Source organism: Nocardiopsis alkaliphila YIM 80379, assembly GCF_000341005.1.
Lineage (GTDB): Bacteria > Actinomycetota > Actinomycetes > Streptosporangiales > Streptosporangiaceae > Nocardiopsis > Nocardiopsis alkaliphila.
On sequence record NZ_ANBD01000161.1, the window covers coordinates 1 to 56,981 of the forward strand.

The 56,981-nt window shown below is 66.5% G+C and carries 52 protein-coding genes and 3 tRNA genes; 27 read left to right on the plus strand and 28 right to left on the minus strand.

Going from position 1 to position 56,981, the window contains the following annotated elements; translation table 11 throughout:
- Positions 1-612: 612 nt before the first annotated feature.
- Positions 613-921 (minus strand): hypothetical protein, encoded by a 309-nt coding sequence (locus D472_RS0121580; RefSeq protein ID WP_017606531.1) that lies wholly within the window; start codon positions 919-921, stop codon positions 613-615.
- A gap of 365 nt (positions 922-1,286) precedes the next feature.
- Here D472_RS0121580 and D472_RS0121585 point away from each other — a divergent pair, with 365 nt between their 5' ends.
- The 3 genes from D472_RS0121585 to D472_RS0121595 all read left to right on the plus strand — a co-directional run bounded on the left by D472_RS0121585 (position 1,287) and on the right by D472_RS0121595 (position 2,641).
- On the plus strand, positions 1,287-2,051 hold the full coding sequence (locus D472_RS0121585) for a helix-turn-helix domain-containing protein (protein WP_017606532.1): 765 nt from the start codon (positions 1,287-1,289) through the stop codon (positions 2,049-2,051).
- A gap of 167 nt (positions 2,052-2,218) precedes the next feature.
- A complete protein-coding gene (locus D472_RS29190) occupies positions 2,219-2,341 on the plus strand; it encodes a DLW-39 family protein (RefSeq protein WP_014912962.1) in 123 nt (40 codons plus the stop codon).
- Positions 2,342-2,568: 227 nt separating this feature from the next.
- Positions 2,569-2,641, plus strand: a tRNA-Ala gene (locus tag D472_RS0121595).
- A gap of 167 nt (positions 2,642-2,808) precedes the next feature.
- Here D472_RS0121595 and D472_RS0121600 read toward each other — a convergent pair.
- Complete coding sequence (locus D472_RS0121600) at positions 2,809-3,807, minus strand: NAD(P)H-binding protein (RefSeq protein ID WP_239643022.1); 999 nt, start codon at positions 3,805-3,807, stop codon at positions 2,809-2,811.
- A gap of 100 nt (positions 3,808-3,907) precedes the next feature.
- Between D472_RS0121600 and D472_RS0121605 the strand changes: the two genes are divergently transcribed.
- The 3 genes from D472_RS0121605 (at position 3,908) to D472_RS0121615 (ending at position 6,886) form a co-directional block, all read left to right on the plus strand.
- The gene (locus tag D472_RS0121605) at positions 3,908-4,849 is read left to right on the plus strand and encodes a helix-turn-helix domain-containing protein (protein WP_026117949.1); all 942 of its coding nucleotides are present in this window, start codon (positions 3,908-3,910) and stop codon (positions 4,847-4,849) included.
- Between the two features lie 748 nt (positions 4,850-5,597).
- Positions 5,598-5,927 carry a WhiB family transcriptional regulator gene (locus tag D472_RS0121610; protein ID WP_017606535.1) on the plus strand — a complete coding sequence of 110 codons (330 nt, stop codon included), beginning with the start codon at positions 5,598-5,600 and terminating at the stop codon, positions 5,925-5,927.
- 296 nt (positions 5,928-6,223) lie between these two features.
- Positions 6,224-6,886, plus strand: coding sequence for a DUF1707 and DUF4870 domain-containing protein (locus D472_RS0121615; protein WP_026117950.1), 663 nt, complete (start codon positions 6,224-6,226; stop codon positions 6,884-6,886).
- Positions 6,887-6,933: 47 nt separating this feature from the next.
- Here D472_RS0121615 and D472_RS0121620 read toward each other — a convergent pair whose 3' ends face one another.
- Positions 6,934-7,518, minus strand: coding sequence for a hypothetical protein (locus tag D472_RS0121620; protein WP_017606537.1), 585 nt, complete (start codon positions 7,516-7,518; stop codon positions 6,934-6,936).
- A gap of 244 nt (positions 7,519-7,762) precedes the next feature.
- Here D472_RS0121620 and D472_RS0121625 point away from each other — a divergent pair, with 244 nt between their 5' ends.
- Both D472_RS0121625 and D472_RS0121630 read left to right on the plus strand, forming a co-directional pair.
- A complete protein-coding gene (locus tag D472_RS0121625) occupies positions 7,763-8,287 on the plus strand; it encodes a peptidylprolyl isomerase (protein WP_017606538.1) in 525 nt (174 codons plus the stop codon).
- Positions 8,288-8,306: 19 nt separating this feature from the next.
- Complete coding sequence (locus D472_RS0121630) at positions 8,307-9,206, plus strand: rhomboid family intramembrane serine protease (protein ID WP_193373509.1); 900 nt, start codon at positions 8,307-8,309, stop codon at positions 9,204-9,206.
- A 139-nt stretch (positions 9,207-9,345) separates the two neighbouring features.
- Here the strand turns inward: D472_RS0121630 and D472_RS0121635 are convergent, their stop codons facing one another.
- From D472_RS0121635 to D472_RS0121670, 8 genes are all read right to left on the minus strand, one after another.
- On the minus strand, positions 9,346-9,600 hold the full coding sequence (locus tag D472_RS0121635; RefSeq protein WP_017606540.1) for a cell division protein CrgA: 255 nt from the start codon (positions 9,598-9,600) through the stop codon (positions 9,346-9,348).
- 225 nt (positions 9,601-9,825) lie between these two features.
- Positions 9,826-11,628: a Stk1 family PASTA domain-containing Ser/Thr kinase gene (gene pknB, locus D472_RS0121640; RefSeq protein WP_017606541.1), complete on the minus strand. Its 1,803-nt coding sequence runs from the start codon at positions 11,626-11,628 to the stop codon at positions 9,826-9,828.
- A gap of 95 nt (positions 11,629-11,723) precedes the next feature.
- Positions 11,724-13,247, minus strand: a complete 1,524-nt coding sequence (locus D472_RS0121645) for a serine/threonine-protein kinase (RefSeq protein WP_017606542.1) — start codon at positions 13,245-13,247, stop codon at positions 11,724-11,726.
- Complete coding sequence (locus tag D472_RS0121650; protein ID WP_017606543.1) at positions 13,247-14,713, minus strand: peptidoglycan D,D-transpeptidase FtsI family protein; 1,467 nt, start codon at positions 14,711-14,713, stop codon at positions 13,247-13,249. Before D472_RS0121650 ends, D472_RS0121645 begins: the two co-directional genes overlap by 1 nt.
- Positions 14,710-16,116 (minus strand): FtsW/RodA/SpoVE family cell cycle protein, encoded by a 1,407-nt coding sequence (locus D472_RS0121655; RefSeq protein WP_017606544.1) that lies wholly within the window; start codon positions 16,114-16,116, stop codon positions 14,710-14,712. The genes D472_RS0121650 and D472_RS0121655 overlap by 4 nt, the downstream gene beginning before the upstream one ends.
- Positions 16,117-16,120: 4 nt before the next feature.
- Positions 16,121-17,491, minus strand: a complete 1,371-nt coding sequence (locus D472_RS0121660; protein WP_017606545.1) for a Stp1/IreP family PP2C-type Ser/Thr phosphatase — start codon at positions 17,489-17,491, stop codon at positions 16,121-16,123.
- Complete coding sequence (locus D472_RS0121665; RefSeq protein WP_193373510.1) at positions 17,488-17,982, minus strand: FHA domain-containing protein FhaB/FipA; 495 nt, start codon at positions 17,980-17,982, stop codon at positions 17,488-17,490. Before D472_RS0121665 ends, D472_RS0121660 begins: the two co-directional genes overlap by 4 nt.
- 295 nt (positions 17,983-18,277) lie before the next feature.
- The gene (locus tag D472_RS0121670; protein WP_449406506.1) at positions 18,278-19,042 is read right to left on the minus strand and encodes an FhaA domain-containing protein; all 765 of its coding nucleotides are present in this window, start codon (positions 19,040-19,042) and stop codon (positions 18,278-18,280) included.
- 228 nt (positions 19,043-19,270) lie between these two features.
- On the opposite strand from D472_RS0121670, the gene D472_RS0121675 reads away from it, so the two are divergent.
- A tRNA-Leu gene (locus tag D472_RS0121675) sits at positions 19,271-19,353 on the plus strand.
- A gap of 298 nt (positions 19,354-19,651) precedes the next feature.
- Here D472_RS0121675 and D472_RS0121680 read toward each other — a convergent pair.
- The 10 genes from D472_RS0121680 to D472_RS0121725 form a co-directional block, all read right to left on the minus strand.
- On the minus strand, positions 19,652-20,353 hold the full coding sequence (locus D472_RS0121680; protein WP_017606548.1) for a cupin domain-containing protein: 702 nt from the start codon (positions 20,351-20,353) through the stop codon (positions 19,652-19,654).
- Complete coding sequence (locus D472_RS0121685; protein ID WP_017606549.1) at positions 20,350-21,267, minus strand: DUF6807 domain-containing protein; 918 nt, start codon at positions 21,265-21,267, stop codon at positions 20,350-20,352. Before D472_RS0121685 ends, D472_RS0121680 begins: the two co-directional genes overlap by 4 nt.
- A gap of 1 nt (position 21,268) precedes the next feature.
- Positions 21,269-23,221, minus strand: a complete 1,953-nt coding sequence (locus tag D472_RS0121690; RefSeq protein WP_017606550.1) for an ABC transporter substrate-binding protein — start codon at positions 23,219-23,221, stop codon at positions 21,269-21,271.
- A 4-nt stretch (positions 23,222-23,225) separates the two neighbouring features.
- Positions 23,226-24,281: an ABC transporter ATP-binding protein gene (locus D472_RS0121695; protein WP_017606551.1), complete on the minus strand. Its 1,056-nt coding sequence runs from the start codon at positions 24,279-24,281 to the stop codon at positions 23,226-23,228.
- Positions 24,271-25,314 (minus strand): ABC transporter ATP-binding protein, encoded by a 1,044-nt coding sequence (locus D472_RS0121700; protein WP_017606552.1) that lies wholly within the window; start codon positions 25,312-25,314, stop codon positions 24,271-24,273. The genes D472_RS0121695 and D472_RS0121700 overlap by 11 nt, the downstream gene beginning before the upstream one ends.
- Before the next feature lie 10 nt (positions 25,315-25,324).
- A complete protein-coding gene (locus D472_RS0121705) occupies positions 25,325-26,467 on the minus strand; it encodes an ABC transporter permease (RefSeq protein WP_017606553.1) in 1,143 nt (380 codons plus the stop codon).
- 3 nt (positions 26,468-26,470) lie between these two features.
- A complete protein-coding gene (locus tag D472_RS0121710) occupies positions 26,471-27,472 on the minus strand; it encodes an ABC transporter permease (protein WP_017606554.1) in 1,002 nt (333 codons plus the stop codon).
- Between the two features lie 37 nt (positions 27,473-27,509).
- Positions 27,510-28,634: a Gfo/Idh/MocA family protein gene (locus D472_RS0121715; protein ID WP_017606555.1), complete on the minus strand. Its 1,125-nt coding sequence runs from the start codon at positions 28,632-28,634 to the stop codon at positions 27,510-27,512.
- A 44-nt stretch (positions 28,635-28,678) separates the two neighbouring features.
- Positions 28,679-31,096, minus strand: coding sequence for a beta-xylosidase/alpha-l-arabinosidase (locus D472_RS0121720; RefSeq protein WP_033304416.1), 2,418 nt, complete (start codon positions 31,094-31,096; stop codon positions 28,679-28,681).
- Between the two features lie 371 nt (positions 31,097-31,467).
- A complete protein-coding gene (locus D472_RS0121725; protein WP_026117954.1) occupies positions 31,468-31,989 on the minus strand; it encodes an SSI family serine proteinase inhibitor in 522 nt (173 codons plus the stop codon).
- An 83-nt stretch (positions 31,990-32,072) separates the two neighbouring features.
- Here D472_RS0121725 and D472_RS0121730 point away from each other — a divergent pair, with 83 nt between their 5' ends.
- From D472_RS0121730 to serS, 8 genes are all read left to right on the plus strand, one after another.
- Positions 32,073-32,405, plus strand: a complete 333-nt coding sequence (locus tag D472_RS0121730) for a rhodanese-like domain-containing protein (protein ID WP_026117955.1) — start codon at positions 32,073-32,075, stop codon at positions 32,403-32,405.
- A gap of 67 nt (positions 32,406-32,472) precedes the next feature.
- Positions 32,473-34,401: a PAS domain S-box protein gene (locus D472_RS0121735; RefSeq protein WP_017606559.1), complete on the plus strand. Its 1,929-nt coding sequence runs from the start codon at positions 32,473-32,475 to the stop codon at positions 34,399-34,401.
- A gap of 223 nt (positions 34,402-34,624) precedes the next feature.
- Positions 34,625-35,236: an ATP-binding protein gene (locus D472_RS0121740; RefSeq protein WP_017606560.1), complete on the plus strand. Its 612-nt coding sequence runs from the start codon at positions 34,625-34,627 to the stop codon at positions 35,234-35,236.
- Positions 35,237-35,335: 99 nt separating this feature from the next.
- Positions 35,336-35,692 carry an STAS domain-containing protein gene (locus D472_RS0121745; protein ID WP_275040615.1) on the plus strand — a complete coding sequence of 119 codons (357 nt, stop codon included), beginning with the start codon at positions 35,336-35,338 and terminating at the stop codon, positions 35,690-35,692.
- Between the two features lie 5 nt (positions 35,693-35,697).
- Positions 35,698-36,546: a glycosyltransferase family 2 protein gene (locus tag D472_RS0121750; RefSeq protein WP_017606562.1), complete on the plus strand. Its 849-nt coding sequence runs from the start codon at positions 35,698-35,700 to the stop codon at positions 36,544-36,546.
- Between the two features lie 42 nt (positions 36,547-36,588).
- Positions 36,589-37,170 (plus strand): DUF4446 family protein, encoded by a 582-nt coding sequence (locus D472_RS0121755; RefSeq protein ID WP_017606563.1) that lies wholly within the window; start codon positions 36,589-36,591, stop codon positions 37,168-37,170.
- Positions 37,171-37,208: 38 nt separating this feature from the next.
- Positions 37,209-38,156, plus strand: coding sequence for a prephenate dehydratase (gene pheA / locus D472_RS0121760; protein WP_017606564.1), 948 nt, complete (start codon positions 37,209-37,211; stop codon positions 38,154-38,156).
- Between the two features lie 107 nt (positions 38,157-38,263).
- Positions 38,264-39,547, plus strand: coding sequence for a serine--tRNA ligase (serS, locus tag D472_RS0121765; protein WP_017606565.1), 1,284 nt, complete (start codon positions 38,264-38,266; stop codon positions 39,545-39,547).
- Between the two features lie 70 nt (positions 39,548-39,617).
- Here the strand turns inward: serS and D472_RS0121770 are convergent, their stop codons facing one another.
- Positions 39,618-40,166, minus strand: a complete 549-nt coding sequence (locus D472_RS0121770) for a bacterial proteasome activator family protein (protein ID WP_017606566.1) — start codon at positions 40,164-40,166, stop codon at positions 39,618-39,620.
- Positions 40,167-40,199: 33 nt separating this feature from the next.
- A complete protein-coding gene (locus tag D472_RS0121775; RefSeq protein WP_017606567.1) occupies positions 40,200-41,168 on the minus strand; it encodes an NAD(P)H-quinone oxidoreductase in 969 nt (322 codons plus the stop codon).
- A 180-nt stretch (positions 41,169-41,348) separates the two neighbouring features.
- Between D472_RS0121775 and D472_RS27850 the strand changes: the two genes are divergently transcribed.
- From D472_RS27850 to D472_RS0121790, 3 genes are all read left to right on the plus strand, one after another.
- Positions 41,349-42,938: a nucleotide-binding protein gene (locus D472_RS27850; RefSeq protein ID WP_017606568.1), complete on the plus strand. Its 1,590-nt coding sequence runs from the start codon at positions 41,349-41,351 to the stop codon at positions 42,936-42,938.
- A 72-nt stretch (positions 42,939-43,010) separates the two neighbouring features.
- A complete protein-coding gene (locus D472_RS0121785; protein ID WP_026117956.1) occupies positions 43,011-43,928 on the plus strand; it encodes a universal stress protein in 918 nt (305 codons plus the stop codon).
- Positions 43,929-44,013: 85 nt separating this feature from the next.
- The gene (locus D472_RS0121790; protein WP_026117957.1) at positions 44,014-44,943 is read left to right on the plus strand and encodes a universal stress protein; all 930 of its coding nucleotides are present in this window, start codon (positions 44,014-44,016) and stop codon (positions 44,941-44,943) included.
- A gap of 113 nt (positions 44,944-45,056) precedes the next feature.
- Here the strand turns inward: D472_RS0121790 and D472_RS0121795 are convergent.
- Positions 45,057-45,148 (minus strand) — tRNA-Ser (locus tag D472_RS0121795).
- Positions 45,149-45,269: 121 nt separating this feature from the next.
- Between D472_RS0121795 and D472_RS0121800 the strand changes: the two genes are divergently transcribed.
- Both D472_RS0121800 and dnaN read left to right on the plus strand, forming a co-directional pair.
- On the plus strand, positions 45,270-45,728 hold the full coding sequence (locus D472_RS0121800; RefSeq protein WP_017606571.1) for a DUF4442 domain-containing protein: 459 nt from the start codon (positions 45,270-45,272) through the stop codon (positions 45,726-45,728).
- Positions 45,729-45,825: 97 nt separating this feature from the next.
- Entirely contained in the window at positions 45,826-46,968 is a 1,143-nt protein-coding gene (dnaN, locus tag D472_RS0121805; RefSeq protein WP_017606572.1) for a DNA polymerase III subunit beta, read from the plus strand.
- A 212-nt stretch (positions 46,969-47,180) separates the two neighbouring features.
- On the opposite strand, the gene D472_RS0121810 is transcribed toward dnaN, so the two are convergent.
- The 3 genes from D472_RS0121810 to D472_RS0121820 form a co-directional block, all read right to left on the minus strand.
- Positions 47,181-47,993, minus strand: a complete 813-nt coding sequence (locus tag D472_RS0121810) for a DUF2786 domain-containing protein (protein WP_017606573.1) — start codon at positions 47,991-47,993, stop codon at positions 47,181-47,183.
- Between the two features lie 168 nt (positions 47,994-48,161).
- Entirely contained in the window at positions 48,162-48,599 is a 438-nt protein-coding gene (locus D472_RS0121815; RefSeq protein ID WP_017606574.1) for a hypothetical protein, read from the minus strand.
- A gap of 198 nt (positions 48,600-48,797) precedes the next feature.
- The gene (locus D472_RS0121820; RefSeq protein WP_017606575.1) at positions 48,798-49,349 is read right to left on the minus strand and encodes an NUDIX hydrolase; all 552 of its coding nucleotides are present in this window, start codon (positions 49,347-49,349) and stop codon (positions 48,798-48,800) included.
- A gap of 768 nt (positions 49,350-50,117) precedes the next feature.
- Between D472_RS0121820 and D472_RS28765 the strand changes: the two genes are divergently transcribed.
- Both D472_RS28765 and D472_RS0121830 read left to right on the plus strand, forming a co-directional pair.
- On the plus strand, positions 50,118-50,261 hold the full coding sequence (locus D472_RS28765) for a hypothetical protein (protein WP_193373511.1): 144 nt from the start codon (positions 50,118-50,120) through the stop codon (positions 50,259-50,261).
- A 122-nt stretch (positions 50,262-50,383) separates the two neighbouring features.
- Positions 50,384-53,374, plus strand: a complete 2,991-nt coding sequence (locus tag D472_RS0121830) for an AfsR/SARP family transcriptional regulator (protein ID WP_239643024.1) — start codon at positions 50,384-50,386, stop codon at positions 53,372-53,374.
- Here the strand turns inward: D472_RS0121830 and D472_RS0121835 are convergent.
- Positions 53,371-54,186: an oxygenase MpaB family protein gene (locus D472_RS0121835; protein ID WP_017606578.1), complete on the minus strand. Its 816-nt coding sequence runs from the start codon at positions 54,184-54,186 to the stop codon at positions 53,371-53,373. The two genes, D472_RS0121830 and D472_RS0121835, sit on opposite strands and share 4 nt — an antisense overlap.
- A gap of 473 nt (positions 54,187-54,659) precedes the next feature.
- Here D472_RS0121835 and D472_RS0121840 point away from each other — a divergent pair, with 473 nt between their 5' ends.
- The 3 genes from D472_RS0121840 to D472_RS0121850 all read left to right on the plus strand — a co-directional run bounded on the left by D472_RS0121840 (position 54,660) and on the right by D472_RS0121850 (position 56,897).
- Positions 54,660-55,184: a lytic polysaccharide monooxygenase auxiliary activity family 9 protein gene (locus D472_RS0121840; RefSeq protein WP_017606579.1), complete on the plus strand. Its 525-nt coding sequence runs from the start codon at positions 54,660-54,662 to the stop codon at positions 55,182-55,184.
- Between the two features lie 419 nt (positions 55,185-55,603).
- Positions 55,604-56,155: a hypothetical protein gene (locus tag D472_RS0121845; RefSeq protein ID WP_152448035.1), complete on the plus strand. Its 552-nt coding sequence runs from the start codon at positions 55,604-55,606 to the stop codon at positions 56,153-56,155.
- Between the two features lie 124 nt (positions 56,156-56,279).
- Positions 56,280-56,897 (plus strand): hypothetical protein, encoded by a 618-nt coding sequence (locus tag D472_RS0121850; protein WP_033304427.1) that lies wholly within the window; start codon positions 56,280-56,282, stop codon positions 56,895-56,897.
- Positions 56,898-56,981: the final 84 nt, after the last annotated feature.

Below are 56,981 nucleotides of genomic sequence, written 5' to 3' on the forward strand. Positions count from 1 at the left end.
GTGGGAGAGTAGGTTGCTGCCACGGTTTTTTGTGAGGGGGGTCCGTAATACGGACCCCCCTTTTTTTGTGCCTAAAGCGCTGGATGGAGCACGCTCTGGGCCGAGGGCTCCGCGAACCCGTTCCCTTGAGGTGGTGGCGGAGCAACGAAGAACCCAGGAGCGGTGTCACCAGAATCGGGGCACTCCTATCGGTGCGACCTTGGGTTCGACCCTTTCCGCGTTCGGTGCCGGAGGGAAGTATACGTCCAGAGTCGACGAGGAAGGATGGGCTCGACTTCGGGCAGGGGTGCATGCCTGTCCACCGATGCCACGAAGAAGGCATCGGGATACGAGGAACAGCCCACGGCGGAAGTGGGCTGCTACTGAGAGCCCAGGTCCGGGGTCAGACCTGGTCGTCATCGGCCTCCGGGGCCTCGATGAGCTGCCGTAGCAGCGCAACGAAATCCTCTTCGCTCATCGTCGACCAGTCCACGTTCTCGTTCATGTTCAGCGGTTTCCCCCGAACTCTCGCTCGATAAGCCTCGGTTGGGCTCATTGCTTCGAGAAGTTCGTTGAACAGCACGTTTTCGCAGGTCGCGGCAGTGGCCGGAAGTGGACGCGGGTTCCTCTTGATCAGACTCGCTGCTGGATCGCGCTACGACACTCAGGGCAACGACAGCGCTTGTTGTATCCGGTCACACTGCCGTGTGGCAGGGAGGGGTCCCGTTGCTGAGTGAGGGTGGCGTCCAACTGGTCACCGAAGGCGGTAAGGATACGGGCGGTGGAGAAGACCTGTTTCGGGTTGATGCCCAGTTCTTGGGCTGCTTCGTCGATGTGCTTACCCATGCGGAGTTTCGCGATGAGTCGTGACCGTGTGCTCGGAGGCATCTCGGCCTCCGCGTTCGCGATCAACTGCTCTGCGTCGTCAAGCGGGTAGCTCATGGGTTTCCTCTATGTGTGCGGGCAAGGCCCGTCGAAACAGGCGCCTCAAGCATCGTACGTGCCTCACGGACCGCCCTGGCTGGGGCGGGCGAGGGCTGTGTGCCTCCTGTGGTTCGTGTGACTCCTGCACATTGAAATCCCCTCACACATCGTAACAAAGAGCCGGATTCTCTCGAGGAGGCTCTGTCTCTAATGCATCGAAACGGCTGCTGTTTCCTAGAAACGCATTGCTAGATGCTAGACAGCGTGTTTCGCTGGTGGCATAACCCGATACTCTGCGTCATTGGATCAGCGTTATGACCAGCCCCACGGTTCGCCGACGGCGACTGTCCGCAGAACTCCGCCGCCGTCGTGTTCAGGCAAGGATGACCCTCAACGACGTCGCCGAGGAGCTCGAATGGTCGCCGGCCAAGCTCGGTCACATCGAGACCGGGATCCGTAAGTGGCCGTCGGTCATGGAGGTCTCCGCCCTGCTGGAGCTGTACGGGGTCACCGGAGGCCAACGGGAAGCGATCCTGACCCTGGTGCGGGAGTCCCGCTTGCGGCCCTGGTGGACCGAATACGAGGACGTCCTGTCCTCCGCCTACGTGGGCAACGAGGCCGGGGCCATCGCGATGCGGACCTACGCGGGCATCCTCGTCCCCGACCTGCTCCAGGTGCCCGATTACACCGCTGTCGTCGCGAGGTCCCTAGGGCACGGTGACCAGGGAGCCCAACGAATGGTGGCCGCTCACCTCAAACGTCAGGAGATCCTCCTCTCGGGCTCCCTGGGCCGTTACCACGCGGTCATCGAGGAGGACGCCCTCCAGCGTGTCGCCGGGGACCTGTCCCTGTTGCGGGCCCAGGCCGACCGCATCGTCGAACTCGCCACCGAGTCCCAACACGTCACCGTGCAACTCCTGTCGACCTCCGCCGGCCCACACCCCGGGGCGGCCGGGCCCTTCTCCATCCTGGAGTTCGAGGAGGACGAGGCCGACCTCGCCTACGTCGAGTCGGCTCACGGCGGAACGATCGTCGAGTCGGAGGAAGCCGTTCGCTCTTGTCGTCGGGTTTGGGGCGAACTCACCCGGATCGCGGCCTCCCCACGGGACACGCTTGGGATCCTGCGCCGAATGGCCCTGCTGACCTGAGGGTGTAGGGCGAAAACCGATGTGATTCGGTCCACGATGGCGAGGAACGCCCGCTACGGCTTGCTAGTCTGCTAGGTGACAACCTCATAAAGTCGCTCCCGGAGACCCGCCAAGGGGCGGGTGCCCGTGTGCACGACCGGTTTTCCAACAGAGAAAGGGTCCGGACAGTGAAGAAGATCATCGTTCTGGCGCTGGTGGCCCTCGGGGCTTTCGCCGTCTACCGCAAGATCCAGGCGGACCGCGCCGAGCTCGACCTGTGGACGGAAGCCACCGCGGCCAGCGAGAGCTGATCGCGGACCCGACCGGCCACTCACAGGGGGCCGGGGGTTCCCGGGGCGGGGCGCACATCACGTGCGTCGCCCGCTATCCGCTGGTGACACGAAGACGTGGGTGGGCCGACGATCCCGTGGTGCGACCCACGGCTTTGTGCTGCGTCCGGCCCCCTGTCCCATGCACCGAACCACCTCCCGATGCGGGTATGCTCTGCATGGTGGCCGGGCCTGAGCCCGGTGCCGATGGGGCCATAGCTCAGCTGGCAGAGCGCCGGTTTTGCATACCGGAGGTCAGGGGTTCGACTCCCCTTGGCTCCACTCACACGGGGACGACCCTGCTCGCGCGCGAGCAGGGTCGTTTCGTGCTTTCCGGGGGTGCCCCGGCTCCCACGTGGTCGAGGACGGGCCAGGCGTGGTGCGGGAGCCCTGCCAAGGGTTTCGTTCACTGCCTTTGGAGAATGGGTCGGAAAGGTAGCCGGCGGCTCTCATGACGTTCGCCCGAACGTGAGATGCGCGGACAATGCCCGAAGGAAGTCGGGTGCGTCGAAAGCCTCGCCGGCAGAGGCGACACCGGTCACCCGGGCCCGTCCGCTGAGGATTCTCAGGGCCGCCTCCACGGCCAAGGGCGCGGTGACGGCGTAGATGTCTCGTCCGGTGACGAACACGTGCTCCTCCTCGTCTTTCGAGCGCACGAGGACGTCGACGAGGAAGGATTCCGCCCGTCGGTCGTCGGTAGCGGTCGGCAGGTGCGGGTCCGCCACTTCTTCGGCGGCCTCGAGCGTCATGTAGGTGGTCACTCGGGGAACGTCCACGTGGCTGGGGATGGTGACGACGTCGACCATCGAGAACTCACCGATGACTCGTCGTGGACCCAGTGGCTGGGGGAAGGGCCACTCCAGTATCGGAGGAGCGTCATCGCGATACTCCAGGTGTCCATCCTCGTGGCGGACTCGCCGGCCCTCGCGTCGACCCCGCGAAACCCGACCGGCGACCCGTGTCCCGGGGGTGGGATGCCAACCACTCAGTCCGTACGCGACGTGCACTTCGTCGGCGGCGGTCCGCTTTCCCAGGGCCGTTGTGGTCAGTAGGTCACCGAGACCACCGAAGAAGGCCATGGCGGGGATGACCGATATTCGCGCGTGGTGGGCACGGTCGGTGAAGCGTGCGAACGTGTCCTGGACCAGCTCGATCTCGGCGCTCACATCCACGTAGGAGATGCCCGTGCGCAGCGCGGCCTCGATCATCGGAGCGGCGGTCGTGGCGAAAGGCCCCGCGCAGTTGATGACGGCCTGGGCTCCGAACAGGGCACGGTCGAGGGATTCAGGATCGTCGACCGATGCGCGTCGAACCTCCAACTCCGGATGGGCCGCTCGCAACCCCGCCTCATCGCGTCCTGAGGGAAGCGGGTCCAAGCCGCGCTCCAATAACTCGCGCACCACGAATCGGCCGGTGTGCCCAGAGGCACCGAACACCGCCACCTTCATCATCGCTCCCCATACTCGCGGGTCATCTCCGTGAACATCCTGGGGGCGCTGCCTTCCCAGGGCCAGAGTCCGAAACGACAGGCCCCGTACAATTTCGGACATGAGTACTGTCGCGTTGGCGATCACCGACGGGATGCTTCACTTCGAGACGGCCATGGCCTATGAAATCTTCGGTTCGGCCCCCGCCGGGGTGACCGTCTCCTGGTACGAACTCCTTGTCTGTGGCGCTGGACCGGTCCAGGTAGGGCGCTTTCTGTTGGAGCCGGACCGAGGATTGGACCGACTGCTCCACGCCGACACGGTGCTCGTTCCGGCCTTGGCCGATGTCGACGAAGATCCGCCGGCCGCGCTGGTCGAAGCGGTCCGGGCGGCCCACGAGGCGGGGGCCCGTGTGGTCTCCCTGTGTACGGGGGCGTTCGTCCTGGCCGCCGCAGGCCTGTTGGACGGGCGGCGTGCGACCACACACTGGGCCCACACGGAGGCGATGGCCACTCGCTATCCTCGGGTGGAGGTCGACCCGGGGGTGCTCTACGTCGACGAGGGCGATGTGCTCACCTCGGCCGGTAAGGCCGCCGCCATGGACCTGTGTCTGTACCTGGTCCGTACGGACCATGGCTCGCTGGTCGCCAACACCGTCGCTCGTCGCCTGGTCGTGGCACCGCACAGGGACGGTGGTCAGGCACAATTCGTCATGGCCCCGGTGCCGTCCGAGGGAATCGTCGGCCCACTCGATGCTCTCCTGCCTTGGATGCTGGAACGGCTCGATCTTCCGTTGGGGATGGCCGAACTGGCACGCCGCGCGAACATGAGTGAACGACACCTGGGCCGTCTCTTCAGGGCGACGACTGGTACGACTCCGTCGCGATGGCTGTCGACCCAGCGGATTCGCCGGGCCCAGGAACTCTTGGAGGGTACCGACATGAGTGTGGAGGGAATCGCCGCCGCAGTGGGCATGGGCACGGCGGCGACCCTGCGCCGCCACTTCCACCGCTCGGTCGGGGTGTCTCCGAACGCTTACCGCCGTACCTTTCGTGCGGGATGATCACTCCCGGCAGCATCGACACCGACGTCCAGATGTCCGTGACGTCTAGGCGTCGGTTCGTTCCAGGGGGTATCGGCTTCTCTGCGGTGGGAGCCGCGAACCTTCTGTCAGTGGGCATTCGCGAACAATCCCGCGGTATGGGATCTAGGGCCCGATGGAATGGAGTCAGTGGGTCCTAAAGATGGGATTTTGTCAGGGTTACTAAACAGTAGTTCCATGCTTATTCGGTCGAACATCGAGCGTGCGACGCGAGGTTGCTCTGTGTGGCCGAGAGAGGGTTTCTTCTAGTTCGTTCGGGGGAGTGGGGCTCTGGGGCGTCCGGTTCGGCCAGGCCTGTCCGCGTAGGGCGAGGACCCCTTCGAATGGCGTGAAGTCGCAGGTCATTAGGGTCTTCGAGGAATGGTCAGGAGCAGACCTTTCCGGTCGTTCATTCGCTGCCGCTCCTATCACATGTAGTCACCCTCCGTGTGTGTATGATGACACTTCCTGTAGGGGCAATGGTCCTAGTGGGCCATATGAGAAATAGGCCTCTTGGGGTCTGTTGGTGAACTGGGACGATCCGTAGTTTCGACACCAACGACAAAGAGGAACCCAGCCCGCCGAAACGAACGATCCCCGAAGGCGAACCGAGCGGCCCCCCGTCCGGCTTCGCGCACCATCCTCGTACCGGCCGGGTGAATCCTCGTCCGCCGACAGCCGGTCGGCGAGTTTCGATCACCACACATGCTGATCTTGGGAGTGGGGCAACATGTGGAATGAGAAGATGGCGGCTCGTGCCAAGTGCCGTGAAATCGACCCCGACGCACTATTCGTCCAGGGTGCCGCGCAGAATCGCGCCAAGCTGATCTGTCGCGGTTGTCCGGTCCGAACCCAGTGCCTCGCCGAGGCTCTGGACAGCCGAATCGAATTCGGTGTCTGGGGCGGTATGACCGAACGTGAGCGCCGTGCCTTGTTGCGTCGGCGCAAGGACGTCACCAATTGGTACGACCTCCTCACCAGCGCAGAGAGGCGTTACCAGGAGGAACGCTCCGACAAGGAGCCGGTGAGCGGTACCCCCGCCATCGCCGTCCGACGCTGAGTACGGCCCGACCGGGGAGGGGAGCCCTGGTACGACCGTGACGAGGATGCTCGCGCGTGGCTGTGGGAGGGGCCGGGTGCGGAGCGGGGAGTAGGGTCCCGTCCATCGACGAATCGACCGAGCAGGCCCTGGGGAGGGCCGAAAGTCGGTGCCGTGTCCCCACCTTCGGGAGGAGGGCGGCTCAGGGGAGGATCAGGGACGACCCCCATACCCGTACCCGCCCTCGTGCAGCATGATGGAGGAGGGCGCGATCATCCTCGTACGGTCGAGCCCCACACAGTCTCTTGGGAGTGGGGATGTCAGAGCAGATGGGGAGGAACCCGGCACCGTGGGGGCAGAGCGGCCCCAGACCGCAGGTCCGGCTCACCCACGCGGACCGGGACGCCGTGGCGGAGGTCCTTCGTGAGGCCTATTCCACCGGTCAGCTGGAGGAAGAGGAGTTCGACGAACGGCTCGACCAGGCCATGCGGGCCAAGGTGGCCTCGGAACTCGTCCCGCTGACGGAGGACCTCGGGGTCAGCGGGTTCGACGAGAGCAGGTTCCAGGGTCAAAGCCGGGGCGAACGGGGTCGTTTCCGTGGTCGAGGCGGGCGTGGCCCCAATGATCTGCGCGATCTCAGGACCGACAATCCGGTCGAGAAGGTCGGGGCGGGTCTGAGCCACGCGTCCGCGTTCTTCTTTCCCCTGCTCGGTCCGTTGCTGGTCCTGCTGGTCAGTCCGAATAGTTCGTCCTTCATGCGTAGGCACGCTCTGGAGGCGCTGAACTTCCAGCTCTACTGGCTGGTCGCCATGATCGTCACGGCGGTGGCGTCGGTCCTCATCCTGCCGATCCTGTTGTTGCTGGCGGTGGCCTTCGGCGGACTCGTCCTACCGATCATCGGGGCCGCCACCAACATCATGGGTAAGGGCTGGCGCTATCCGCTGACCTACCGCTTCATCAAGGACGATGAAGGGGAGTGAGCCCTTCGGGTTCGAGGAGTGATGCTCGAACCCGAAGGGGCGGGGGCTCACTTGCCGGGGCGCCCGTTCTCCTGAGCACGGTTGCCATTACCGGTGGCGCGAACCTTCTCCTTCGTCTTGGTGTCCTTGGCCGCCTCGGCGGCGTCGTCCGCTACCTGCGCGGCCTTCTCCTGCAGGTTGTCGCGGGTCTCACGGACCTGTTCCCGAGCCTGGTCCAGGTGTTCCTGCCACTCGGCGTCCTGGGAGGCCTGGCGCAGCCGGATGAGCGAGTAGACGATCACACCGCCCACCAGGGCGGCACCACCGATCACGATGCCACGAGGGATCCGACCGCCGCCCTTGCGGAACACTCCCAGACCCTGGCGGGTGGGCTTGGGGTCGATCCGCTGCGCGGCGTTGGTCAGCATTCCGGCCACACGCGGTGCGACGGTGTCCTCGACCCGCTGCGCGGCCGTCTCCAAACGGGGAGCGGTCCAACCACGGGCCTGGAGGAGCGTCAGGGCGGCCTGGTCCCGAGCCTGGTCGGCGTAGGGGCCAAGGCGGTCGGCCTGATCCTTGGCCAGGTCCTGTAGGCGTGCGAGGGTGATCTCCGCCTCCTTGCGTGCCTTGCGACGCTTGGCAGTGATAGGCACGTCGTCAGCTCCTTAAATCGTTGTCACCGGTTCGTACGGCATCCCATCCGGTGCCCGATACGTCAGGCCACGGAGGGCGTTGTTCGTCGTCCCTACCCCGTTACTCGGGTGTTATCTCAACATACGTCCTCTGCGTCTGTGATCTACGTTTCGACACCGTCCAGGCCCGTCGGATCTCCGACGAAGCGCGACGAAGGGAGGGGTAACGTGATCACGTAATCTCACTCGAACGAAAGGCACTGAGGTGTCGGACTCCACGGGTCAGCCCACCGCGCGGCTGAACACCTCCAAGGGAACCATCGTCGTCAAGCTGTTCGAGGAGCAGGCACCCGAGACGGTCGCCAACTTCATCGGCCTGGCCGATGGCTCCAAACAGTGGATGGGCCCCGCCACGGGCAAGCCGTCCAACAACAGTCTCTACGAAGGCACGATCTTCCACCGTGTCATCGACGGCTTCATGATCCAGGGTGGCGACCCGCTGGGCACCGGTCGTGGTGGCCCGGGTTACACCTTCAAGGACGAGATCCACCCGAGCCTGCGTTTCGACCGCCCGTTCCTGTTGGCCATGGCCAACGCCGGCCCGGGCACCAACGGTTCGCAGTTCTTCATCACCGTCACCGAGCCCAACTGGCTCGACGGCCGCCACACCATCTTCGGTGAGGTGGTCGAGGGTGCTGACGTCGTCACCGCGATCAGCAAGGTCGACACCGACGCTCAGGACCGTCCGCGTGAGGACGTGGTGGTCAACAGCGTCGAGGTCACCCGCTAGAAGGAGTGAACAGCCGCCCATGGCCGCATATCCCCCGCCCCCTGGGGCCTCCTCGGACCCTGGAACACCGCGCACCTGTTACCGGCACACCGATCGGGAGACCGGTGTCGGTTGCACCCGGTGTGGAAACCCGATCTGTCCCGACTGCATGGTCGAGGCGTCCGTCGGGTTCCAGTGTCCGTCCTGCGTCGCGGAGGGGAACCGCGGGGTGCGGTCCGGCCGGACCACCTTCGGGGGCAAGGTCGTCGTCAAGCCGTACGTGAGCTGGACCATCCTGGTCATGATGGTGGTCGGTTTCGTCCTCCAACTGGGTACCTCCGACCCCATCGGTCAGGCCACGAGGTCGCCGTTGGTCTCGATGTTCAGCATGTGGGGGGCCGGTGCCGTCCTCTACGGTGAGTGGTACCGGCTCATCACCGCGGCCTTCCTGCACGGCGGGATCTTCCACCTGCTGTTCAACGGGTACGCGATGTTCATCCTGGGGCCGCAACTGGAACGGTGGCTGGGCCATGGGCGGTTCCTCGCCCTGTGGATCCTGGGTGCCCTGTCCGGTTCGGTGCTCAGTCTCATCGCCGCGCCCGCCCAACCGTCGGTGGGTGCTTCCGGTGCGATCTTCGCCCTCTTCGGCGCGGTGTTCGTGATCGGCCGAAGCCTGCGGCTGGACATGCGGATGATCATGGTCCTGCTGGTACTCAACCTCGGGATCACCTTCCTGGTCCCCGCCATCTCTTGGACCGCGCACATCGGGGGTCTGGTCGGGGGTCTGGTGATCGGTGCGATCTTCGCCCACCTGCCGGGACGATCCGTCAAAGGGGCGCGTCGCACCGTGGTGCACACGTTGCTTCTCGCGGCCTTCGCCGTCTTGTTGGTGATCCTGTCTCTGACGGGTCCACGGCTGTGGGGGCTCTTCCTCGGCTGAACCCGCTCGTACTCATCAGGCCCCCGGGACCGCAGGTTCCGGGGGCCTTCGCATGCCTCAGGCGATGACGGGTCCGAACACACGAACAGAGTCGTCCACGGGCCGTGGACGACTTCGTGGCCGGCTCAGGGGTGGGAGGTCAGTGCCAGCGTGTCGACAGGATGACGGCGATGATGATGCCGCTGAATCCGATCAGCAGGTTCCAGTTGTGCAAGTCCTGCATGTACGGGACGTAGGAGCCCGCGATGTAGTAGACGCCGATCCAGAGGATGCCCAGGATGAAGAAGCCCAGCATCGTCGGCACCAGCCAGCGAGGACTGACCTTCGGCTGCTCTTTGGAAGGAGGCGGCGTGTAAACGGCCTTCTTCTTGCGATCGTTGCGGGACTTGGGCACGGTCGCTGCTCCAGGATGTGGGGCGGTCGGAAAACGAATCCTCAGTCTATGCCCAGGGCGGTGCGGGCGTCACCGTCGGGAAGGTCCCGAAAACCCAACGGTCCCGTATACACGCCGAGGGCCGCACCCGATCATGAACCGGACCTCGGGAGCGGAACCGATTTCTCGGTCCAACTTCCGGGAAGCGGTGCGATCAGGGGTGCGGCCCCCGGTACACGTCTTCGATCAACGGCGAGGAAGGACGAAGCCATCCTCCGGCGGTCCCGGCGGCCCGGGCACCTCCGGGTCCGTTGGCGGCTCCGGATCGGTGGGCGGCTCCGGAACGGTGGGTTCCTCGGGTTCGGTGGGCTCCTCCTCCGGGGCGGTCGCGAGGGTCACGGTCACCGTGGTACCCGCGTTCACGGTCTGGCCGGCCGAGGGAGACTGGTCGATGACGGTGTTCTCGGCTGCGTCCGCGCTCTCCTGCTCTTGGAACTCGGCGTTCAGGCCGGCCTGGTCGAGAGCGTTCTGCGCCTGGTCGCGGTTCATGTTCTGCAGGTCCGGCACCGTCACCTGGTCGGGCCCTGAAGAGATGTGCAAGGTGATCTCCTCGTCCGGAGCGACCTCGTTGCCCGCGGAGGGATCGGTGCCGATCGCGTTGCCCTGGGCCACCGTTTCGTGTGCCCTGGACTCGGTGGTGACGTTCTCGAAACCGGCGTCCCTCAGGGTGGTCTGTGCCTCGGACTCGCTCTGTCCGTCGACGCTGGGGATCTCCAGCGCGTCGGGGCCGGAGGAGACCACGATGGTGATCGAGCCGTCGACCGGGGTCTGGACCCCCGCTGCGGGGTCGGTCTCGATGACCGTGCCCTCTTCGACGTCCTCATCGGCCTGGGTGTCGATGGTGACGTTCTCGAAGCCCGCGCTCCCCAGCTCCGACTCGGCCTCTTCCTGGGACATACCGGCCACGTCGGGGACGGCGACCTCCTCGATGTCCGGGCCGCCTAGGTTCATCAGGAAGAAGACCAGGCCGATCGAGGCGATGACGCCGAGAGCGAGTAGGACCCACAGGGCCGTCTTTCCGGCACCGCCCTTCTTCTCGTCCTGGTAGTCGTCGTAATCGTCATAGTCGCCGTAGGGATCGTTCGCTGCCGGAGGCAGGGCCGTGGTCGCCCCGGCCGCCGCCATCGCCATGGTGCCCGCCTGGGTGGGCATACCGGCCAGGCCACGCTGGATGTCGGCGCGCATCTCCGCGGCGTTCTGGTAGCGCTCCTCGCGGTCCTTGGTCATCGCGCGAAGGGTGATGTCCTCCAACCACTCCGGGACCTGCGGATCCACCTCGGACGGTGGGACCGGGTCCTCACGGACGTGCTGGTAGGCGATGGAGACGGGAGAATCACCGGTGAAGGGAGGACGGCTGGTGAGAAGCTCGTACAACACGCACCCGGTGGAGTAGATGTCACTGCGCGGGTCCACGCGTTCCCCGCGCGCCTGCTCCGGAGACAGGTACTGGGCGGTACCGATGACCTGTGACGTTTGCGTCATCGTCGCCTGGTCGTCGCTCATGGACCGCGCGATACCGAAGTCCATCACCTTGACATCGGCGTTACGGGTCAACATGACGTTCGCCGGCTTGATGTCCCGGTGCACGATCCCGTTGTCGTGGCTGTATTCGAGCGCCTTGAGGATGCCGTCGACGAGTTCCGCCGAACGTTCCGGAAGCAACTTGCGATCGTCGTCGAGAAGTTCCTTGAGGGTTCGACCGTCCACGTACTCCATGACGATGTACGGGAGAGAGACCCCGTCGACCATGTCCTCGCCGGTGTCGTACACCGCGATGATCGCCGGATGGTTCAGGGAGGCCGCGGACTGTGCCTCCCGACGGAACCTCGCCTGGAAGACGTGGTCGCGGGCCAGGTCGTGTCGGAGCGTCTTGACCGCCACGAGACGGTCCAGTCGTAGGTCACGTGCGCGGTGTACCTCGGCCATGCCACCGCGCCCGACAACCGTGTCGAGTTCGTAGCGTCCGCCGAGGAGCCGGGGCTGGGACATGTCGTGTACTAATCCTCGTGTCTTCCGGTACCGGCCGGCAGGCCGATACCTAACCTGAGCGTTTCTCGCTCATTGCATGGTCACGGCTCGTGGTCTCAGTTTCCTCCGTCGGACGAGCCCCCACCCCCGCCCCCGTTACCGCCACCGTTACCCGGAGGCGTGCCGGGGTTCTCGTCGCCGCCGCCACCGCCATCGCCGCCGCCATCGCCACCACCGTCTCCGGGATTCTCACCACCACCGGGTTCCTCTTCCACTGGACCATCGGTGCCGTCGTCCTCGGGCTGGTCGGGTTCGGACTCACCCTCACCGGGCTCGAGGCTTTCGGTGTCCTCCCAGTGCTGCGGCGGTGGCGTCCACTCGGGGACCTGTGGGTTCGGGGCTTGGGGCTCCGGCTCCTCGGCCTCCTTCGGCTCTTCGCTCGGGGTAGGAGAAGGGGACTCGTTCGTGACCGCGGGCGGGTTGCTGTTGTTGACCGGCTCGTTGTCGTTGTTGCCCATCATGAACCCGGCCACCGCGGCACCCGCGATCAGGACGGTCGCGGCGACGGCCGCGAGCACGACCGGAGCCTTGACCCGACTCCCGGATCCCGGTGCTTCCACGCGCTCAACGGGGGCGCCACCCTGAACAGGGGGGACGGCGTTCTGCCCGGTGGTTCCGTGCACCTGGTTCGAAGCGCCGCTGAGCGGGCCGGTGTCCGGAACGGTACCGACCACCCGGGTCTGCGCCATGCCGTCGAAACCGGTGGATGGAGTGGGTGGACCGGTACCCGCGTTGGACCGGATCACCGCGGCCAGGTGCGCGACCTCACCGGCGGAAGCAGGTCGGTCCTCGGGGTCCTTCTCCAACAGTGAGAAGACGAGGTCGTCGATGTCGGTCGGCACGTGTTCGGGCAACGAAGGCGGGTCGTCACGAGTGTGCGCCAGGGCCAGTGCCACCGGGCTGTCCCCGGTGAAGGGCGGCTGGCCGGCCAGACACTCGTAGGCCACCACACCCAGCGCGTACAGGTCCGAGGCCGCGCTGGCGGGACGTCCCGAAGCCTGCTCCGGCGAGATGTACTGGGCCGTGCCCATGACCATGCCGGTCTGGGTGAGGGTGACCGACATGTCTCCACGGGCGATACCGAAGTCGGTCAGCTTCAACCGACCGTCCTCGGTCACCAGGAGGTTGCCCGGCTTGATGTCACGGTGCACCACACCACGGGCGTGTGCCGCGGCCAGGGCCTTGGCGGCTTGGCACACGAAGTCGAGGGTTTGATCGGCGCTCAACCGCCCCTGCTCCCGCAACACCTGGGAGAGGGGTTCGCTGTCCACCAATTCCATGATCAGGAAGGCGCGCCCGTCCTCCTCGCCGTAGTCGTAGACCTGGGCGATACCCGGATGGGACAGGCCGGCGGTGATCCGCCCCTCGGTGCGGAAGCGTTCACGCGCCGTCGGCTCGGCCATCTGGGCCGGATGCAGCAACTTCACCGCCACCGAGCGGTTGAGCAGGGTGTCGGTCGCCCGCCACACGGTGCCCATACCACCGGAGCCGATCTGCTCTTCCAAGCGGTAACGGTCGCTCAGAACGGCCCCGGTGAGATCACCGGGACCGTTTCGAGAAGACGGTTCGTAGGCGTTCACTACAGAACCACTGCCTCCATCATGTTGCGCGCGATCGGCGCGGCCAGGGAACCACCGCTGCCGCCACCATGTTCGATGACGACCGCTACGGCGATCTGTGGGTCGTTGGCCGGAGCGAATCCGATGAACCAGTTGTGGGTCCCCAGGTCGCCACCGGTCTCGGCGGTACCGGTCTTGCCAGCGACGTCCACACCTTGGATCGCGGCGTTGGTGCCGGACCCGTCCGGGCCGGTCACCAGGACCATCATGTCCGTCAGCGCGGACGCGGTGCTGGCGCTCGTGGCCTGGGAGTAGACCTCGGGTGTGGTCTGGGTGACGACGCTGCGGTCGGAGTCACGCACCGAGTCCACCAGGTACGGGCGCATGACCTCACCGGAGTTGGCCACACCGGCGGCGACCATCGCCATCTGCAGTGGAGTCGCCTCCACGTTGGATTGGCCGATGCCCGCGCGACCCAGGATGTTTCGGTCCTCCTCGACCGGGGCCTTGCTCGGCGTCACTCTCAGCGGAACGGTCAACGGCTCCGCGTCCTCCCGCTCCTGGGGGACGAAACCGAACGCTTCGGCCTGGTCGGCCAGAGCCTGGCCGCCCATTTCGATCGCCCAGTTCGCCATCGAGGTATTACAGGAGATCTGGATCGAATGCGCCAGGGTGTCGGGATCCCCACCGTTGCACGTACCGCCCGGAGTGGCGTTGGGCAGCGGCAGACCCAACTCCAGGACGTCCGGAGCGTCCATGGTGCTGTCCGGGCCCGCGTCCAGATGTTCCATGGCCGCGGCGGCGGTCACGATCTTGAACGTCGAACCCGGGGCGTAGCGTTCGTTGAGGGCTCGGTTGAGCAACGGCTGGTTCCCGTCGGCCTCCAACTCGCCATAGTTCTGCACGGCCTGCTCGCCCTCGGAAATGCTCACGACGTCGTTGGCGTCATAGGAGGGGTAGGAGACCGCGCCGAGGATGGCGCCGGTGTTCGGCTCGATGGCGACGGCGGCACCGTTCATGCCCAGGTCTTGGAAACCGTTGAACCCGGCCTTTTGCACCTCCGGGTCGATGGTCAACTCGACTCGTGCGCCCTCGGGCTCCCGACCGGTGATGATGTCGCGGAAGTTGCGTACCGCCAACCGGTCGTCGGTACCGTCCAACAGGCTGTTCTCGGTGCTCTCGATGCCGGAGGCGCCATAACTGCGGAAGGATCCGACCACCGGGGTGTACAACGGTCCGTCGGTGTACACCCGCTGGTAACGCGGTTGGTCGTTCTCACCGGAGACGTCCTCCGAATAGGCGACGTTCTCCCCACCGATGACGATCGGTCCCCGCTGCTCGGTGAGCCTCTCGGAGTACTGGCGTCGGTTCAGCGGATCGTCGCGGATGGCCTCGGCCTGGAAGCCCTGGATCCAGGTGAGCTGGAGCATCAGGACACCGAACAGGAGCATGGCGAAGACGCTGAGGCGTCGGATGGGTGTGTTCATCGTCGGATCACCTGGGTGGCCCCCTCGTCCTGGATGGCCTGCGGGGCGGGTCGCCGTGCGTTGTCACTCATTCTGAGCAACAGGCCGATCATGAGCCAACTGGCCATCAACGCCGATCCACCCGCTGCCAGGAAAGGCGTGGTCATACCGGTCAGGGGGATGGTGCGGGTCAGCCCGCCGAGCACCACGAACACCTGGAAACACATGACGAAGGCGATGCCACTGGCCAGCATCTTGATGAACAGTTCTCGGGAGGCCAACGCCACGCGCATGCCACGTTGCACCAAGAGGAAGATCACGATCAAGATGGTCATGATTCCGGTGAGACCCAGGTCTTCGGCCAGGGAGGCGAAGATGAAGTCGCTGTCCGCGGCGAAGATGTGGTGCGCTTGGCCGCCACCGAATCCGGTGCCGAACAGACCGCCGTACGCCATGCCGATGATCCCCTGGACCAACTGCTGGCTACCGCCCAGACGTTCGTAGACCTCGGGCTCGAAGGCGTGGAACCAGATGTCCACGCGCTGACGGAAGTGCCAGAAGACCCGCATCGCCAGTGCGGCCGCACCGACGAACACGGTGACCCCGATGATCACCCAGGACGAACGCTGGGTGGCCACGTACAGCATCGCCAGGAAGGTGCCGAAGAGCAACAGCGAGGTCCCGAGGTCCTTGGTGATGACCAGCAGACCGATCGCCGCGACCCAGCCGACGACCATGGGCATGAAGTCACGAGCACGCGGTAGGTCCAGGATCTTGAACCTGCCGACCTTGATCGACTTGGCCGCCAGGGAGAGCACCTGGCGTTTGGTGACCAGATACGAGGACAGGAAGATCACCAAGGCGATCTTCGCGAACTCGGAGGGCTGCATCGTGAAGGGACCGACGCCGATCCATCGACGGGCGCCGTACTCGCTGATACCCAGACCGGGCACCATCGGCAGCGCGATCATGATGATCGCGACCAGGGCGCTGACGTAGGTGTAACGCTGCAGGACCCGCGGTTCCTTCAGGAAGAACAGCAAGGCGATGCACAGCACCATGCCGACCGCGGTCCACACCAGCTGCATACCGATGCCGGCGTGTTCGATGTCGCCGGAGTCCGCCGCGTCCAGCCGCCAGATCATGGCGACACCGATGCCGTTGAGGAACAACGCGCACGGCAGGATCAACGGGTCCGCGTACGGGGCGATGAAGCGTAGGGCCACGTGGGTGGCCAGCGCCAGGGCGCCGAAGATGAGGCCGTACCCCCACGTCGCGCCCGGGACCTGACCGTTGAGGTTCAAGCCGGCGACCGCCATCGCACTCATCATGATGACGACGGTGAGAACGACCAACACCAGTTCGGCGTTGCGACGCTTGACCGGTGGCAGGGCGGTGGGAGCCTCAGAGGTGGTGGAGCTCACAGGGTCACCCCGATTCCTCGGTCTCGGTCTCCTGCTCGACCTCGGACCGGCCCGCGGTGACCGCTCGTTCCTCCAGGTCCGCGATCACCGCCTGGGCGGTCTCGAGACTATCGACCTCGATGTTGCTCTCGAGGTCCTCCCTATCGGTGGGAACGAGCGCCTCCACCTCGAGCTCGGTACCCTCTATCTCTTCCGACAGGTCCATTCCCGCGATGTTGGTGTCGATTCCCTGGTAGACGCTGACGGTGCGACCGTCGGAGGAGACACCCACGTAGTACTGGTCCTCGACGTATTGGCGTCCGAAGTAGTAGCCGCCACCGGCGATCGCGCCGACCACGAGGACGAAGACGAGCAGGATCGGCCACCAACTCCGCCTGCGGTACTCGGGCTCTGGGGAGCGGCCACGGGAGGCGTGCGCGTCGTGGTCGTCGTAGGACTGCTCTTGGTAGGGAGAGTCGTACGGCTCGGCCGGGGCCGAGCCGGGGATCTCCTCTTGGATGGGGTCCATCTCGGCGGTGTCACCGCCGTTACCGCGCAATTCCTGCGCCCGTCTGGCCGGGCTCGTCTCGTTCGGCCCCGTCGACACCTCACGCTGGTCCGCGGCGCCCACCGTCTGGGTGCCCTGGGTGGGCCCCTCTCGGTCGGTGTCCGTCTCGATGACGTCCGCGACCACGGCGGTGATGTTGTCCGGTCCGCCGCCACGGATGGCCAGCTCGATCAGCTTCTTGGCGGCCGAACGCGGGTCGCTCTCGGCCGCCAGGGTCTCGTGGATGGTTTTCTTGCTGACCACCCCGGACAACCCGTCGGAGCACAACAGGTAGCGGTCACCGACCTTGGCCCGGCTGATGGAGATGTCCGGGTCGACCGGGGTCTTGCCGTCCAAGGCGCGCAGGATCAGTGATCGCTGCGGGTGGGTGGCGACCTCCTCCTCGGTGATCTTGCCCTCGTCCACGAGGGTCTGCACCAAGGTGTGGTCATGAGTGATCTGCTCGAATCGGGAACCCCGCATCAGGTAGGCGCGCGAGTCACCGATGTGGATCAGAGCGACCTGGGAACCCGACCACAGCATCGCGGTCAGTGTGGTCCCCATGTTCTCCAGCCGGGGTTCCTGCCGAATTCGGATGGCGAGGGACTCATTGGCCTTCTCGACGGCGCGTTGCAGCACGTCGGCCATTTCCTCGGCCCGAGGGTCGTCGAGCGTGTCCAGATCACGAAGCGAGGAGATCGCGATGGAGCTGGCCACCTCGCCGCCCGCGTAACCGCCCATGCCGTCGGCCACCGCGAGGAGGTGTTGACCGGCGTAACCGGAGTCTTCATTGCCTTCGCGGAGGCATCCTACGTCGGAGTACGCCGCGTATCGGAGAGCGATTGTCATTTGCGCAGTTCCAGGACGGTTTTGCCGATACGGATGGGCTGACCCACCGTGATGGGCTGAGGGCGATTCAGCTTCTGCTGGCCGAGGTAGGTGCCGTTCGTGGAGTTCAGGTCCTCGACGAACCAGCGGCCGTTGTCGGAGTACACACGCGCGTGGCGACCCGACGCGTAGTCATCGGTGATGACCAGGGTGGAGTCGGGAGCGCGTCCGATGAGGATGGGCTGGGAGGCCAGGTTGACGGTGGCACCCGACAACGGGCCCTGGGTCACGGCCAAGACCGTGGGCTCGTTACGGGCGGCACGCTTGGGGCGCCCCTGGGAGGAGGCCGAGCGCCGGGGGGCCGAACGCGGGGCCGGTCGCGGCTTCTTGCGGGGCTTCTTCTTCCTCTGACCGAAGAGGTCCGTGCTGATGACGCCGACCGCCATGAGGACGAACAGCCAAAGCACCGCGAGATACGCGATCTTGATCAATATGAGGGTCAAGTTGGACATCGAACTGCTCTTCAGCCCCTGTCGTGCTTCGGCCGGGGTGGCGGTCATCGGCGCCGCCACCGTGTCTGCCCCACCTTCGGGTCGGTGAGTCCAGGTCGCTGGGTCCGTGGCCTGGTCGGCCGCGGCCATTGTGCCCGATCGGTCAGGTCTTCGCGGAGACTACCCTCCCGGCCGGATATCCGACAGCGGGTCCGTTATCGGTCCCTCGCCGGACTTCGACCTGTCAGACGCCGAACCGACGTTGTTGGTTGCGGCCCGGAGAGGATCGGCTCCCCGGCCCGCCGGAGAAATCCGGTCAGTCCCGGCGGAACGTCATCGTGGTACGACCCAGACTGATCCGGGTGCCGTCCACGAGACGAGCCTGCCTGACCTGTTGGCCGTTGACGAAGGTCCCGTTGGTGGAACCCTTGTCCTCCAGGATGACGTCGTCGCCGTCCACGCGGATCTCCACGTGGTGCCGGGAGACACCGTTGTCCACCAGGCGGAGATCACAGTCGGTGCCACGGCCCAACAGAGTGACCGGGGTGGTCAACTCGAAGGACTGCTGCATGCCCTGGCTCGCGATGTTGCCCTCGGCCGTCGCGCCACCCGGGGAGATGAGAAGACGAGGTCGACCCGCCTGGCGCTGCGCCGCGCCCGGGGCCGGATCGCCCACCGGCTGGCGGAGCTCCCCACCCTCGACCAGGCTGCCTCGAATCACACCGGAACGAATCCGGAACCGGCCCGTCTTCAAACCGTCATCCGAGCGGAATTGCACCCGCACCGGTCCGACGAACGAATAACCCTGCTCCGTGGCGTAGTCACGAGCCAGCTTCGAAAGCTCTTGGCCCAGACTGTCGGCGTAGACCTCCAGGCGTTCCTTGTCGCTGGCCGACAACTCGACGATGAAGTCGTTCGGGACCAAGGTCCGTCCCTGAGCGACGATCGCGGCCCGCTCGTCCATCTCTCGCTGAACGGCGCTCGCGACCTCGACCGGCTGGAGCTCCGATTTGAAGGCCATCGCGAAGGTGCCTTCGATCATGCCCTCAAGCCTGCGCTCGAAGCGTTGGAGCACTCCCACGAGGTACCTCCCTTTGTACTCCACTCCGTATGTGTAGACGATCGTAACCGGGCCAAGGTGCCCCTGGTTTCAGGAGCGCCTCGCGGACGAGGGTCGAACGGCCATGATCGGACCGACCGCAAACGGTGTGCAAGCCACCTCCAGCCCGTGCTAATCTTCTTCTTGTCGCCAGGACGAACCGGAAGGAACACCGGATCACCTGGCCATATAATTGGATGAGAGTCACTCGGGCGGGTGGCGGAACGGTAGACGCGCACGGTTCAGGTCCGTGTGTCCGAAAGGATGTGAGGGTTCAAATCCCTCCTCGCCCACTCGAATATAGACGACCCTGGTCACAAGCTCGGCTTGTTCCCAGGGTCGTCTTCGTCATGCTCTTCGTGGGATGACCCATGGTGCGCTGCTGGGCTCGCTGTGCCGAGGGTGCGCCGGGACACGGCACCGGTGTGGCCGAGCCGGGTCCGCGGGTGCTCGCTCGGGAGCGAAGACACCGGGCCCTCTTGGGTTTCGGGGTGGCCGTAATACGGAGAACCCTGATCAACGATCTTGGATCGTTAGGTTCGGGGTGACCCGCCCTCCGAGGCCGAAACCGGTCACGGAGGGCGGATCCGTTCAGCGGATGACCGCTCCGTCGAGGTCCCAGACCCTCAGATCGCCGCACATTCCGGCTCTGGGGGCCTCCTGGGCAGTGAACACGGCCGCCTCCTCCAGGTGGCTTCCATCACCCTTGGCGAGGGCCTCGAGTTGTGTTCGGGCGCTTTGTGCCTGTCGCACGACGCCTTGGTGGACGTGATGGTGCCAGCCTCCGACCTTGGAGCGGACAAGGTCGACGGCGGACCTGTGGAGATCATTCAGAGCGGTGGGGCCTTTCTTCCGGACTCGTTCACGTAGTTCCAGGTAGCCCCGCACGGCCAGGTCCCGGCGCCGGCGCGCCTGTTCGCGTGTGCTGATCGCGGTGGCCCGCTGGTAGGCGTCCGGGTCGTCGAGGACCTCCTTCGGATAGGTGAGGACGGCGTCACCCGCTTCGGGCAGGCCGGCGTTCTGCATGACCACGAGGAGTTCGAGGTCGCCGCTGTTGTTGATCAGGCGGTGCACCGTTCCGGGGGTGAACCACAGGAGTGTTCCCTGGCGCAGGGGGGTCTGTTGGTGTCCCGAACGGCTGAGGGTCTCCAGGGTCCCCCGGCCGCGGACCACGACGTAGCCCTCGGCGGAGGCGGTGTGCAGGTGGGGGGAACCACCGGACACCCCATCCTCGGCGAGCCAGTCGTAGACCCACAGATGGGAGACGGCGGTTCCCCCCGGGAACGGGGTCACGTGGACTCCAGGGCGCTCAGACCCAGGTCCGCCAAATCCTTGCACCCAGACGCCCCGGGGTCGCCATCGGCGATGACCACGGCGTACCGGTAGGCCAGGGTCTGCTCGGGTTCGATGTCCACCTCCTGGTCGAAGAACGGTGCCGGGCACACGCACGCGAAGATGTTGCTGCGTACGAACCACTTGACGGGGTGGCCCGGGTTGTCCGGGGCGTCGACGAACACCAGGGTCGAGGAGTCGTCCGTGGCGTCGTGCTTGCCGGTGAAGGACAACCACGGTGCCTGGACACCCATGAGTTCGTCGGTTCCCTCCTGGGTGGCGGTACGCGCCAGCCCACCGCTGAAGGATCGTGGGCCTCGCCAGAACAGGCCGCCGTAGCCGGCGTTGGGCCTTCCCTCGGTGGTGGGGCTGCCCAGGGTGATGGGCGCGCGGGTGACGTTGGTGAACGCCGTTTCGAAGAGCAGAGTCCAAGCCCCTTGGGAGGGGGTCGCGGTCACCCGGAAGCTCCGGTTCTCGGTGAACCAGCGGGCACCCTGCCGGGTGTTCCACTCGAGGTGTTCGGTGACCGAGACGTGGTCGGGCGCGGCCTCGATCCGGTCGAAGCCCCTGTGGTCGGTGGAACCGTTGTTGTCCAGCTGCCGGTAGCCCTGCTCCCGCAGATAGGTGGGGCCGCCCCAGAAGTTGGCGGGCCCCACGTTCGGCAGGGACCAGGCGATTCCCTTGTGCCACACGTGGTCGTGCGGCCGGTAGAGACTCACCTCGTTGCCCCGCAGGGTGCGTAGCGGGTGGAAGTAGGGCCTCGGGGACTCCAGGGGGGAGTCCCACGGTTTGTGGACGTAGCGGGCGATCTCCTGTCCCTCATGGGTCAGACGCAGGGATCGGTTCTCTTCATGCAGCAGGCCGAGGCCGTTCATCTCACTCCTCGATGAAGTACTGCTCTGGGTTGGTCGGGCCGGGGTCGTTGTAGACCGAGGACGAGGGCATCGACTCGGGGACGTTGTGGAAGTGGTCGCCGACGATCCCGTAACCGGGTGGGCTCAAGCTGATGCCCATGGCGTAGAACTGCTCCTGGGAGACCGCCAGGAACTCCTCCATCAACTCGAGTCGCCGATCCGGGTCGGGCTCACCCTCGACCGCCTCGTACATCTCCAGGTGCTCCTTGACGTGGTCCGGTGGCTCGATCGAGCGCGGGTCGTCGCCATCGGAACGGAACCACTGGGCCCACGGGATGCCGAAGTTGGACTCGCCGCTGTGCACGGGCGCGTACCAGCGGGCGTCGTACATGGCGTCTCGCAGGCCGGCGTCACCGGACCACACGTTGGCGTCGTGCTTGTTGTCCTCGCGGTTGCTCTGCCAAAGTGAACGGTCCTCGGTGTTGAGGTCCACGTCGATGTCCAACTCCTGCCAGAACCCGACCACCATCTCCATGGAGTCGACGATGTCGGGGCGGAAGTCGGTGGGCACCGAAAGGGTGAACCCGACGGGGGCACCGGACGGGCTCAGGCGGACGCCGCCGGAGCGCTCGTCGTAGCCGGCCTCGTCGAGGATCTCGTTGGCCAGGTCGATGTCGTACTCGGTGTACTGCTTGGCGAGCTCTTCGTTGTAGAAAGGGCTTTCCTCGCGCGGGGCGCCCTGCCAGGGTTCACCTTGGCCTTGGTAGACCACGTCGATGATGTCCTGGCGGTTGATGGCGTGCGACAACGCCACTCGGAAGTCGTGGTCGTTGAAGATCTCCCTCAGGTCGTCGTCCTCGTGGGAGAGGTTCAGCGAGATCATCGCCGTGTTCATCTCACCGGGCACCAACTCGAAGAACCGGTAACCGCCGGACTCGCGGTTCTCGGCGAGGACCGGCCGGTTGGCGAGGGTGTTGAAGTGCCGAGAGTGCATGTCCAACTCACCGTTGAGGGCACGGACCAGCATGACCTCCTCGTCCTGCATGATGTCGAAGCCGACCTGGTCGATGTAGGGCAGCTGATTGCCCTCGGAGTCGACCTTCCAGTAGTAGGGGTTGCGCTCCAGGACCATTCGTCCGGAGTCGGAGAGGGGGTCCACCACACGCCAGGCGCGCAGGGTGGGCATGTCCGGGTTCTGCCAGTACTGGACCGAACTGAGCACACCGGCCTTGGCATCGAACATCTCGATCCAGTCGGAGTAGCCCTCCTCCTCGGCGAGCTCGTTCGCGTCCGGGTTGTGGTCGATGTGGAACTCGCCCAGGTAGTGCAGTGGCTTCTCCACCAACTGGTACAAGATGAAGTTGTTCTCGATCCACAGGGCGTTGGGGTCCTCGAAGGTGATCGTCAGCGAGTAGTCGTCGTGCTGCTCCGCCGTGCCCGGGTCGGAGGCCGCCATGGGGGACAGGTCGTGGTTGTTGAAGACGTCGTTGAGCGCGAACACCACGTCGTCGGCGGTGAACGGCTCCCCGTCCGACCACTTGATCCCTTCGCGCAGATGGATCGTGATCTGTGTGGCGTCCTCGCTGTACTCCCACGCGGTGGCGAGGTTCGGAATCGCCTCGTCCCACTCGGGGTCCCACCTGACGAAGTTCTCGTAACCGACGGTGCGGCCCAGCCACGGCCAGTCGTGCGCACCGACCAGGGCGGTGTTCCACACGCCCCCGTAGGTACCGATCCGCTCGTTCGGCTCCACGACGAGGGGTTCGTCGGGCAACCGCTCCTCCAAGGGCGGCAGGTCGCCGCTCTCCACCAGGGTGGCGAGCATCGGCGCCTCGCCGATGCCCTCCACCAGGTCGGTGTCCTCGACGTCGGGGTCGAAGGAGAAGAAGGAACACCCGGCGGCCACCACGACCGCCGCGGCTCCCGCCGTCGCTCCCAGGCATCGCTTCGCCGCGATGCTTCGATGTCGTCTCATGTACCTACTCCTGCCTCTGAGAGGGGGTGGGGGGGTTCACCTGACCGGTGACACCGGTCAGCTCGAGGTCGTCGGCGTGGTGACAGGCGACCGTGCGCCCCAAAGGGCCGGCGCGCGGGGCGGGGACCTCGAAGACGCACACCTGGGTGGCGTGCCGGCACCGAGGGTTGAAGGGACAGCCGGTGGGCGGCTTGGAGGGATCCGGGACCTCTCCCGTGAGCCGGATACGCTCACGGGAGCCGCGAAGGCGCGGATCGGGGACGGGAACGGCCGAGATCAGGGCCTCGGTGTAGGGGTGCCGAGGAGATCGGAAGAGTTCCTCGGTGGGAGCCACCTCCACGATCCGGCCCAGGTACATGACCGCGACCCGGTCGCACACGTGCTCCACCACGGACAGGTCGTGCGAGATGAACAGGTAGGTCAGCCCCATCTCGTCCTGGAGGTCCCGTAGGAGGTTGAGGATCTGCGAACGCACCGAGGTGTCCAGGGCGCTCACCGCCTCGTCCGCCACCACCAGGCGTGGGCCGGGCACCAGGGCACGCGCGATGCTCACCCGCTGGCGTTGCCCACCGGAGAACGCGTGTGGGTAACGGCGTAGATGCTCGGGGTGCAACCCCACCCGTTCGGTGACGTCGCGGACCCTTTTCTCGATCTCTTGGGGGCCGAGGTCGGTGAGCATCCGCAGGGGCTCGGCGATGATGTCACGCAACGTCATACGCGGGTTCAGTGAGGAGTGCGGATCTTGGAAGACCATCCGCACCTCGCGTCGGTAGACCTTCTCGTCGGAGCGGGACAGCCGCAGGGCGTCCAGGACCCGGTCCTGGGAATCCCGGTACAAGATGCTGCCGGTGGCCTCGGGGCGGGCGCGCATCACGCTCGACCCCAGAGTGGTCTTGCCGCAACCGGACTCACCGACCAGTCCCATGGTCTCCCCTGGGCGGATGTCCAGGTCCACTCCGGCCACGGCCCGTACGTATCGGGCTTCTCGGCGCGATCGGCGACCGCGCACCGGATAGTTCACTTCCAGGTCGCGCACGCTCAGGACGGCTTCAGCGGGCATCGGTGCTCTCCTCACGGTCGGTGGTGCCCTCCCGGAGCAGACACCGGACCTCGCGTCCAGGGCCGGGGACGGTGACCTTCGGGGTGGTGGTGTCGCACAACCCTTCGACCGCCTCCGGACAGCGGGGGTGGAACACACAACCGGGGAGCTCGGTGCCGGGAGCGGGGACGGTTCCCCGGATGGTGGTCAGACGGTCGTGCTCGGAGGCGCCGAATCGGGGCACGGCCTCCAATAGGGCCTTGGTGTAGGGGTGCTGCGGGTCGTGGAAGATCTCGTCGACCGGCCCCTGTTCGACCACGATGCCCAGATACATGACGGCCACCTCGTCGGCGATCTCCGCCACCACCCCCATGTCGTGGGTGATGAACAGGAGGCCCATCCCGGAGTCCCGTCGCAGGTCGGCCAGCAGGTCCAGGATTTGTGCCTGGGTCGTCACGTCCAGGGCGGTGGTGGGTTCGTCGGCGATGAGTACGCGTGGGCCGCAGGAAAGGGCCATCGCGATCATGACCCGCTGGCGCATACCACCCGAGAGCTGGAAGGGGTAGGAGTCCACGACCCGTTCGGCGCCGGGGACCCGGACCCGTTCGAGCAGTTCCACCGCGTACTCGCGCGCCCGCCTGCGAGAGATCCCGGTGTGCACGCGCAGGGACTCGCCGACCTGGTCGCCGACGGTGTGCACCAGCGACAGGGAGGACATCGGCTCCTGGAAGATCATCGCCACGTCCCGACCGCGGACCGAGCGGATCTCCTTGCCGGTGGGGTGTAGTGAGGCCAGGTCGGTGGGCTCGGTGTCGGTGGTGTCGGCGGGCGGGTACAGGAGGATTCGTCCTCCCACGACCCGCCCTGGAGGTTCGACCAGTCGCAGTATCGAGCGGGCCATGGCGCTCTTGCCGCAACCGCTTTCCCCGACCACGCAGAGGGTTCGTCCTCGGCGTACGGTCAGGTCCACCCCGTCCACGGCGCGCACCACGGCATCGTCCGTGACGAAGTGGGTCCGTAGGTTTTGGATGTCCAGGACGACGTCTTCGGTCATGCGGACCTCCCTACTTGTACGGGTCGGCGGCGTCGCGGATGCCGTCGCCGACGAAGTTGAGGACCAGGACGGCGACCGTCACCGCCACACCGGGCAACAGGACCCAGGGAGCGCCGGAGATCGAGTGGATGTTCTGTGCTTCCTGGAGGAGGACCCCCCAGCTCACGACCGGTTGTTGTAGACCCAGGCCGAGGAAGGACAGTGAGGTCTCGGCGAGGATCATGAACGGCACCGCCAGGGTCAGGGAGGCGATGATGTGGCTGGTGAAGGAGGGCAGCATGTGGCGTCCGATGACCCGGCCGGTGCGGCAGCCGTCCAGCCGGGCGGCTGTCACGAAGTCCTCTTGTCTCAGGGACAGGAATCGTCCGCGCACCACGCGTGCCAGGTCGGTCCAACCGATGAGGGACAGGATGACCGTGATCGCGAAGTAGGTCTGGATCGCGCCCCAGTCACGGGGCACGGCGGCGGACAGGCCCATCCAGAGCGGGATCGTGGGGATGGACATCAGGAACTCGATGACCCGCTGGACGTAGTTGTCGGTACGCCCGCCGAAGTACCCGGACAAGCCGCCCAGGACGACGCCGAGGACGAACGACAGGGCCACTCCGGCCAGGCCGATCGACATGGACACCCGGGTGCCGTGGATGATGCGTGAGGCCATGTCACGGCCGTTGCGGTCGGCGCCGAGGAAGTACACCTCGGTGTCAGGGTCCTTGGCGCCGATCAGGTGCCGGTCCATGGGGAAGAGCCCCCACATCCGGTAGGCCTGCCCCTGGACGAACAATCCGACGGGGACCTTGGCGGACTCGTCCACTTCGTAGGTGTTGGCGTAGGTCTCCTCGTCGCGTTCGACACGGTAGTCGTAGACGTACATGCCGAGTTCGAAGCCGTCATCGGTGTCGACGAAGTGCAGTCGTTGCGGTGGCGCGTGGGTGCGCTCCGCGTCGTAGGCGTAGGGCGTGCTGGGCGATAGGAATTCGGAGAAGACCGAGATCAGGACGAGTCCGCATAGGAGCAGGGCGCCGAACACGGCCAGCTTGTTGCGTTTGAACCGTCGCCAGATGAGGACTCGCTGCGCAACGTCACCGGGGATCTCGTCCGGCTCGTTCGTGGCCGCCTCCGGCGGGAGGGAACGTTCGGGAAGCAGTCCCATGGATCAGGCCCTCTCCACGTGTTGATGCCGGATTCTGGGATCCCACCAGGCCAGCAGCAGGTCGGACAGGAGCGTTCCGATGACGGTGAGCGCTCCCAGGACGAGGATGAAACTGCCGGCCAAGTACATGTCCTGACTTTGGAGAGCGCTTACCAGAAGGGGACCAGTGGTCTCCAGGCTCAGCACGATGGACACCATCACCTCACCGCCCACGAGGGTGGGCAGGATCCACCCGATGGTGCTGATGAAGGGACTCAGGGACATGCGTACCGGATATTTGAGGATGAGCCGCCACTCCGGCAACCCCTTGGCCCGTGCGGTGGTGACGTACGGCTTTCGCAGTTCATCGAGCAGGTTGGCGCGCAGGACGCGAATGAGGGCCGCCGTTCCCGCGGTGCCGATGATCAACACCGGGATCCACAGGTTGGACACCACGTCGAAGAGCTTGCCGATGTTCCACGCGGCATCGGCGTATTCGGCAGAGACGATTCCGCCCACGCTCTGACCGAAGTAGCGGAACGACACCCAGGCGAACAGCAACGCCAGCATGAAGTTCGGAGTGGCCAGGCCGACGAAGCCGACGAAGGTGACGAGGTAGTCGCCGACGGAGTATTGGCGGACCGCCGAGTACACCCCGATGGGGAAGGCGATCAACCAGCTCAGGACGAGGGTGCTGACGGCCAGGGCTAGGGTGAGGCCGATCCGATCCCAGATCAGATCCGACACCTCACGCCGATGCTCGAACGATTGCCCGAAGTCGCCGCTGGTGAGGATCCCCGATATCCACCGCCAGTACTGCACGACGACCGGGTCGTTGAGTCCGTAGCGCTCTTCCAATGCCCGGACCTGCGCTCCGTCCACACCCTGTCCCTGAGCGGACAATTGGGCGATGTAGGAGGTCAGGAAGTTTCCAGGCGGCAGTTGGATGATCAGGAAGGCCACGAGGGAGATCGCGAACAGTGTGGGGACCATGTAGAGGACGCGGCGGGCTATGTACTGGCGCATGTCGTGCTCCCCTCGCCCGCCGCGTGGCCCATCGCGCTCATAGCGAGCGCCCTTTGCCCATCCGGTCGTGGAAGGCCGATTCCGGCCCCAGCTCGGCCGGGGTGATGGGTCGACCTTCGAAGGAGGAGGCGTACACACCCGCGACCAAACGCATGGTGTTCAGCGTGTCGGTCGAGGTCACCGGAGGTGCGATCCCCTCTCGTAAGGCGTCCAGGACCTGGACGATCTGCGCGTGGTGTCCGCTGTTCACCCCATGCTCACCGGCTCGCCAGGCCGCCAGGACCTCCTCCTCGAAGCCGGGGGCCGGGGTGATCCGCCAGTCGTCGTCGCCGTAGCCGTACAGATGGACCAGCTCGACGGTGGCACGTTCGAAGTCGATCCGGATCCGGCTCTCTTCCTGGGGTGAGAGCAGGCTGTTGACCACACTGGCCACCGCGCCGTTGGCGAAGTCCACGCGGGCCACCGACAGATCCTCGGTCTCCACGTCACGGGCCTGGCGGCGCGCGATGGCGGACACCTCCGTCCATTCGCCCAGCAGGGCCAGGAGCAGGTCCATCTGATGGATGCCGTGGCCCATGGTGGGGCCACCGCCCTCGGTCTCCCATCTTCCCCGCCAGGGAACGTCGAAGTACTCCTGTGGGCGGAACCAGGTGGTATGGCAGGCGGCCACCAAGGGCCGACCGAGGACCCCGGAATCCATGAGCGCCCGCACCCTGCGTACACCGGAACCGAAGCGGTGCTGGAAGACCGTGGCCATCCAGGGCCCGTTCGCGCCGCCTTCGGCGGCGGCCATCTTCTCGGTTTCGGCCAGGCTCAACGCGGGGGGTTTCTCCACCAGGACGGAGGCCCCGGCGGCCAGGCATGCTTCGACCTGGGTCCGGTGAGCACCCGGTGGGGTGCACACGTGGACCAGGTCGGGGCGTTGCTCGGTGAGCATCTCGGCCAGCTCGGTGTAACCGTTCGGGATGGCGTGAAGTTCCCGAAAGGCGTTCAGGGCCTCGGGGACGATGTCCACGGCGGCGACCAGTTCGGCCCGTTGGGGCAGGTCGAGCAGGGCCTGGGCGTGGAAACGGGCGATGTTGCCGGTACCGACCACGGCGGTGCGGACACGGCCGTCGATCGGTCGGGCGCCGGGTATCGACCTCGGGGAAGGGGCGCTCATGGGGGGTCCTCCTCTGTTACACGGGCAGGGGGATGGAAGAGCGATCAGCCGATGACGGACACCTGCTCGTCGATCGGCTCCACGTGGGTGTCGCAGGTGAGTCTTCGGGTGTGGTCGACGATGCGGGTCGGACCGGTGAGTCGGACGCGTACCCGGTGTCGGACGTCGCCACTGGACGCTGCCAACTCAAGGACCAGGTCCCCGGGTTCGACGACGCGTCGCAGGTCACGGCCGGTATAGGCGGACAGGTCGGCGTGAACGGTGAAGCCGACCGCTCGTTCCTGACCGGGTTCGAGGTCGACCCGGGCATAACCGATGAGACGACGAATGGGCTGGGCCACCTGGGCCACGGGGTCGCTCAGGTACAGCTGGACCACCTCACTTCCGGAACGGGATCCGGTGTTGCGGACGGTGCAACCGATCATCACGTCGGCGTCGGTGGCGAACTCCGTCACCTCCTCCGGAGCGGGGGCGCCGTCGACCCTGGGGTCGGTCCACTCGAAGCTCGTGTAGGACAGTCCATGGCCGAAGGGATGGCGTGGGGTGGGATCCACCGAACTGACCTGACTGCGCTGGGCCAGTGCCGGGCCCAGGTAGGTGCTGGGCTGGCCGCCCGGGGTCCGAGGAATGGACACCGGTAGACGACCGCCGGGGTCGACCCGTCCGGAGAGCACCCCGGCGATGGCTCGGCCGCCCTCCTCACCGGGGAAGAACGCTTGAACGGTGGCGGCCAGGCGGTCGGCCACCGGACCCAGCACGTACGGGCGCCCGCTCAGGACCACCGCCACGACGGGGGTTCCGGTCTCCACGAGGGCTTCCAGGAGTTCCTGTTGCGTCCCGGGGAGCCGCAGGTCGGTGGCATCGCACCCCTCCCCGGAGGTGCCACGTCCGAACAGGTCGGAACGGTCGCCCAAGACCACCACGCACACGCGTGCCGATCGGGCCAGGGCCGTCGCCGCGTCGAATCCGTCGACGGAGTCACCGTCCACGGCACACCCTTGGGCGTGCTCGATCCGGTGGTCGGGCAGCTCGGCGCGTAGCGACGCGAGCAGGGTGGGGATGTCCACCCCGGTCTCCGTGCCGGGGTGACGGCGTCCCACGTGTGCGGGGAAGGAGTAGCAGCCGAGCATGGCGTCCTCGGTGTCGGCGAGCGGGCCGACCAGGGCCACGTCCGTGACATCGTCACCACCGACGGGCGCGGGTAGGGGAAGACCGGAGCCGGCGTTGTCCAGCAGGACCACGGACCGTTCCGCCAGTCGACGGGCCAGGGCCCGATGCTCGGAGGGGTCCAGGTCGATCTCCGTGCCCGAGGGGGCCTCAGGGGACCAGCCCGGATCGAGCATGCCCAGTTCACACTTTTGCCTTAGGACCCGCCGAGCGGCCCGGTCCACGACCTCCTCGGGGACACGCCCGGAGCGGACCTCCTCGACCAGCAGCTCTCCGTAGCAGTGCACGGTGGGCAGTTCGACGTCCACTCCGGCGGACAGGGCGAGGGCGCCGGCCTGGGCAGGGGATTCGGCGACCCCGTGGAGTTTGTGCAGGAAGTCGATCCCGAAGTAGTCGGCGACCACGGTGCCCTCGAAACCCCAGGTGTCCCGGAGCAGTTCGGTGAGCAGTCCGTGGTCGGCGGCGGCGGGAAGACCGTCGTTGTCGTTGTAGGCGTGCATCACCGATTGGGCCCGCCCCTCCCGAACGGCCATCTCGAACGGAGGGAGGAAGACGTCGGCGAACTCTCGAGGGCCGACCGAGACGGGGGCGAGGTTGCGACCCGCCCGGGATGCGGAGTAGCCGACGAAGTGTTTGAGGGTGGCCATGACCCCGGTGGACTGGAGTCCTCGGACGTAGGCGGTGGCGATGGTGGCGACCAGGTGGGGGTCCTCCCCGATGGTCTCTTCGGTGCGTCCCCAACGGGCGTCCCGGACCACGTCGAGTACGGGGGCCAATCCCTGGTGGGCGCCCACGGCCCGCATGCTCCGCCCGATCTGGGTGGCCATCTGTTCGACCAGCTCCGGATCGAAGCAGGCACCCCAGGCGAGGGGGACGGGGTAGATGGTCGCGGTCCACGCGGCGAAGCCGGCCAGGCACTCCTCGTGGGCCACGGCCGGGATGCCGAACCGGTTCGCGGCCATGATCTCGCGCTGGCTCCGGGCCAGGGAGGCGCTGCCCTCGGTGGGGTCCACGGGGACGGTCCCGAACGGGCGGGTGAGCTGTCCCAGTCCGTCCTTGATGACCCGTTCCCACGAGGGAGGATCCTGGGACATGTCGTGCTGGTGGGGGGCGACGGGTTCTCCGTCGGAGCTCGCCCGGACCCACACCCCATGCAATTGGGCGACCTTCTCCTCGAGGGTCATTGCGGACAGGAGCGCTTCGACGCGATCCTCGACCGTCGATGTGGGGTCTTGCCAGTCGTGATCGGCCGTCACCGGTTGTGCCTCGGTGAGATGGGTGGATGGCCTGGTCAAGGCGTGCCTTTCCATGGTGGGGATACGGGGCGCGCCGGTGTCGGTGGGGGGCGTCGCACCCCGAAAGTTTCGTAAACTTTCGCGAAACTTGTTGCCGGTGAATGTACGTTTCGCGCCCTCCACAGGTCAACCCCCCTTGGGAGGCTCAGGTCACACTTTTCCGTGGTGCTTCATTGGTTCGAGCCGACAAGAGTGATGGTCACGAGCTCAGGAGCCGAGGCGGAGAACACTCCGAAAGTTTCGGTCCCGGGTGGGGAAGGTGTCCGATTCCTGCGCAGGACACGAAGAAGGGGCGGACCGGTGGCCGGCCCGCCCCTCGGGTCGGGGGGTGCCCGGAGCGGGGATCGCTCGGGAGTGGGGTCACTCAAGGATCAGGGGTTGATCACCGTCTCGACCTGGCTGAAGCGGTCGATCTCACATCCATTGCGCTTGTTGAACTCGGTGTCGACCTCGGTGTCCTCCACGTGCCCGGTCACCCGGGCCTCCTCGGGGCCGCCCACCTCCATCGTGCACATCATGTCGGTGGTGTCCATGACGAAAGGTTCGCCGCCGACCTCGTCGATCTCGGCGCAGGCGGCTTCGGGGTCGGGGTGATCGCCACCCACGGGCGCGCAGGTCAGAGTCCACGTGCCCTCCTCGAAACCCTCCTCGGCGGTCAGCCCGTCCTCGTTGGACACGGAGGTCTCGATCACGAGCTCCACCGCGGCGTCGCCGTCGGTTCCCTCGGTGTCCTCGTTGGTCGTGTCGGTATCGGTCTCTTCGGGAGCATCCGCTCCGGGGGCAGGTACGTCCACTTCGGCGGGCTCGTTGCCGCAGGCCGTGATAAGCAGGCCAAGGGCTGCGAGAGCGGCGAGGCGGGTCGGCAGGGCCGTAGCGAAGGTGTGCATACGCATACTGCTTGGACGTCAAGGCTCGACCACGTGGTTCCGCGGTTTCTCACATTTTTCGCATATATCTGACACAGGGGGTCACCAACATGGTCGGTGGACGGGTCGCCGAGGTTCTCGTGAACGAGGTTCCCGAAGGCGTCTACCTTCTCGACGTCCGTGAAGACGACGAATGGCGGGCGGGGCGTGCCCCGGGAGCCGTGCACATTCCGCTGGGGGACCTTGGCGAACGTGCCGGCGAGGTACCCAAGGACCAGAAGGTCTACGTCGTCTGCCGGGCGGGCGGGCGCTCCGCCCAGGCCACCATGGCACTGAACCAGGCCGGCTGGGACGCGGTGAACGTGGCTGGCGGTATGCAGGCTTGGGAACAGGCCGGACGCGACATGGAAACCGATTCGGACAGCGAGCCGAGGGTTATCTGATCGCCGAATTCGGACGGATTACGCAAAGCCTTGCCCCTCGGAGCCTTCTGAGTGGCACTATGACGACGTGAGTTCCGAGCGTGCGCCCCTCAGCGCCGAAGCCATGCTCGCCTCCTCGGCGGACGCGGTGATCGGTATCGACGGCGAGCTCCGAGTCACCTTCTGGAACCCGGCCGCGGAACGGATGTTCGGTTGGACGGCGGAGGAGGTGCTCGGCGGTGAGCTACCGATCATCCCGCGTGAGTTGGGGCCCGAGTACGGCGCGGTGCTCGAACAGGTGCGCGCCGGAACCCCGTTGACCATATTCACCCGTCGGCTGCGCCGGGACGGGACCGCCCTGGACGTACGGGTCAGCACCGGCTGTGTACACGACGACCAGGGACGGCACAACGGGTGGGTCCTGGTCCTCTACCCTCGGGACAAGGAGCTTCAGGCACAGGCTTCGGCGATGGAACGCGCGCGCCTGGTGCGACGGCTCACCGACGTCGTCGCCGACATCAACGCCGACCTGAGCCTCAAGTCGGTGTTGGACCGGATCATCAACAGTCTCACCGAACTGACCGGTGCGGACGCGGGCGGATTCGTGCTGCTCGAAGAGGAACGGGTGAAGCTGGTCAGTCTCACCCACCTGTCCGAGGAGCTCTACGGAATCAGCGCTCCACTCGAGACCAGCCTGGTCGGGGAGTTGCTGCGCAGTGGCAAGTCCGTCCTGTTGGCCAACAGCGATACCCGCAGCCTGGAGGACCTCATCTGGGCGGACCTGCCCGGACTTCACACCATCGCGCTGTGCGTGTCCAACGCCCAAGGGCGTCCCTACGGTGCCCTGTACGCGCTGTACAGCCAACGCAAGGTCGGACACGTGGAGCTGGAGCTGTTGGAGCTGTTGGCGTCGCACGCCGGCGTGGCCATCGGCAACGCGATGGCCTACGAGGAGCTCAAGCTACAGCGTGCCCGCGAGCAGGCGGTCGCCGACTCCAGCGCCGATGGGATCGCCGTGCTGGACTTCGACGGCAAGGTCCGTAAGTGGAACCGTTCGGCCGCCGAACTCACCGGTTACACCTTCGAGGAGGTAGAAGGCAAACATCCGCCCTTTCCGACGCCGGCGGCCCACGGCGAACCGGTCAAACACAAGAACGAGGGCGGACGTTGGTTGGAGATCCTCATGGCACGGATCCCCAGCACCGATGAGTGGGTAGTGGACTTTCGGGACATCACCGCGCAAAAAGCCCTGGAAGAGGAGCGAGAGTTCTTCCTGGCCAGCACCGGACACGAACTACGGACCCCCGTCACGGTCATCCAGGGATACGCGGCGATGCTGTCCCGTAAGGGCGAGCGGTTGGGTCCGGCCGGACGTCAGGAAGCGAGCGAGATCATCCTCGACCGGGCCCGCGCGCTGTCCAAGCTGGTGGAACGGCTCCGTTTGGGGTCGGACGTGGCCAGCGGTGAGATGACACTGGAGCGGGTGCCCTTCGACCTGGTGGAACTGCTCGGCCAGTCCGTGGCGGCCTTCCGCCCGTTGACGGAGCGACAGGAGCTGTCACTGGATTCGAAGGGTCCGCTGTGGACGGTGGGGGACCCGCTGGTCAACGGCATGGTGGTGGACCAGTTGTTGGAGAACGCTCTGAAGTTCTCTCCTGAGGGTGGTCGAGTTCGGGTGTCGGTGGAGGAGGACGGCGAAGACTGTCTGACGATCCACGTGGACGACGAGGGTGTCGGGATCGACCCCGGTGACGAGGAGCGGATCTTCGAACGGTTCTTCCAGAGCGGTGAGCGGGGCGACCGCAGGGGTTACGGGGGACTGGGCATCGGCCTGTACCTCGTGCGTCAGCTCGTCCGTGAACAGGGAGGCGAGGTGACCGCGCACCGTTTGGAGAAGGGCACCCGGATGCGACTCACCCTGCCTCGGCATCGGGGCGAGGAGGCGGGACCCGGCACGAGACGATCCTCACCTCGCGCGCCCGAACAGCGAGAGACCGCCCCACCGACTCATCCCTGAAACCGAGCGCACACGCTACGAGGAGCACGGGGAGCCCGAAATCCACGCAACCCTGACGAGATCGATGATCGGTGCGTCGGGGATCGTGAGGCCCTCGGAGTTTCCTCCGGGCTGGTTTCCTCCGTCGGTGATCGGGGCATTTCCACCCCTGGTGGAATTCGCCGTCGTACAGCGGGCGGGTTCCGGGCCAGCCGATGAGTACGAACGCGCAGGGACGAAAGCCGTGTCAGGAGACCACATCCCACTCGACCACGGGTACGCCCGGAACCCTCGAACGATCGAGCGGAACACCACCCTTGCCTACGCACCCGAGAGTGTCACGAGGGCCAGACGAGGCCTCCGCTCGGACCTTCGTTCTCTGAAGATCCCTGACGCGCGGGTCGACGACGCCGCACTCGTCCTCAGCGAACTGCTCAGTAACGCGCTCAGACACGCCAGGCCCCTGCCGGACCACACGGTGGGTGTGTCCTGGAGGATCGAGATGGAGGATGGTGCGTCGGAAGGCGGCCGATTGGAGATCGCGGTCCGCGATGGCGGATCGAGCAGTATGCCGCGGGTGGCCCGCCCCTCCATCTCCGGCCTGGGTGGCCGAGGTCTGGGGATCGTCCAATCCCTGGCCGGACGTTGGGGCACCGAGATGGACGCGACCACGACCATGGTCTGGGCGGTCTTGGAGATCGCCCCCACCGAACCTCCCGGGGTGAGCGACGACACCGATGTCGGCCTCCCGGTCTCCTTGGCCGGCGAAGGGGGAGCGCTTCGGAGGGGAGCCGGCGTCGTCGAACTCGATTCGGGCGCACGCCGGGGGGAGCCCGTCTGGGGCGCCGTGTTCTGACCCCGGATCCCCTCCTTGGGCGCGGATGAAAGTGACCGGTGGCGCGAAACGCCGTCAACGATGTGGCCCGGCTCTGATCGGGCCGCTACAGTCACGACTGTGGAGTTGAAGATATCGAGCCGATCTCAAGATGGCGTCGCGGTGGTCACCGTGGGCGGTGAGGTCGACCTGTACACGGCACCCCAGTTGCGCAACGAACTCGTCGGAGCCCTCGAAGAGGGGGCGCGGCGGCTGGTCGTCGACATGTCACGAACGGAGTTCTGTGACTCGACGGGGATCAGCGTCCTGCTCTCCGCGATGAAGCGTTCTCGCGACAAGGGTGGTGACCTGGAAATCGCGGCGCCCAAGCCGGCCGTCATGAAGGTCCTCGAGGTCACCGGGCTCGACGAGGTCTTCACCATTCACCCCGACCTCGAGGCGCTGCCGGTGGCCGCGGGGACCGGCGACACCCGATAGCGGCCATGCCTCAAGACCGGTACCGGCCCCACGGAGCGGCCGGTGCGGCGGTCGCCGTGGTGATTCCGGCCAAGGACGAGGCCGAACGCATCGGCGCCACCGTCGTCGCCGCACGAGGGCTGCCCGGGGTCGATCTGGTCATCGTGGTCGATGACGGCTCCTCCGACGCCACCGTGGACCTGGCCTTGGACGCGGGAGCGAGAGTCCTCCGGCACGGTCGCAACCGTGGTAAGGGCGCCGCGATGGAGACCGGTGCCGAGGGCGTTCGCCTGGTAGAGGAACACGAGGCGGCCGGTGGGACCGTGCGCACCCCGCGCCACCTGCTCTTCCTCGACGCCGACCTCGGCGGGAGCGCAGAGAGGGCGGGCCCGCTGATGACCCCGGTGCTGGAGGGCACCGCGGACATGTCCATCGCGTTGTTCCCCGCCACCCGTCTGCGCCTGGGTGGGCACGGATTCGTGGTCCGACTCGCCCGCGAGGGGGTGCACAGGGCCACCGGCTGGGAACCGGAGCAACCGTTGAACGGGCAGCGTTGCCTGACCCGGGCCGCCTACGAGGCGGCACGTCCACTCGCCCCCGGTTTCGGAGTGGAGACCGGGTTGAGCATCGACGTCCTGCGGGCGGGGTTTCGGGTGGTGGAGGTCGAAGTGCCTCTGGAGCATCGACCGACCGGGGCCGACCTGCGGGCGCAGACGCATCGTGCGCACCAGTTCGTCGATGTGGCTCGGGCGCTGGCCGCTAGGGAGCTGCGGCCCACGCTGCGTCGCTCCTGGGAGGGAGCGGTCCATGGTGTGCGGGAAGCCGGGGGGAAGCTCTCTCGGAAAGCCGGGCATATTACTCGTAAAAAACGCTGAGAGTAGCGTCGTGAACTCTCTGCGTGGCGATACGCTCGCGCTGTGTTCACTACATCCTTGGCTTTCATCGGACTGTTTCTCGGCCTGAGCGGCCTCCTTCTCGGCGGTCAAGCGTTCCTGCGCGCCCGCCTACTCCAAAGTGAGTACCAGGCCCTGGCCCGACGGGCACTCGCCGTCAACAGCGCCGGGGCCGACCCACAGGCGGTCCGGGACGTCGCCGTGCTGCACTACGACGCGTTGGAGGAGATGAGGGGAGCCCGCTCCTTCTCCCTCGCCCTGCTCAACAGTCACGGCGACGGTGTGGTGATCACTTCCATCAACGGGCGCACCGAAGCCCGCACCTACGCCAAGGTCGTCACCCGAGGAGAATCCGAGACGCTCAGCCCCGAGGAGCGTCGGGTGATAAGGACCGCACGTCTGGGTGACGGTATCGGAGCCTGTGACCTCGAAACCGATGCCGAGCCGGAGAAGGAACAGAGTGAAACCGATCCTTTGGAGAGGTGGGAGACAAAAGAGGAGAATCTGGTCTCCGTGGTCTCCGGAGCACAGGCACGACGGGATCCAGGCGATACCGAGCACGCCGACACCGAAGCCGGCCCGCCTGAACCTCGGACCGAACAATGACCACGAGCAGGGCACGGGCCCCGTATAGCCTGGATGGTATGCCCAACCGTTACGCCTACCTCGGCCCCGAGGGCACCTTCACCGAAGCCGCCCTGCGCGATCTACGGCCCGAGGCTCCCGCCGACGCCCGTGTCCCCTATGACGGGGTGGCCGCGGTCTTCGACGCCGTACGCGCCGGAGACGTGGACGGTGGCGTCGTTCCACTGGAGAACTCGGTCGAGGGCGGGGTCACCACCACCATCGCCGAACTCATCAACGGGGAACCCCTGCTCATCACCGGAGAGACGGCCGTTCCGGTCGAGTTCGCCCTCTTCACCCGACCCGGCACCGTGTTGGAGGACGTCAAAAGGGTGGCCACCCACCCCCACGCCCTCGCCCAATGCCGTGGTTGGCTCTCGCGACACCTGCCGGAGGCCGACCACCACACCGTCTCCTCCACCGCGGCCGCGGCCCGCGCGGTCTCCGAACCGGGGGCGCCCTACGACGCCGCGATCTGCGCCGTCATCGCCGGCGAGCGCTACGGCTTGCAGGCCCTGGCCACCGGAGTCGGTGACCGTTCCGACGCGGCCACCCGCTTCATCTACCTCAACCGGGCCGGGGCACTTCCCGAGCCCACCGGCGTCGATCTGACCTCCCTGGTCGCCTTCATCGCCGACGACCACCCCGGCGCGCTCATCGAGGTCCTCAACCAGTTCGCCGTGCGCGGCGTCAACCTCACCCGCCTGGAATCGCGCCCCACCGGTGACGGACTCGGCAGCTACTGCTTCTGCATCGACGCCGAGGGCCACGTCGCCGACGCACGCGTGGGCGAAGCCCTCATGGGTATCCGTCGGGTCTGCCGCGACGTCCGTTTCCTCGGGAGTTATCCGCGCCGTAGCCGGGCGACCGAACTCGATCCGCCGCTGCGGCCACGCGCCGCCACCGACGCGGACTTCGCCGAGGCCGAGCGCTGGCTCGCCCGCGTCCGATCCGGTGACATCGACTGAGGGCACGCGCCCCGACCGATGGAAGGGCGGCAAGTCATACCCGTTCGTGACGTGACCTTGCGTAAAGGATGTGAGGCACGGTGAGGGCGAGCGGTAACCTGCAAGACGTGATCGACCTTCGCGCCCTTCGAGAAGACCCCGAACGACTCCGTGCATCGCAGCGGGCCCGCGGCGAGGACCCAGCCGTCGCCGACCGGCTGCTCGACCTGGACACCAGTCGCCGTTCCGCGCTGACCCGTTTCGAAACGCTGCGCGCAGAGCAGAAGAGTGTGGGCAAGTCCGTCTCCAAGGCCTCCCCCGAGGAGCGTGAGGAGCTCCTCGCCAAGGCCAAGTCCCTGGCCGCGCGAGTCAAGGAGGCCGAGGCCGAGGCCGGCCGTCTGGGCGACGAGCTCGACGCGGCCCTGGCTCGTGTGCCCAACCTCGTGGAGGAGGGCGCACCAGAAGGCGGCGTCGACGACTTCGTGGTCCTGGAAACCGTGGGCGAGCCCCGCGACTTCGACTTCACCCCGCGCGACCATCTCGAACTGGGCGAGATGCTCGGCGCCATCGACATGGAGCGTGGCGCCAAGGTCTCCGGGGCCCGGTTCTACTTCCTCACCGGTGTGGGCGCTCAGCTGGAGCTGGCCCTGCTCAACATGGCGATGAACCAGGCCGTCGAAGCGGGCTTCACCCCGATGATCCCGCCGGTCCTGGTCAAGCCGGAGACCATGGAGGGCACCGGTTTCCTCGGTGAGCACTCCGACGAGGTCTACCACCTGCCCGACGACGACCTCTACCTCGTGGGAACCTCCGAGGTGGCCCTGGCCGGGTTCCACGCCGGGGAGATCCTGCCCGCCAACGCCCTGCCCCACCGTTACATCGGATGGTCCTCCTGCTTCCGTCGTGAGGCCGGGTCCTACGGTAAGGACACCCGAGGCATCATCCGCGTCCACCAGTTCAACAAGGTGGAGATGTTCGTCTACACCCACCCGGACCAGGCACACGAGGAGCACGAGCGGCTCCTGGCCTGGGAACGGCGGATGCTCGACAAGCTCGACCTGCCCTACCGCGTGGTGGACATCGCCGGAGGTGACCTGGGCACCAGCGCCGCCCGCAAGTACGACTGTGAAGCGTGGGTCCCCACTCAGGAGACCTACCGTGAGCTGACCTCGACCTCGAACTGCACCGAGTTCCAGGCCCGCCGCCTCAACGTCCGCTATCGGGACGCCGACGGTAAGCCCCGCTTCGCCGCCACCCTCAACGGCACGCTCGCCACCACCCGATGGATCGTCGCCATCCTGGAGAATCACCAGCGCGCGGACGGCTCCGTGGTGGTCCCCGAGGCACTGCGCCCCTACCTGGGCAAGGACGTCCTCGAACCGATCCAAGCGCCCCGAGGCCACAACGGGTGACACACCGCTCACGAACGGAGCCCGATCCCACCAGGATCGGGCTCCGTTCGTTCTCACGCGTGTTCGGGCATCACAGGTAGGGGCCGGATCCCATACTCGGTCGTTCCTGTTCACCGTCGACCCTGGGCCCTTGGGCCTGCAGGCCGCCCATCCCGCTCGGCAGTGCCTTGCGCATGTTCTCCAGCTGGGCGCGGGCCGCCATCTGCTGAGCGACCAAAGTGGTCTGAATGCCGTGGAACAAGCCCTCCAACCAACCCACCAGCTGAGCCTGAGCGATTCTCAGTTCGGCGTCACTGGGCGCCGAATCATCGGCGAACGGGAGGGTGAGCCGCTCCAGCTCCTCGATGAGCTCCGGAGCCAGGCCGTCCTCCAACTCCTTGATGGAGGACGTGTGGATCTCCTTCAACCGAGTGCGGCTGGCATCGTCCAAGGGCGCCGCCTTCACCTCGTCCAGGAGCTGACGGATCATGCTGCCGATCCGCATCACCTTGGCGGGCTGCTCCACCATGTCGGTGAGCGAGCGCTGCCCCTCCGCGCCTTCCTCGCCTTCGCCCTCGTGCTCGGAGCCGGCGCCCATCACCAGGACCTGGGCTTCCTTCTGGTCGTCTGTGCTGCTCATTGATCCCCTAGCTCGACTGTGTTCGGCACGCTGTCAACGGGAGAGAAGGATCTTGCCGGTGTGCGCGCTCGATTCCATGACTCGATGCGCCTCCGCCGCGTCCCGCAGGGGTAGTGTGCGGTCCACGACGGGGCGAATGCTTCCATCTTCCACCAACGGCCAAACCTGCTCCAGTACTCCCGAAACGATCATCGCCTTCTCCGGAGCCGGGCGGGAACGCAGGGTGGTCGCCTGAACGGAGAGTCGTTTGGCCAACATGCGTCCCAGGTCGATCTCGGAACGGCGTCCACCCATCAGACCGATGATCACCAGTCGACCGTTGGTGGCCAACGACCGCAGGTTCCCGTCCAGGTACGAACCGCCCATGATGTCGAGGACGAGGTCGGCTCCGCCCTCGGCGCGCACCCGTTCGGTGAAGTCCTCGGTCCGATAGTCGATGGTGATCTCCGCGCCCAGCTCGCGGCAGCGTTCCAGTTTCTCCCGGCTGCCGGCCGTGACCGCCACACGAGCGCCCAGAGCGCGTGCGAATTGGATCGCGAACGTGCCGATACCGCTGCCACCACCATGCACCAGGACGGTCTCACCGGCCTTCAGTCCGCCCACCATCACCAGGTTCGACCACACGGTGCAGGCCACCTCGGGCAGCGCCGCCGCCTCGACCAGGCCCACCCCCTCGGGGATCGGTAGAAGCTGACCGGCGGGGACGGCCACCCGCTCCGCGTAGCCGCCACCGGACAGCAGGGCACAGACCTGGTCGCCCACGGACCATCCCTCGACCCCGGGGCCGAGCTCGACGATGCTCCCAGAGCATTCCAGGCCGGGGTACTCGGAGGCTCCGGGCGGCGGGGGATAGGCTCCTTGGCGCTGGGACACGTCGGCACGGTTGACCGCCGTGGCCGCCACGTCCACCAAGACCTCACCCTCCTGGAGGATGGGATCGGGTACCTCGGACCAGGCCAAGACCTCGGGCCCGCCCGGTTCGGTGATTCGAATCGCGTGCATGGAGCCGACAGTACCCAGGCCGGGGGACGGCTACCTCATCGGTTTCGGGCCTGTTCAGCCGACCCCAAAGGATGCTTGGCTGGTTCTCACGGGTAAGAGAACCCTCGAGGGCAGATCCCGACACCTCCCGGCGGGAGTGCCTTCCTCCCGAGCAAGCCCCTTGACGCAGGAGAAACCCCGGTGGCACAGCACGAACACAACGGGCCAGGCACCGAGTCGGAGTCGCCGGACCACACCGAGTCGATCTGGCCGCCCGACGATGCCCAGGAGGAAACCGACGACCCGGCCACCGCGACCCCTCCGGGCCCGGAGGGGTTCACACCCACCCCTCGAGAACAGTGGTTCGGGGGTTTCGAGGGTGAGGCGCCTCCGCCTCCGCCGTACGCGCGACGACCCGAGGACGCCCCGTCACCGTTGCCCGGCGCTACCTTGGCCGCACCGGAACCGAAGTCGAAGCCGGGAAAGGGCGAGGTGACCCGCGACGAACCCGAGGAACCACGCAACGGTGCGGTCCGGCCCGTACCGGGGAACCGGCGTCCCGACGCCACACCTTGGCGTGAGGAGGAACCACGGATCCCGCCCCGCCCTTCTCCCACCGGGCGTGAGGAACGGGACCCACTCGGTCCACGCCGTGTACGTGGTGACTCCGACGTTCCCGAACCCGAGCAACTTCCACCTCTGGAGACCGAACGACCAGGTGAGACCTGGGAGGGTTCCAAGGAAGCGGGCGCCCCTTCATCGTCCGATCCCGAGCCTTCGGTGACCGCGACCTCGCCACGCGACCAGGAGAACGAGCCCGCCCCCCGGTCACCCGCTCGGCGTCCGGAGAACGAGCCCGGTGTGACCGCCGACGCGCTCAACGCCGCCACACTGGTCCGCAACCGGCGCCAAGGACCCAGCGGGGGATGGCGTCGGGTCGTCCACGGCGTGAGTCTCGGTCTGATCAACCCGGGCGAGTCCCCCAAGGTTCTGCGCGAACGCGAACTCGTCGCCCGGGCCTGTACCCCCGTCGCCACCGGACACCACCGGGTGGCGGTGCTCAGCCTCAAGGGTGGGGTCGGCAAGACCACCACCACCGTCGCCTTGGGCGCCACCCTCGCCTCCCTGCGCGGTGACCGGATCCTGGCCGTGGACGCCAACCCGGACCGGGGCACGCTTTCGGACAAGGTGCGACTGGAGACCGCGGCCACCATCCGTGACCTGCTCAACGAACGTCATCTGGTCTCCCGCTACGCTGACATCCGCGGGTTCACCTCACAGGCGCCCAGCCGGTTGGAGATCCTCGCCTCCGACCGTGACCCCGCCGTCTCAGAGGCCTTCAGCGACGAGGACTACCGTGAGGTCGCCCGCATCGTCGAGCACTTCTACTCGATCTGCATCACCGACTGCGGTACCGGGCTGTTGCACTCCGCCATGGGCGGTGTCCTCGGTCTCGCCGACCAGGTGGTCCTGGTCAGCTCGGCCTCCGTCGACGGGGCACGCAGCGCCAGCGCCACCCTCGACTGGCTCGAGGCGCACGGGCATGGTGCCCTCGTCGCCGGCGCCGTCGTGGTGCTGTCCATGGTGCGCTCCAACAGCAAGAGCAGTGTGGACCTCGACCGGCTGGAGGAGCACTTCGCCGGTCGTTGTCGGTCCGTGGTCCGAGTCCCCTGGGACGGCCACCTCGAAGAGGGCGCCGAGGTCGACCTGGACCGGCTCGCCCCCGCGACCAAGGACGCCTACCTCCAACTGGCCGCGAACGTGGGGGAGGCCTTCGCTCACCGTCGCTGAAACGGTGGGATGGGCCACCCTGGTTCATCGGCGTGGGACCAGGACAATGGAAGGGAGGACGAAGGGGTGGACATGAACGCACAGGAACGCCCACCGGCGGTCATCGTCGGGGTGGATGGAAGACCGGCGGCGCACGCGGCGCTGCTATGGGCCACGGAGGTGGCCGCCCGACGCGGTGAACGACTGCGTATCGTGCACGGTCTCGAAACACCGATGGTGACGGGTACCTACTCCGGGACGGAGCGCCATCAGGCCGATGAACGGGCTCGTGAAGCCGGTCGACGACTGCTCGACGAAAGCGTGGAACACGCCCGAGCCCTCAGACCCGAACTGGAGGTCGCCACCGTCCTGGCCTCCGAGGGCGCCCCGGAGGTCCTGCTCGACGAGGCCCGGCACGGGGACCTCATCGTCGTGGGTTCCCGAGGCCTGGGCGCGATCCGGGCCATCATGCTCGGTTCGGTGAGTGTACGGACCTCCGCGCACGCCCCATGTCCGGTCATCGTCGTCCCCGAAACGGCCACCCAACACCGAGGCAGGATCGTGGTCGGTGTGGACGGATCCGAGTCCTCCCGGCGTGCCTTGCGCTTCGCCCTGCGCCACGCGCTGCTCGTCGACGCCTCCGTGGAGGTGGTCAACAGCTGGGAGGTGCCACTCCCACAGGACTCCGAATCGCAGGCCACGGACGCCCGGTCGCTTCACGAGGAGGTGTTCGACCGCCAGTCCGAGGAGATCGTCGCCGGAGTCCTCGCGGAGGTCATCGACGACGAGACCGAGGACCTCGACATCTCCGCCGTTCGTATGCAGTCCGATCCCGTCAAGGCCCTGTTGGACGCCGGCCGGGAAGCGGAACTGATCGTGGTCGGCTCTCGTGGTCGGGGTGGTGTGCGCGGTCTGGTCATGGGTTCGACCAGTCAGGAGGTCCTGCGTCAGGCGCGGGTTCCCGTGGCGGTCCTACCCCCGCATTCCGAAGAAACAGGCCAAGGCCCCTAAAGGAAGGACCCTTTGTCCTGTCCGGCCTCGCATGAATTTGTTCTACTTGGGGAAGATGGTGACCAACGTTGAGGGGGGAGACCAGATGGCAGCCAAGCAGGAGCGGCAGAGCAAGGTCGTCGTAGGCGCCGATGGTTCGGAGCAGTCGAAGGCGGCGGTCGAGTGGGCGGCCGCCGAAGCCGTTCGTCGAGGTGTGCCTTTGCGCATCGTCCACGGTCTCGGGATGCCGCTCATCGTCTCGGCCTACGGTGGACCGGAACGTTTCCAGCCGACCAGTGAGATCTCCGAGCAGGCGGACGGCGTACTCGTGGCAGCCAAGGAGTTGGTCGAGAAGGTGCAACCCTCGGTCACCGTCGAAACCGTCACCGCCTTGGAGGAGGCGCCTTTGGCGCTGATCCGGCAGAGCCACCCCCATGACCTCTTGGTCGTGGGCTCTCGTGGCCTCGGTTCAGTGGCCTCCCTGTTCGTGGGCTCGGTCAGTATTCGCGTCGCGGCCCAGGCCCCGTGCCCCGTCGTCGTGGTGCCCTCCGAGAACGGTGAACCCACCACGACCAAGCTCGGCAGCCTGGTCGTGGGTGTGGACGACTCCAAGAACGCCCGACGCGCCCTGAACCTGGCCGTGGACCTGGCGTCCGAGACCGGAGGGGAGCTCACCGTCGTCAACAGCTGGGAGGTGCCCTTCCCCTACGATCCGGTCGCCATGACCGCGGCGGGCTACCAGCCCCAGGACGATATCTTCGAGAAGAATTCCGAGGCGCTGGTGACCGAGCTCCTCGACGAGGTCATGGAAGACCGGGGCGAGGACACCGACATCGAGGTCTCCATCGTTCGTGCCCAGGCCAATCCGGTCGACGCCCTGCTGGGAGCGGCTGTCGAGGCGGACGCCATCGTCGTCGGCTCCCGAGGTCGGGGCAGTGTTCGAGGATTGCTGCTCGGTTCCGTCAGCCAAGGGGTGCTGCACCGCTCCAGGGTCCCCGTGGTGGTACTCCCCAAACACGCCGAAGAGGACGATTAGGCCCGAAGGGTCGAAGGCCCGGCCGAAAGGTCGGGTCTTCTTCTTGCTTCGGCGCCGAGGCGGGAGCCGGCAACGAAGAAGGGGACCACCTGCCTACTCATCAGGTGGTCCCCTGGCGGAGGGTGTGGGATTTGAACCCACGAAGCCCCGTCAAGGACTTGGTGCTTTTCAAGAGCACTGCACTCGGCCGCTATGCGAACCCTCCAGGGGGAGAGGTCCCCTCTCACGTCAGACATGGTAACCCACGGAGGCGGGTGGGGCGCGGGGTGGCCGAGAACGGATGACACCTATGATTACCCGTGAGTAACATGTCTGCCATGCAGAAAATGGACGCCGAGACGGCGGAGTTCGTCAAGTCCGGGTTCCTCGCGACGGTCCCCTTCGCACGCCATCTCGGGCTCGAGTTCGTCGACGTGGAGCACGGGCGTGTGATCATGCGCCTGCCGGAGAACCCGGACCACCACAACCACGTGGGCGGACCGCACACGGGCGCCATGTTCACCCTGGCCGAGTCCGCCTCGGGCGCCATCGTCATCGGTGACTTCGTCGACCAACTGGATCGAGCCGTGCCGTTCCCCGCTCGCGTCGAGGTGGACTTCTTGGAGATCGCCTTGGGCGTGGTCACGGCGGAGGCCACCCTGGGGCGTGCGCGAGAGGAGGTCGTCGCCGAACTGGATGCCGGTAAGCGTCCTGAATTCCCCATCGAGGTGGAGATGCGCACCGAGGACGGCACCCTCACCGGCAGGATGACCGTCACGTGGACGCTTCGGCCCGGACGGAAGTAACCCTTCCCAAAGGCCCGCTCGAATGTCGTTACCTCTGGGTACGTTGACCTGGAAGAAGGATCGGGTCGACTGAGGAGGCCGTGCGGTGAGACTACGAGTGGATCGCGACGCGTTCGCGGAGGCGGTCTCCTGGACCGCGCGGGCGCTACCCACCAGGCCCGCGGTGCCCGTGCTCGCGGGAATGCGCATGGAGGTCTCCGCCGACGGTGACACGCTGAACATGTCCGGCTTCGACTACGAGGTCTCCACCCGGGCCTCGGTGGAAGTCCTCTCCGAGGAATCCGGGGCGGTGCTGGTCCCCGGGCGTTTGTTGGCGGAGATCGTCAACAACCTGCCCTCGGGTTCGGTGTACATCGACACCGACGGGCCCAAAGTGAAGGTGAGCGGGGGCGCGGCCCGGTTCACACTCATCACCATGCCCCTGGAGGACTACCCGAGCCTGCCGGGTATGCCGGGGACGATCGGTTCGGTGGCGGCGGGCGGCTTCGGTACGGCGGTACGGCAGGTGGCCCCGGCGGCGAGCAAGGACGACACCCTGCCGATGCTCACCGGCGCCTACCTAGGCTTCTCCGGGGAGACGTTGAAGGTGGTGGCCACCGACCGCTACCGGATCGCGGTGCGTGAGTTGTGGTGGCGGCCGGAGGATCCCGGGGTGGACTTGTCCGCGCTGGTCCCCGCACGGACCCTGGCCAATACGGTGCGCGGGCTGATAAGCCGGTCCAACGTGGACATCGCCTTGTCCACGGACGTGGTGGGGCAGGGTGTGAACCTCTCTCCGGGCGAGGGCATGATCGGCTTCGCCAACGGTGAGCGACGGACCACCACCCGACTGATCGACAGTGACTTCGTCAAGTACGCCTCCTGGTTCCCCACCGAGTTCAACGGACGGGCGGAGGTCGCGGTGACTCCGCTGCTGGAGGCGATCAAGCGGGTCGCTTTGGTGGCGGACCGAAACACGCCGCTCCGGCTGGCGTTCACGGAGGGTGAGGTCGTTCTGGAGGCCGGTTCGGGTGAGGACGCCCAAGCGGTGGAGGCCATCGAGGTGGGCTACGAGGGGGACCCCCTGCGGGTGGCGTTCAAGCCCGACTACCTGGTCGACGGGCTCACGGCGGTGGAGACGACCACCGCACACCTGAACTTCACCGAACCGACGAAACCCGCCGTGTTCACAGATGTGCCGGCCAAGAAGGGGGAGGAACCCTCCTTCCGTTACTTGGTCCAGCCTTTGCGTAGCGCCTGACCAGCCGTTTCACGGCTTCTGGGGAAGTTGTACACAGGTCTGTCCACAAGTTATCCACAGGTCGTCTCGACAGCCTGTGGATAACCCGGGGTGATCAGACCTTCCACGGTCGTGAAGCGCCTCCCGAACCGGCGCATATTTCCGCTGTGACATGGGAAAACGCTGCGCCTGGGGATTCTGTGCACATCCTGTGGATAACTCTGGTCGAAGAGCTATTCCCCTTCGGCCAGAGCGGACGTCCCACCCCTGGTCACCGGAGTTTCCAGACCCAGTTCCGCCTGGTGCCCACGGCGGTATCCGGCCCGGTGGCCGGCGGCGCTATGAGTACGCTCCGGGCGGTGTTTGCGCAACTGTGGGAACTGCTTGTGGAACTCTTCGTTCACCCGATGCACATCGTCGCGTAGAACCAGATCGGCGGCGCGGGCGGAACCACTCCCGTCACTTTCGGTGACCCTGGAGGTGTCGGTTTCGGATGAGGCCATTCTCTGAAGACGGGCACGGAACTCACGAATGCGTTCGGCCACCGCCTGCCCATACGCACGGACGAAGGAACGGTAGTAACGCTTACGCTCGGTCTCCAGTTCCGACCGCGTGTAGTTGCGCAACTCCCGAATGTCGGAGACGTGCGCCGAACTCATGAACCTGGCCGACGCTTCCATCTGCATGGAGATCGACGGCAGGAGCATTCGCAGCGCTTCCAGGGCGTTGACCGTGCCCACCAGGATGATGGTCCGTTCGGTGTTCTCGGAGGTGTTGCCACGCACCGCGGATTGACAGCCATAGGCCGCGGCGATATCGGCCAGGGCCCGGACCCGTGCCTTGCCGTGGCCGCCCACACCGGAAACGGTGTAGTCCATGCGGCTGATCGAATCCGGCTCCTCGCCCCTCTCGGCGCGGGCCTCGGCCTCGGCGATCGCGTGGCGGGTCATCAGCTCTGCGGCCTTGGCGGTGAACGCCTGGCTCTCGGCATCGGTGACCGCGGGATCCTCCGCCATGCGCAGGAGCCCGCGGACCCGCTCGACCATCTTCTGACGAGCAGCTTCAGTCATCGGCGCCGGTTGTCTCCCCTAGGTGAGTGTCTTGATCCGCCTCGGGCGGAAACAACGAGCCTAATCCCTGTTGTTCCCCGCGATGGCCGCAAGAGCCCCGGGAATCACTCGCGGGCGACCGATCACGACCGCTGATCGGAAGGATCAGTTCTTGCCGCCCGCGACCGCGGCGACGACCCCGATGATCAGCCACAACACCAGACCCACGCCCAGGCCGGCGAAGGCGGCGCCGAACAGCCCGCTGAAGATCGCGAAGCTGCCGATCACGGAACCGATGTAGCTGATGATGGCGGTGGCGCCGCCGGCGAACATGGCCGGGGCGGCCGCGTAACGGAACGGGTAGGAGGCGGCCCAGCGGCGACCCCGGCGGTCACCCTTCTTGCTCAGCACACCGCCGATCCCACCGATCAGGGCGAAGAAGAAGATTCCGGTCGTGACCGCACCGGGGATTCCGGCCAAACCGAAGTTCATCAGGAACGAAAGGGCGGCGGCCACGGAACCGCCCACGACCGAGGCTCCCCACGGCCAGATCATCGTCGCCGAGGCGACGGGAGTGAATGCGTTACCGCGCTCCAGCGTCATGTTCACAGCTCCAGTCGATTCGCGTGGCCTCCGCGCACCGCGGGACCCTCCCCTCCAGGATGGGGGGTCGGGGCGTCCCACACATCAGGGCTCGTCCCTGACTTACCCCGGAGGTGGCGCCCCGGCACCCGACACACGGGGAAAGACGGTACGGAACCATCCGAACCCGTGCACGAAGTACCGCTGAAGGATCAACGATCAAACGTCCGCGGAAGTGCCCGGGGTTCCGTTCTTCCCGAGGCCCACGTCACCGAATGTCTCCCTTGTCGACCCGAACCCGTCCACCCGGGACAGGTCGGCGTGCAGGCGGGGCCAAGCCGAGCGGAACGCCGGGAGCAGGGGAAGCGATTCGGTGGTGGCCAGCGGCACCCACTTGATCTCCTTGCTCTCGGCGTTGCCCGGACGGAAGGGTGTCAGGGCGGGGAGGCGCAGAAGGAAGGTGTCGTAACGCCATACGGACAGGTCGTGTTCGTGGCGGGACAGCACCGTGTAGTCCGCGAGATCCCCCGCGACCTCCTCTCGGAACTCCCGGATGGCCGCCTCCAACGGGGTCTCGTCCCGGTTGCGGGCCCCGCCGGGGATGCCCCAGGTGTCTCCCATGTGAGTCCACCCGGCACGGTGCTGGAGCAGCACGTGGCCGGAACCGGCCGTGTCGGTGGCGTACAACAACAACCCGGCGGCACCGTACAGCCCCCACCTCTTGGAGCCGTCGGGTAGTTCCACCCAACCGTTTCCGTCGCCTTCCTGCATCAGGACCTCCGATCAGCCCGGTCGCCTCGCACGCGCGGCCGCTCGCCGCGCGCCTGTGAACAACGGGGCCTTGGTCGCGAACCCCGCTGATCTCTTGAACCTACGGTCCCCTCGACCTCTTCCGCAGCCCTGTGGCTCGGTCTGGACACCGGACCCGGGGCGTGGCCACTGGACGCCCCCGCTGGGCGCGGGCATGGTGGAGCGCGAGACGCGAGTCGCAGGGACGAAGTGGCGCCCGGTCCCTGAAACGACCGGAGGCGGTCGGGCCACTTCTGGACGACATGGCCGAATCAGGAAACCGTAGATGGTGTCTCAGCGTTCTCTCGCCTTGGTCCCGAAGCCTTCGGGAAACGACGATCGATTCGACCTTTCGGGATGAAACCGATCGTGCGTGTTCGGCTACCCAAGGTATGGAAGTGGGGGAGGGGCGAACGCAAACAGGCCAGAAGTCGACAATGGGTGTGCGCGGTGCGACCCTGAGTTTTTATTTCTGGGTTGAAAGTGCCTTGTAAGCGCCGCACAAGAGGGTCTTTCTAGTGTGAAGTCCGTTCGTTGGTCGCGGTGCCGGCAAGAGGACGGCTTGCCGGAGTCACGCCGATCCGACGACGGGTTCGGACACAGGCCATCCGTGGTGGTCCCCAGGCGGAGGGCACCACGGATGGCGGTTCCGTCGGAGGGGCGGTGAGTCCCGTGAGACTTCGTAGACGACGTAGGGCGACCCTACGGCTCTACACGAGTGCGGTGAGAAAGGGAATTCGAGTGCCGAAGATGTTGACAGTGGAAGAAGAGTTCGAGGCGATCATCTCGGGTGTGGACCACGAGGCCAAGATGCGGCCTTTGGAGGACCCTGAGCCCAAGGAGGGTGTCCCCGCGGAGAAGGAGAACAAGCCCGTGGAAAAGGAAGAGAAGTAGAACACCCTCTTCATTGGGCCGAGTGAACCGAGTATTGCCGGAGGGGGCTCGGTTCACTCGGCTCTTCGGTGACTCCAAAGGGCATACCGGGCTTGCTAGGGTGGCTCGTTGTGGAGTTCGGCTTGCTTGGCCCCATCGCCGCGTGGTCCGACGGACGTTCCCTTCCCGTGGGTGGACCACGCCAACGCTGTGTTCTGGGCGTTCTGCTGGTCCACGTGGGCCGAGAGGTCACCTTCGACCAATTGATCGGTTACCTGTGGAGCGATGACCCGCCCAGAACCGCGCGTTCGGTGATTCAGGTCCAGATCTCCCACCTGCGCCGAGCCTTTCCCGAGATGATCAGGACCACCTCCGGCGGTTACCTGGCCGACATCGAACCCGACCAAGTCGACCTGCACCGCTTTCGTCGGCTGCGCTCCGAAGCGGAACGAGAACCGCCGGAGAAAGCCGTCGAGAACCTCTCCGCAGCACTCGGATACTGGCGCGGCATCCCCTTTTCCGGGGTGGGATCGGAGCACCTCTACTACTCACTCGTCTCGCCGCTGCTGGAGGAACGTTGGAACGCGGTGGCGGAATGGGCGGATCACGCGCTCTTCTTGGGGCGCGCCCGTGAGGTCGTCTCCTACCTGACCCCCATCGCTCGTGCCGAACCGATGCGGGAGCGCATCCACCAGTTGCTCATCACCGCTCTATGGCACAGCGGTGAAAGGGCCAAGGCGCTCGCGACGTATGAGGAGCTCCGTTCCCACCTGTCCGAAGAACTCGGTGTGGACCCCGGACCGGACCTGGGCGCACTGCACGCCCGGATCCTGCGTTCCGACCGGCCCTCCGACACCCCTCCCCAGGGAGTGTCACCGGTCATGTCCCAAACGAGTGAGGCCCCCTTCGTCGTTCGTAACGACCTACCTCGGGACATCCCCGACTTCAGTGGCCGGTCCGACTCCTTCGCCCAGCTCCTGGACCTGTCCGTGGTGGACGACAAACGCGCCAAGATCTGTGTGATCACCGGTAGTGGGGGTGTGGGGAAGACGACCATCGCGGTTCGGGCGGGGCACGAGCTCGCCGACCACTACGCCGATGGGCAACTGTTCATCGACCTGTACGGCTACGCGGTGAACAAGGACCCCCTCGACCCCTCCTCCGCCCTGGGCGCCTTGCTGCGAGCGATCGGTGCGTCCCCCGAGGAGATCCCCGAAGAGCTGGACGAGCGCTCGGCCTTGTGGCGAGCCAGGCTCATGGGCAAGCGTCTCCTCCTGGTCCTGGACAACGCCGTCAGCTACGCCCAGGTGAGCCCCCTCCTGACGTCCTCCCCGGGTTCCCTCACCCTGATCACCTCGCGTAACGACCTTTCGGGACTCAGCGGCGCCAAGCACCTCAACCTGGGAGTCCTCGAGGAGGACTCCTCATTGGAGCTCTTCGCGCAGATCCTCGGCGAAGACCGGGTGGAGGCGGAACCGGAGGAAGCCACTGAGGTCGTGCGGCTCTGCGGCGGTCTTCCACTCGCTCTCAGGGTGATCGGCGCACGCATGCTCAGCCGACCCCGGTGGACCTTCGCCCACGTCGTTCGCAGACTGAGCGACCAGAGTCGTCAGTTCCAGGAATTGCGTGTGGACGGCCAGAGCGTCGAGTCCGTGATCGATCTGTCCTACCGCAGTCTCACCCCGGACCTGCACACCGCGTTCCTCCTCCTGAGCGGCTCCTTCGGGCGCAGCGTCGACCTTCATGGCGCCGCCGCGCTGATGGGCCTGCCACCCGAGGACGCGGACGATCTGTTGCAGGAACTCGTCGGCGTCTGTCTGTTGGACGAACCGCACGCGGACGTGTACCGGTTCCACGACCTCATCCATGCCTTCGCGACCCAACGAGCCCGAAACGACATCGGGTCGATCGAGTACGAACGGGCCCGAGAGGCGCACGCGGAGTACTTCACCGAGACCACGGACCGAGCCGCCGAGTTCCTCGGGAGGTCCGTGGCCGACGATGGACGGCCACGGACCTCCCGATACGAGGCTCCCCTGAGCAGTCGTGAGGAGGCGGAGGAATGGTTCGAACTCCATCAGGAGGACATCACCGAGGTGGTCGAGTACTTCGCCACTCGTGGGCGAGGTGACGAAGCCTGGCGCATCGCCGACTCGGCCTGGAAGTTCTACGCCATCAGAGGCAGGACCGGCCTGCTCCTCTCCCTGCATGAACGTGCCCTGGCGGCCAACGACGGCAGCGGGCACGAACGGGGACGGGCGGTCACCCTCATCGGTATGGGGATCGCCTACTACATCGAGGGGAGCTTCGATCGGGCGTTGGAGATGCTGACCGATGCCAGGGACTCCCTGGAAGCGGTGGGCGATGAGTGGGGGATGGTCCGGGCACTGTCCAACCTGGCGATGGTCTACGAGCGGGTCGGAAGGTTCCGTGAGGCCGCGGCGATGATCGAGGAACTACTCGACCACGACCTCACCTTGGCCGACCCCAACGTCGCGGCCGTGCAGTGGGGCAACCTGGCGGTCCTGCGCCAGATGCTGGGTGAGCACGAGGAGGCACTGCGCTGCGCCGAATCCGCCCTTCGGATCGGGGAAGGGGCGTCGGAGGAGGAGGGACGCGCCTACGTCAAGCGCGTCATGGGCGAGGCCCGCGCCGGATTGGGGGACCTGCGGGGCGGCTTCGCCGATCTGAACGAGTCCTTGGAGATCTCACTGCGCCTGCGACTGGTCAGCACCCAGATCTACGCGTACAACTCACTGGGCGTCGTGCATCGGAACGCGGGGGAACTGGACGAGGCGGTCCTCGCCCATGAGAAGGCGTTGGAGTTGGCGGAGGAATCCGGGGATCGCAGTGGTGACGCGGAGATCCTCGTGGAACTCGGGGCCACCCTCGCCGTGGACCATCGGCTCGACGAGGCGGTGAGAACCCTGGAGAAGGCATGGGGCATCGCGGCCGAACGCAACGAGCGGTACATGGCGGCTCGAGCCGAACTCTGCCTGGGGCTTTTGCCGGAGTCGGTGATGAAGGTCGACCGAGGACGCGCATTGCTCACCAACGCACTCGGTACCTTCGAGGAACTCGACCTCCCCGAAGCCGAGCAGGCCCGTGAGGCGTTACGGAAGCTGGACGGTTAGGCGACCCGGGTTCGTTTCCTCCCCGTCCGCCGGGGGCTCTTCCAGCCCCCGTGGCGGCGCATCGAACGCAGGTACAGCTTCGCGGGCAGGGTCCTGACGGGGCGGGGGATCCTCGGATACACGACCCTGGTCACCCGCGTCAACCGGTCGAATCCGCGCTGTTTGGCCGGTGACCAGGGGATACCGAACTCTCGCCGCAGCTCCGGCGGCAGCAGCCCACCGGTGAGGAACCGCTGGGTCAGGGTGAGCGGCCACAACACCCGCTTCTTCGGCCGGAACAACTCATCGGCCAGACCACGGGCGGCACCCTCGACCCTCAACCGCGCGTACGCACCGCTCCAGTACTCGTCGAACTCCCTCGGGGTCGCGGGCCATTCCTCCTCCGGCAGGCCCAGCGCGGTGGCGTACACCGAGGACTCCCGCAGGAAGCGGTACCGCTCCTGAGGGGAGAGGTCTCCGATGACCAGTTCGTACAGCCGTTCACCCGAGTGGTACAGGGTCGCACCCACCCACAGCAGCAGCTCGGGGTCGAGCGCGTCGTATCCGGGTCCGCGTACCTTGCGGTGCATCGCGCGCACGATGGCCTGGACCCGGTCGCGTTCCTCCTCGGTGCCCAGAGCCATCCCATAGACGTAGTACAGGGTGCCGCGCAGTCGATCCAGGGGGCGAGAGGCGAAGTCGCTGTGTTCGGACACGCCTCGGGCGACGGAGGGGTGGGCGATCTGGAGCAGGACCGCGTAACCGGCCCCGAGCAGGAGGGCGGCCTCCGCGTTGATCCGACCCAGCGTGGATCCATCGGACGATCGGTCCATGTCTGGATGGTAGGCCAGAACGGTGTCCCGTAAACCACGACGTGCTCCCGCGTGCGGAGTCCACTCGGGCGAGTGGAAGCAGGGTAAGAGGACTGTCACCTGAAGGTGAGGTCTGCTCGAACCCGCCCACGGTCGGCCCCTGGATTCGTCCATCGCGGGCCAGACCGGAACCTAATCTGGAAGGTGTATTTCCAGTTCGAGTGCGCACCTGGACCGGAGCCCATCAGTACCAGTGTCCCGTAACACCGACCCCGAATCCCGCCACCGGTACGCAACGCACACCCTTCCCCCGCTTTCCGGGATCTTGACGGACGGTGACTCCCTCTTTACGGTCTTCGACACCGGGTGGGGAATCCGAAACCCACGGAAATAACCGGCCGTGGACGCCTCCGCCCGACCCCCTGGACCGGTGACGGTCCGGGTCACCCCGCTACGGCCCCTCGGGGCCGTGACCCACAGGAAGGGCACGATTCATGACCCTGCGCAGCAAGATCCGCTCGACCGCGGCCGTCGCCGCCGGAACCGCCCTGATCTTCGGCCTCATGCCGGCGGGCACCGCCAGTGCCCATGGCTACGTCTCCGACCCGCCCAGTCGCCAGACCCAGTGCGCCGCCGGCGTGGTCCAGTGCGGCTCCATCCAGTGGGAACCGCAGAGCGTCGAGGGCCCCAAGGGTCTGATGGAGTGCGCCGGAGGCAATGAGCGCTTCGCCGAGCTCAACGACGACGACTACGGCTGGGACGTCACCCCCGTCGGCACCACCGCCACCTTCGAGTGGATCATCACCGCCGCCCACGCCACCGCCGAGTGGGAGTACTTCATCGACGGGCAGCTGATCGACAGCTTCGACGAGGGCGGTGCCCAGCCGCCGAACAACTTCTCCCACCAGGTCGACCTGTCCGGGTACAGCGGTGAGCACACCGTCCTGGCCCGCTGGAACGTCGCCGACACCGCCAACGCGTTCTACGCCTGCGTCGACGTCAACATCGGCGCCCTGTAGTCCGGCCCTCCGGCCCGGTCCTCCCCTGGATCGGGCCGGTATGCGTCCTTTGTTGCTTCGTAGGGGTAATCATCCGTTCGTCCCCCCATCATGGGAACATGCGTTGAGTACGGACTCGACTACTTTCGGAAAGACCCCTACGCATGGGACACCCTTACCCCCCGCCCGGACAGCCTCATCCAGGCCGACCCTCCTTCTCAGGACAGCCGAGTCCCTCCCCACACCAGGCTCCCCCCGGGCAGCCCGGACACCCTCCGCAACCTCCGCCCCCGCCCGGCCACCCGACACCGTCCCCGCCCCCGGCGCCGGGAGGTGGTCCTCGTACGGGGACCACCATCGCGCTCACCGCCACGGCGACCCTGGCGATCGCCGGCGTCCTCACCTGGACCGTGGTCTTCGCCTACGGTTCCTCCTCTGGCGTGAACACCGCCCAAGGTCTGCCCACCGACGACCCGTGCGCCTCCATCAGCGAGCAGACCCTCACCGACCTGGACGCCGAACCCTCCTCCTGGACCACCGGCGAGTACACCAATGGGTGCAGGTGGGAAGTCTCGATCGCGGGGGAGGACGGGGTCCCCCTGGCCTTCGACCGGGCCGTGGCCTTCGCGGAGGCGGACGCCGACAGGCTGGAGGACGTCGCCGGTGACGAGGAGGAGGTACCGCGCGATACCGATGAGCTCTATGACTACACCGTCGAGGGAGCCGACAGGGTCTACATCGACCTGCAGGAGGAGGGGTACTCCGACAGTCGGGACCGCTCCCTTTCCTATGGGGACGAGAGCACGCTCATCCTTCACGACGTCAACTACGGCTACACCGACGACCGGGTGAATCAGAGCGTGACCCTCGTCGTTCGGGAGGGCGACCTCGTGAGCAGGATTTCCTTCGACCTGAGCGGTGACACCCCCGCGATCGACATCGACGAGGCCGAGAGCCTGATCACCAGGGTCGCCGACGATGTCTTCGGTTGATCGGCGACCTTTCCCTCCCAGACCCTCAGGCCATGCTCGGAACAGGAGATCCGCCGTGTACCACGGTCCGACACAGCAGTTTCCCCCACCCGCCCCCGTAGCCCCTCGTCGTACCGGGCGCACCGTGGGGATCACCATCGCGGTGACCCTGGGCGTGTACGCGTTGGTGGTGGGGGTCGCCGGAGCGGTGATCGCCGGGACCGGAGCGAGAAACACCGTGGGCCCCGAGGTCGAAGGACTGCCCACCGAGCCGTGTTCGGCGGCGAGCGGCTCCCAACTCGGCTCCTTGTCCGCGATGGTGGCGACCGCCTCCTTCTCCGAGGTCGGTTCCAGTTGCCAGTGGTACGTCGAGTACTCGGATGGGACCCAGGGCACGCTGTCCGTGCGTTACCGGATTCCCACGGATGACGATCGTGAACCGCTTCGTGGTGAGTCGAACGCCCAGGACCAGTACGCGGAAGAGGCCGACGCCCTGCGCGATGGAGAGGACGGCGAGTACTGGACGCAGGAGATCTTGGAAGTCCGCGACCTCGATCTCGGCGACGAGTCGGTGGTCTCCCACTACCGGACGGGAAGCGGCGAGCTGAACAGCCAGGCCGAGGTGCTGGTACGGTCCGGCGGCGTGCTGGTCTCCGTCCAGACCACCGAACTCTGGGAGCAGGCTTCGGGCCGAGCCGATTTCACCGAGGACGAGGAAACGCTCATCGCCATCGCCGAGAACGCGCTCACCTTGGTGGAGTGAGCGGTGACCCGGAAACGACGAAGGCCGGTCCCATGGAACCGGCCTTCGTGCTGGTCAGGGGTGGTGGTCGTGCTGCCCCGTGAG

Excerpts from the sequence above, each read along its gene's own strand:
- D472_RS0121580 (WP_017606531.1), bottom strand. The coding sequence starts at position 921 with ATGAGCTACCCGCTTGACGACGCAGAGCAGTTGATCGCGAACGCGGAG.
- D472_RS0121585 (WP_017606532.1), top strand. The coding sequence starts at position 1,287 with ATGACCCTCAACGACGTCGCCGAGGAGCTCGAATGGTCGCCGGCCAAG.
- D472_RS0121600 (WP_239643022.1), bottom strand. The coding sequence starts at position 3,807 with ATGAAGGTGGCGGTGTTCGGTGCCTCTGGGCACACCGGCCGATTCGTG.
- D472_RS0121605 (WP_026117949.1), top strand. The coding sequence starts at position 3,908 with ATGAGTACTGTCGCGTTGGCGATCACCGACGGGATGCTTCACTTCGAG.
- D472_RS0121610 (WP_017606535.1), top strand. The coding sequence starts at position 5,598 with ATGTGGAATGAGAAGATGGCGGCTCGTGCCAAGTGCCGTGAAATCGAC.
- D472_RS0121615 (WP_026117950.1), top strand. The coding sequence starts at position 6,224 with ATGTCAGAGCAGATGGGGAGGAACCCGGCACCGTGGGGGCAGAGCGGC.
- D472_RS0121630 (WP_193373509.1), top strand. The coding sequence starts at position 8,307 with ATGGCCGCATATCCCCCGCCCCCTGGGGCCTCCTCGGACCCTGGAACA.
- pknB (WP_017606541.1), bottom strand. The coding sequence starts at position 11,628 with ATGTCCCAGCCCCGGCTCCTCGGCGGACGCTACGAACTCGACACGGTT.
- D472_RS0121650 (WP_017606543.1), bottom strand. The coding sequence starts at position 14,713 with ATGAACACACCCATCCGACGCCTCAGCGTCTTCGCCATGCTCCTGTTC.
- D472_RS0121660 (WP_017606545.1), bottom strand. The coding sequence starts at position 17,491 with ATGACAATCGCTCTCCGATACGCGGCGTACTCCGACGTAGGATGCCTC.
- D472_RS0121665 (WP_193373510.1), bottom strand. The coding sequence starts at position 17,982 with ATGTCCAACTTGACCCTCATATTGATCAAGATCGCGTATCTCGCGGTG.
- D472_RS0121685 (WP_017606549.1), bottom strand. The coding sequence starts at position 21,267 with ATGAACGGCCTCGGCCTGCTGCATGAAGAGAACCGATCCCTGCGTCTG.
- D472_RS0121690 (WP_017606550.1), bottom strand. The coding sequence starts at position 23,221 with ATGAGACGACATCGAAGCATCGCGGCGAAGCGATGCCTGGGAGCGACG.
- D472_RS0121695 (WP_017606551.1), bottom strand. The coding sequence starts at position 24,281 with ATGCCCGCTGAAGCCGTCCTGAGCGTGCGCGACCTGGAAGTGAACTAT.
- D472_RS0121700 (WP_017606552.1), bottom strand. The coding sequence starts at position 25,314 with ATGACCGAAGACGTCGTCCTGGACATCCAAAACCTACGGACCCACTTC.
- D472_RS0121705 (WP_017606553.1), bottom strand. The coding sequence starts at position 26,467 with ATGGGACTGCTTCCCGAACGTTCCCTCCCGCCGGAGGCGGCCACGAAC.
- D472_RS0121710 (WP_017606554.1), bottom strand. The coding sequence starts at position 27,472 with ATGCGCCAGTACATAGCCCGCCGCGTCCTCTACATGGTCCCCACACTG.
- D472_RS0121715 (WP_017606555.1), bottom strand. The coding sequence starts at position 28,634 with ATGAGCGCCCCTTCCCCGAGGTCGATACCCGGCGCCCGACCGATCGAC.
- D472_RS0121725 (WP_026117954.1), bottom strand. The coding sequence starts at position 31,989 with ATGCGTATGCACACCTTCGCTACGGCCCTGCCGACCCGCCTCGCCGCT.
- D472_RS0121730 (WP_026117955.1), top strand. The coding sequence starts at position 32,073 with ATGGTCGGTGGACGGGTCGCCGAGGTTCTCGTGAACGAGGTTCCCGAA.
- D472_RS0121750 (WP_017606562.1), top strand. The coding sequence starts at position 35,698 with ATGCCTCAAGACCGGTACCGGCCCCACGGAGCGGCCGGTGCGGCGGTC.
- pheA (WP_017606564.1), top strand. The coding sequence starts at position 37,209 with ATGCCCAACCGTTACGCCTACCTCGGCCCCGAGGGCACCTTCACCGAA.
- D472_RS0121770 (WP_017606566.1), bottom strand. The coding sequence starts at position 40,166 with ATGAGCAGCACAGACGACCAGAAGGAAGCCCAGGTCCTGGTGATGGGC.
- D472_RS0121775 (WP_017606567.1), bottom strand. The coding sequence starts at position 41,168 with ATGCACGCGATTCGAATCACCGAACCGGGCGGGCCCGAGGTCTTGGCC.
- D472_RS0121785 (WP_026117956.1), top strand. The coding sequence starts at position 43,011 with ATGAACGCACAGGAACGCCCACCGGCGGTCATCGTCGGGGTGGATGGA.
- D472_RS0121790 (WP_026117957.1), top strand. The coding sequence starts at position 44,014 with ATGGCAGCCAAGCAGGAGCGGCAGAGCAAGGTCGTCGTAGGCGCCGAT.
- D472_RS0121800 (WP_017606571.1), top strand. The coding sequence starts at position 45,270 with ATGGACGCCGAGACGGCGGAGTTCGTCAAGTCCGGGTTCCTCGCGACG.
- D472_RS0121810 (WP_017606573.1), bottom strand. The coding sequence starts at position 47,993 with ATGGTCGAGCGGGTCCGCGGGCTCCTGCGCATGGCGGAGGATCCCGCG.
- D472_RS0121815 (WP_017606574.1), bottom strand. The coding sequence starts at position 48,599 with ATGACGCTGGAGCGCGGTAACGCATTCACTCCCGTCGCCTCGGCGACG.
- D472_RS0121820 (WP_017606575.1), bottom strand. The coding sequence starts at position 49,349 with ATGCAGGAAGGCGACGGAAACGGTTGGGTGGAACTACCCGACGGCTCC.
- D472_RS28765 (WP_193373511.1), top strand. The coding sequence starts at position 50,118 with ATGTTGACAGTGGAAGAAGAGTTCGAGGCGATCATCTCGGGTGTGGAC.
- D472_RS0121835 (WP_017606578.1), bottom strand. The coding sequence starts at position 54,186 with ATGGACCGATCGTCCGATGGATCCACGCTGGGTCGGATCAACGCGGAG.
- D472_RS0121840 (WP_017606579.1), top strand. The coding sequence starts at position 54,660 with ATGACCCTGCGCAGCAAGATCCGCTCGACCGCGGCCGTCGCCGCCGGA.